The organism is Pseudomonas sp. M2 (assembly GCF_015751845.1).
In the GTDB taxonomy this organism is placed as follows: domain Bacteria; phylum Pseudomonadota; class Gammaproteobacteria; order Pseudomonadales; family Pseudomonadaceae; genus Aquipseudomonas; species Aquipseudomonas putida_E.
The window spans coordinates 2,757,620-2,814,086 of the sequence record NZ_JADOUD010000001.1; the positions used below are offsets into that span (position 1 = coordinate 2,757,620).

The window sequence follows — 56,467 nt, forward strand, 5'->3', positions numbered from 1 at the left end:
CCGTTGATCCGCTTGCAGTTGTCCAGGGTGCGCATCAGGCTGCGGCCGCACAGTACGTTCAGCGGGTTGGTGTGGGCCACGAAGGTGCGCACATACTCGTCCGCCGGGTTGAGCACGATCTCCTCGGGCTTGCTGTACTGGATGATCCGCCCGTCCTTCATGATGGCGATGCGGCTGCCCAGCTTGAGCGCTTCGTCCAGGTCGTGGCTGACGAACACGATGGTCTTGTTGAGCTTGCGCTGCAGCTCCAGCAACTCGTCCTGCAAGCCCTGGCGGATCAGCGGGTCGAGGGCCGAGAACGGTTCGTCCATCAGCAGGATGTCGGCGTCCATGGCCAGCGCCCTAGCCAGGCCCACGCGCTGCTGCATGCCGCCGGAGAGTTCGTCCGGCTTCTTGTTGCGCCACTGGGTCAACCCCACCAGCTCGAGCTTCTCGTCCACCAGCTTGCGCCGTTCCTTTTCAGGGCGGCCCTGCATTTCCAGGCCAAAGCTGATGTTCTCGCGCACCGTCAGCCAGGGCATCAGGGCGAACTTCTGGAACACCATGGCGATGCGCTTGGTGCGCATCATCTTGAGCTCCGCCGGGGTGCAGTGGGCAATGTCGATGTGCTGGCCTTCGTGCTCGACGAACAGCTTGCCGCGGCTGACGGTGTTCAGGCCGTTGATGCAGCGCAGCAGGCTCGACTTGCCCGAACCGGACAAGCCCATCAGCACACAGATCTCGCCCTTGTTGATGTCCAGGTTGGCCTTTTCGACGCCGACCACAAGGCCGGTCTGCTTGAGGATCTGCTCGCGGGTCTTGCCCTGGTCGAGTAGTGCCAGGGCCTCGCGCGGCTTGTTGGAGAAGATGACGTCGACGTCTTCGAAACGAATGATGCTCATGCTTCACCCCTTGCCGTGACTTCCGGTTGCTTGCAGATACGGTCGAGCATGATGGCCAGCAGTACGATCGCCAGGCCCGCTTCGAAGCCCAGGGAAATATCGGCGGTGTTCAGTGCGTTGACCACGGGTTTGCCCAGGCCGTCGGCACCCACCAGGGCGGCGATTACCACCATCGACAGCGACAGCATGATGCACTGGGTGACACCGGCGGCGATGCTGGGCATCGCGTGGGGCAGTTCGATGCGGGTCAGCAACTGGCGCCGCGAGCAGCCGAAGGCCTTGCCGGCGTCCAGCAGCTCCTGCGGGACGTCGCAGATGCCCAGGTAGGTCAGGCGAATCGGCGCGGCGATGGCGAACACCACCGTGGAGATCAGCCCAGGCACCACACCCAGGCCGAACAGGGTCAGGGTAGGGATCAGGTAAACGAAGGTCGGCACCGTCTGCATCAGGTCGAGCACCGGGCGCATCACGGTGTAGAACATCGGTTTGTGCGCGGCGACGATACCCAGCGGCACGCCGATGGCCACACAGACCACGGTGGCAAAGGTGACTTGTGCCAGGGTTTCCATGGTCTCCTGCCAGTACCCCAGGTTGAGGATCAGCAGAAAGGAGAGGGCGACGAACACCGTCAGTGCCCATTTACGCTGGATCAGGTGCGCGAGGGCGGCGAACAGGGCGATGAGGACGAGCGGGTTGAACCAGGTCAGGGTGCTGGTGACGCCATGGATCATGAATTCCAGGCCTTGGGCGATGGCGTCGAAGTAATCGGCGCCATTCTGGGTCAGCCATTCGACGAATGACGCGATGTACTGACCCAGGGGTATTTTCTGATCGATAAGCATGATAGCGAGCTTCCACCTGCAAAGATTGAAATCAGTCCGGGGCGAGCACGGTCCCGCCCCGCGGTGTTGCCTTGGCGTCTTGCGTTATTGCGTCAGTTTGGCTTTGGCCGCCTCAAGGCCGGGTTTGCCGTCCACGGTGGTCACCCCGGCGAGCCAGGCGTCCAGCTTGCCTGGGTTGTCCTTGAGCCACTTCTTGGCAGCTGCCTCGGGTTTCATCTTGTCGTCCAGGACATAGCCCATCATGGTGCTTTCATCCTTGAGCTCGAACGACAGGTTCTTGAGCAGTTGCCCTACGTTGCTGCACTCCTGCACATAGCCCTTGCGGGTATTGGTCAGCACGGTTGCCTTGCCCAATTCGGGGCCGAAAAAGTCGTCCCCGCCGGTCAGGTACTGCATCTTGAAGCGGGTGTTCATCGGGTGAGGTTCCCAGCCTAGGAATACGATCGCCTCCCCGCGCTTCTGCGACCTGTCGACCTGGGACAGCATGCCGGCCTCACTGGACTGCACGATCTTGAAACCGGCGTCCTTCAGGCCGAAGGCGTTCTTGTCGATCATGCTCTGGATGGTGCGGTTGCCGTCGTTGCCCGGTTCGATGCCGTAGATCTTGCCGTCCAGTTCCTTCTTGAACTTGGGAATGTCGGCAAAGTCCTTGAGGCCCTTGTCGTACAGCGACTGAGGCACGGCCAAGGTGTACTTGGCGTTTTCCAGGTTGGCGCGCACGGTTTCGACAGTACCGGCATCACGGTACTGCTTGATGTCGTTTTCCATGGTCGGCATCCAGTTGCCGAGAAACACGTCCAGGTCCTTGCCGGTGGCCAGCGACTTGTAGGTCACCGGTACCGAAATCATGGTGGTGTGGGTCTTGTAGCCCAGTGCTTCGAGCACAACGCTGGTGGTCGCGGTGGTTACCGTGATGTCGGTCCAGCCGACATCAGAAAAACGTACCGTCTGACACTGCTCGGGTTCTGCGGCCTGGGCCAGCAAGGGGGCGGACAGCAACGCGGCCAGCAACAGCGAGGGTGAACCTTTCATGGATGGACTCCTGTGATTTTATCTTCGGGTTCGCGAGGGCTGCCGGGCTTTCTCAGGGTCCGGTCAACCAGGCCTGCAGAGGGCAGGATGCGAGGCCGTGCAATACGAGTCGCTTTTGATAATCCACCAGCGCCGGGCAATCGCCTACTGGTGGGGTCGTAACCAGTACGGAACGGGTCGCTTTGAGTACTGGCGATGTCGCATATGGCTTTTTCCTCCCCTGCCTGCGTATTTTTCCGTCATCAGAGCGCCCGAAAGCGGCGCACATACAGCTCAAACAGCGCGGCGCTGCTGGACAAAAGTACGTCGGTTGCAGACGGCGAAGGGGGGCGTAAAAGCCCGATGATGCGTGCATTCGTGGCGGCTCGCAGCTTCAGCCTAGCAGTTGCCCCGCCCTGCGCATGGCGCGCAGAGACAAGCCCAGCAAGAGGTGTAGCGACAATGGCCATCAGCGTGTTCGACCTGTTCAAGATCGGAGTCGGGCCCTCCAGCTCCCATACCGTCGGCCCCATGCGTGCAGGTGCCCTGTTTGTTCAGGGGCTGCGTGAGCGCGGCGAGCTTGAGCAGGTGAAAAGGGTGCAGGTGCGGTTGTACGGTTCGCTGTCGGCCACCGGTATTGGCCACGGCTCCGACCACGCCACCATCATGGGCCTGATGGGCGAATGGCCGGACGCCATCGACCCGGCCCAGATCGTCCCACGCATCGCCGACCTGCGCGAAACCAACACCCTGAAGCTGGATAACCGGTTGCCCATCGAATTCGTCTGGGCCCGTGACATGCTGCTGCTGGACGAGAACCTGCCGTACCACCCCAATGCCATGACCCTGATCGCCGAAGGCGAGCAGGGCGAGCTGCACCGTGATACCTACTACTCGGTGGGAGGTGGTTTTGTGGTCGACGCCGCCCAGGCCGCCAGTGGTGTGCTGGATGCCGACCAGACGGTGTTGCCGTACGATTTCAACAGTGCCGCAGAGCTGCTGCGCCTGTGCAAGCAAAACGACCTCAGCGTGTCGCAATTGATGATGGCCAACGAGAAGGTCTGGCGCAGCGAGCAAGAGATCCGCGCCGGCCTGCACACGCTCTGGCAAGCCATGCAGGAATGCGTGCACAACGGCCTCAAGCATGAAGGCACGCTGCCCGGCGGGCTGAACGTGCGCCGCCGCGCGGCCAGGCTGCACCGCAGCCTGCAGGAGATCGGCAAGCCCAATGTGATCGGCTCGACCATGAGTGCCATGGAGTGGGTCAACCTGTTCGCCCTGGCGGTCAACGAAGAGAACGCCGCGGGCGGGCGCATGGTCACTGCGCCCACCAATGGCGCGGCAGGCATCATCCCGGCGGTGCTGCACTACTACATGCGCTTCAGCGATGAGGTCGACGAGTCCAACGTGGTCGACTTCTTCCTGGCCGCCGCCGCAGTGGGCATCCTTTGCAAAAAGAACGCATCGATTTCGGGAGCCGAGGTGGGGTGCCAGGGTGAAGTCGGTTCAGCGTGCGCCATGGCGGCAGCGGGCCTTGCCGAGGTGCTGGGGGCGACCCCGCCGCAGGTGGAGAACGCCGCCGAGATCGCCCTGGAGCACAACCTTGGCCTGACCTGCGACCCGGTCGGTGGCCTGGTGCAGGTGCCCTGCATCGAGCGCAACGCCATTGCGGCTGTAAAAGCCATCAACGCTGTGCAGATGGCCCTGCGCGGTGACGGCGAGCACTTCATCTCCCTGGACCAGGTGATCCGCACCATGCGTGACACCGGCGCCGACATGCATGACAAGTACAAAGAGACCTCGCGCGGCGGCCTGGCGGTCAGCGTCATCGAATGTTGATGCGCTGACTGTGCGCTACGCTCGTCAGGACGCCCCGTTTTGGGGCGTCTTCGCATCAGCCGATCGTCGGGTGTCGCGATCAGTGTTGCCATTGTCGGTGACACTAAACAGTGTCGTTTCTGGGCAACCTGCCTTGAGCGTGTCACCAATTTGCTCATAAGTGACACGCAAAGGCGCTGGCCCGCCGGTTTGGGTTTTTTACACAACCCGACCGCCGAGCCGGAATTGCTGAAAAAAGGCGTCGTTTTTGGGTTTTTTTGGATGGCCGTTCAATTTCAGGCACGGCCCTTGCGTTGAGATTGGTAAAGCCCCCGCACATGAACCGGGGCCATGACAAAAAAATAGTGCCCGCCTGAGGCACACCCTGTATTTGTGTGAGGAGAAATCGCGATGACGTCGTACACCTCCGGGAATCCAACCCAGAACCGCACAGCACCCCAGTCCATCGGGTTTCTCCTACTGGACAACTTCACCCTGATTTCCCTGGCATCGGCCGTCGAGCCGCTGCGCATGGCCAACCAGCTTTCGGGCCGTGAGCTGTATCGCTGGCACACGCTGACCGTCGATGGCGGCCAGGTCTGGGCCAGCGATGGCTTGCAGATCACCCCGGACGCCGCCATCGCCAACGCCCCTCCCATCGACACCGTGATCGTCTGCGGTGGCGTCGGTATCCAGCGTTCGGTCACCCGTGAGCATGTCACCTGGCTGCAGGCCCAGGCCCGTCAGTCGCGCCGTTTGGGCGCTGTGTGTACCGGCAGCTGGGCGCTGGCCTGTGCCGGCCTGCTCGACGGTTTCGACTGCAGCGTGCATTGGGAATGCCTGGCGTCGATGCAGGAGGCATTCCCGCGGGTCAACATGAGCACTCGCCTGTTCACCCTCGACCGCAACCGCTTCACCAGCTCTGGCGGCACCGCGCCGCTGGACATGATGCTGCACCTGATCAGCCGCGATCATGGTCGCGAACTGTCGGCGGCCATTTCGGAGATGTTCGTCTACGAGCGCATTCGCAACGAACAGGACCACCAGCGCGTGCCGCTCAAGCACATGCTGGGCACCAACCAGCCGAAGCTGCAGGAAATCGTCGCGCTGATGGAGGCCAACCTGGAAGAGCCGATCGACCTCGACGAACTGGCCGTGTACGTGGCCGTGTCACGTCGCCAGCTTGAGCGCCTGTTCCAGAAGTACCTGCATTGTTCGCCGTCGCGCTATTACCTCAAGCTGCGCCTGATTCGCGCGCGGCAGCTGCTCAAGCAGACGCCGATGTCGATCATTGAAGTGGCCTCGGTGTGCGGCTTCGTGTCCACCCCGCACTTCTCCAAGTGCTACCGCGAGTACTTCGGCATACCGCCGCGTGATGAACGAGTAGGTTCGAATACTGCACAACAGGTAGCGATGATGCCGATTCCGCAGGCCATGACTCTGTCCCCGCACAGCGGGCCGATGGCTGCATTGAGCCAGGCGCGCAACGAGTCGACCTTTGCCAGTGTGAGGCTCTGACGTCCCGGGGCTGCTTTGCAGCCCAATCGCCGGCAAGCCGGCTCCCACAGGTTCACCACCAAGCCTGAGATTGGTGTGAATCTGTGGGAGCCGGCTTGCCGGCGATGAGGCCAGTACAGAAATACGCGATCAGGCGCGCTTGTTGAAACTTGCAAGCGCTGGCAGCAACTGCTTGTCGATCGCCTGGCGCACCGCCGGCAGAATCGTCGCACTGCCCGTGTACATTTGCTCGACCATGCCCTTGAGCGCCCGCGCGTTAGGCTCGGTCAGCCCACGCACCACCGCCTCGCAGGCCTGCTCGGCACTGGCCCCGGCAGGGATGTCGAAGCCGCGCGCGCGCAGTTGGCCGGCGAGGTCGTCCTGATCAATCAAATCCGCATGCATCATGGCTGTTGTCCCTTTTATCGCGAAAAGAGTGCTGCTGTGATTTACGACCGATTCTGTGTCCCCAGCGACACGGCCGCAACCACAGAATGCCGGCATGACTGCTTTGGCTAAGAACAGGTCGTTCCCGGCTAATTCCCAGTGCCGGGAAGATCGCACACTGGCCTCATTCACGGTACCGCAGGGTTTGGTCACCCTCACACATGCACAGTGGATGTTGCTCGCTCTTGGCCCCGCTGGCTCACGGCTTTGCGGGGTTATTTTTTGGGCAGGCCAATCACACGTCCCACATAGGCTGGCGCTGGAAGATGACGCTGTTCATCCACCAGGCCCTGCAGCAATGCCATGCTGCCCTCGCTGAACGGCGCCGCCTTCGGCCCTGCCAGGTCCACATGCAGCAGCATCTGCTCGCTGGCCGCCAGCGCTTCGTCGAACCCTGCGCGGTGCAGGCTGTGGTAAACGTGCAGGCGCTTCTTGTCGAACCCGATGATCTGCGTCTGCACCCACACATCAGTGCCAAGCTTCACTTCATGCAAATAGTTGATGTGCGCCTCCAGGGTGAACAGCGAATGCCCACTCTGCCCACGGCTATCGGCATCCAGGCCGATGCGCTCCATCAGCGCATCGGTGGCGTAGCTGAAGATCAGCAGGTAATAGGCATCGCGCAGGTGGCCGTTGTAGTCGACCCAGTCCTCCTGGACTGGGGTGCGGTAGGTGATCAGTGCGGGCATCGTGGTCTCCTCAGTCGCTGAACGACATGCCGTGGCTGGCCTTGCTGGTCTTCACCGCTTCCAGCACCGCCAGCAGGGTGTCATCACGATAGCGCTCCAGCGCGGCGATGCTGCGCTCGCCCAGTTGCTCGGCGGTGCCGTCCACCACATCGTCGATCAGCTTGTCGGTAAGCTCCGGTGCCGGCAGGTAGGTCCAGGGCAGTTTCAGCGCCGGGCCGAACTGCGACATGAAGTGGCGCATGCCGGCATCGCCACCGGCCAGGGTGTAGGTCAGGAAGGTGCCCATGAACGACCAGCGCAGGCCAGCGCCGAAGCGGATGGCATCATCGATTTCGCCAGTAGTAGCCACACCGTCGTTGACCAGGTGCAGCGCCTCGCGCCACAGCGCTTCGAGCAGGCGGTCGGCGATGAAGCCCGGCACTTCCTTGCGCACGTGTAGCGGGCGCATGCCGAGCGCGGTGTAGATGGTTTTTGCGGCGTCGATCGCCTCAGGCGAAGTACGGTTACCGCCGACGATTTCCACCAATGGCAGCAGGTAGACCGGGTTGAACGGGTGGCCGACCACGCAGCGTTCGGGGTGAGTGGAGGCCTCATAGAACTCGCTGGGCAACAGCCCCGAGGTACTGGAGCCGATGATCGCGTTCGGCTTGGCCGCGGCGCTGATCTTTGCATGCAGGTCGAGCTTGAGGTCCAGGCGTTCGGGTGCGCTTTCCTGGATGAAGTCGGCGTCACGCACACATGCCTCGATGGTGCTGACGAAGGTCAGGCGCTCCTGTGCTGCGCCAGGGGCCAGGCCTTGTTTTTCAAGCGCCGGCCAGGCGTTGGCGACACGCTTGCGCAAGGCCTGCTCGGCGCCGGGTGCCGGGTCCCAGGCGACCACATCCAGGCCATGGGCCAGCGCGCGGGCAACCCAGCCGCTGCCGATCACGCCACTACCCAGGGCGGCGAAGGTCTTGATCTCGGTGATGAAAGGCATATCGGACTCCGGGGTATCAGCGGCGTTTGAGGTTCATTTTTTCCCGGCCTTCTGCCGGGGTGAGGATGCGCCCACCCATGCGGGTGATGATTTCGCTCGCGCGCTCCACCAGTTGGCCATTGCTGGCCAACACGCCTTTGTCCAGGTACAGGTTGTCTTCAAGGCCCACCCGTACGTTGCCGCCCAGCAGCACCGCCTGTGCCGCCATGGGCATCTGCATGCGGCCGATGCCGAAGCCGGCCCAGGTGACGTCGGCAGGCAGGTTGTCGACCATGGCTTTCATGGTGGTGGTGTCGGCCGGCGCGCCCCACGGTATGCCCAGGCACAGCTGGAACAGCGGGTCATGCAGCAGGCCTTCCTTGATCATCTGCTTGGCGAACCACAGGTGGCCGGTGTCGAAGATTTCCAGTTCGGCTTTTACGCCCAGTTCGGTGATGCGTTTGGCGCCGGCGCGCAATTGCGCCGGTGTGGAGACGTAGATGGCGTTGCCGTCGCCGAAGTTGAGGGTGCCGCAATCGAGCGTGCAGATTTCCGGCAGCAGTGCTTCGATGTGGGCCAGGCGCTCCAGCGGGCCGATCAGGTCGGTGCCCGGGCCAAATTCCATGGGCGACTCGCCCGGGCCGATTTCCAGGTCGCCGCCCATGCCGGCGGTGAGGTTGACGATGATGTCCACGTCGGCTTCGCGGATGCGTTCCATGACCTCGCGGTACAGGTTCACGTCGCGGCTGAAACGGCCGGTTTGCGGGTCGCGGACGTGGCAGTGGACCACGGTGGCGCCGGCTTTGGCGGCCTCTACGGCGGACTCGGCGATCTGCTTGGGGGTGACCGGGACCAGGTGGCTCTTGGCGACCGTGTCGCCGGCGCCGGTGAGGGCGCAGGTGATGATGACGTCGTGGTTCATGGTGGTTCCTTGTCAGGGTTGTGGTGGCCCAATCGGCGTAGGAGCGGCCTTGTGTCGCGAAGGGGGCGCATAGCGGCCCTTGGGTTTGTGCAGCGCGCACAGATCCTGGGGCCGCGTTGCGGCCCTTTCGCGACGCAAGGCCGCTCCTACAGGCGATGAGGCCCTGTCAGTTGGCGGTGAGCTTGAGGTTGTCCGCTGCAGGCTTGCCATCGAAGGTGGTTACCCCTTCAAGCCAGCGCGCCTTGTCCTCGGGGTGGTCCTTGAGCCACTGGCGGGCCGACTCCAGCGCGTCCTTGTGGTCGAGCAGCGGCTGCATCATGCGGCTCTCGTCTTCGGCGCTGAATTTCAGGTTGGCCAGCAGGCGATGGGCGTTGGGGCAGCGTTGGGCGTAGTCCGGTGCGGTGACGGTCCACACCGTGGCGCGGCCTTCGTCAGGGCCCAGGGCGTCCTGGCTGTCACCCAGATAGACCATGTCGATGTTCACGTTCATCGGGTGCGGCGCCCAGCCGAAGAACACCACGGCCTGCTTGCGGCGCACGGCGCGGTCGACTGCGGCGAGCATGCCGGCCTCGCTGGACTCGACCAGCTGGAACTTGCCCAGGCCGAACTGGTTCTTGGCGATCATCGCCTTGATCTGGGTGTTGGCGCCGGACCCGGGCTCGATGCCGTAGATCTTGCCGCCCAGCTCTTTCTCGAACTTGTGGATATCTGCGAAGCTCTTCAGGCCTTTGTCGGCCAGGTACTTGGGTACGGCCAAGGTGGCCCGGGCATCTTCCAGGCTGGGTGCGTCGAGCACCTTGACCTGCTGGGCATCGATGAACGGCGTGATGGTCTGGGTCATGATCGGGTTCCAGTAACCCAGGAACATGTCCAGGCGCTTGTCGCGGATGCCGGCAAAGATGATCTGCTGCGAGGCGCTGGTCTGTTTGGTCTGGTAACCCAGGCCGTCGAGCAACACTTGCGCCATGGCGCTGGTGGCGATGACGTCGGTCCAGTTGACCACGCCAAGGCGTACGTTCTTGCAGGCCGCGGGTTCGGCGGCGAAAAGCGGTGTGGCAACGATGCTGCTCAGGGCAAGGGACAACAGGCTGCGGCGGATCAAGCTGTGCATGGTGGCTCTCCATCGGCAGTGCATATTGTTATTGAGGGCGGCCTCTGCGGACCGTGTGAATACGCTACGCTGGCCGCACCTTGGCCAAGCGCACGCTGGCGACAGGAATTAGCACCTGGGCGACCAGTTTCTGTGGAGTAGGGGATGATGGAGACGATTGCCTTTCTGTTGGTGTCGGGTTTTTCCGCCATGGGGTTCATTTCGGCGCTGGAACCATTGCGGGTGGCCAATCGTTTTGGCGGGCCGTTGTACCGGTGGCAGGTGCTCAGCCTGGACGGCGAGGCGGTGCTGGCGAGCAACGGCATGTCGGTCAATGCCGATGCCGCGCTGGGGGAGGGTGAGCCCGCCAATATCCTGCTCGTGGTAGCGGGCTTCGAGCCATTGGCCAATGTCGCGCCGAAGCTGCTGCATGCGCTGCGTCGGCTGCACCATGACGCGGTCATGCTGGGGGGCATCGATACGGGGGCGATGGTACTTGCCGAGGCGGGCTTGCTGGACGGCTACCGGGCGACATTGCACTGGGAAGCGCTCGAGGCGTTCAAGGAGCGCTACCCGGGCCTTCAGGCGACGCAGGAGCTGTTCGAGATTGACCGCAGCCGCATCACCTGTGCCGGCGGCACCGCTTCGATCGATTTGATGCTGCACCTGATTGCCCAGTCTCACGGCAGCGACCTGGCGGTAAAGGTGTCCGAGCAGTTCGTGCTGGGTCGTATTCGTCAGCGTCAGGACCACCAGCGCATGCAGATCGGTGCGCGTTACGGTATCAGCAACAAGAAGTTGGTCCATGCCATTGGCGAAATGGAAAAACATACCGAGCCACCCCTGAGCACGCTGGACCTGGCCGCTGCGATCAAAGTGACACGGCGCCAACTGGAGCGCTTGTTTCGTATGTACCTAAATGAAACACCCAGTAGTTTTTACCTTGCTCTACGGCTGGACAAGGCGCGTCAGCTGTTGACCCAAACTGACATGTCGGTGACCGAGGTCAGCCTTGCGTGCGGCTTTGAACTGCCATCGTATTTCACGCGGCGCTACAAGCTGAGGTTTGGAAAGTGCCCACGGGAGGAGCGCCAACCTGCGCGTTCAAAATAGCTTCATTCCAGTTTGCGTTTGAGAACGGCTAACAGCTTTTCGCGGTTTCTGGCCTGCAGGTCTTTGCGCAATGACGCGAATTCGCCCATGTTGAAGCGTGCGCCCAGATGGTCAAATATCAGGTTCAACTTCTGGGTGGGTTCGACAGGGTCGGTCTTGCAGTAGACATAGAACAGGATGGCAACGGGAATTTCGTCCCCTTCATGATCCATTTCAATGCTCAGATGTGAAGAAGCGTTCATGACGTTAAAGGTGTGCATTCCCGCAGATTGCATAGCGGCTTTGACGTTTTCTTCAACGCTCTTGAACCAAGGCCCTTTTTCGCGTAGCGGGGGTATATAGCCACTGTACACATCGCTCAATGCGTGCAGGTGCGGCTCGTATGAAATGGCTTGATGCGTATGTTCGAACAACGTGAACTTCAACGATTGCAAGGTGGCGATAACGACCGTGAACCATTGCTCAGGCTGGGTCTCCATCGAGTACTTTTCATTGGCCACGGCCTGTGAATAACGAAGACACAGCTGCAAGTCTTCCCATATTTCCAGTGTTAGCCATGGCGCGGGCTTGATGTTCAGCCGCTCTTCGAATATTCGGGTGTCCAGGCTTGCATCGCTCATGCGGCATCGCTCCTTGATGAATGCACATGATGGGAACCGGGTACCCGGAAATCCTGATACCCGGCCTCGCTATTTAGATAGCGAGGAAGGCGGCGATGTCGCCTTTGATCTTTTCATTCACAAGATCACGCGCGGCATCGAAGTGACGAACGCTGAACGTACCCTGTTGCGACGCGCGATAGACGCGGGTCGACGTCTTGTCGATTTTGCGGGTCAGGGCGCCTTCACGCTCGATTTTCGAGTCGTAGCTGGCCTGGAAGCTGGTCATGTGCATCACAGGCAAACCTTGTGGCGTCATTTCGCATTGGGCCACTACGAAGTTGCTCGATTTGCCGGATTCGCTATGGCTGTGCTTTTCCAGGTGGGCCTTGACTTCCGGCTTCTGCACGACGATTTGCAGAACACGCTTGGCACAGGCCATGCGACGAGGGTCGCGAGCCACGCTGATGGTGATGGATTTGGTCATCAGCTCTGCCAAGGTCAGGTTGTCTTCATCAATCGCATCTTCGGCATGTGCCGCACCCGTCATGGTCCAGCCGAACTTGATCAGGCCATCGTTGTAGAAGTTGTACCACTCGCGCTGCTGGGTTTCCTTGTCGAACTTCTTGTTGGCCAGTTCGGTCATCAACCGCATACCTGCCAGGATGTCTTCGGCAATGCCCGCAGGCACATTTTCAGCGAATACGCAGATCGTCTGGCCGGTAGCGGCTACGCGCTCTTGGCCTTCTTTGCGGATTTTTTCCATTTCAACTTTGATGTCAGCCATTTCGGTGTTCCTTGATAGTTGAGGATTCCAAGGCGCACGTTGCAAGCACGTGGCCTTGGCGCACTATCGAGAAATGGCGCAGTGACTATCAGCAGCAGGTTGTTCCTCTGGAGAAGATCTTTCAATCACTGCCTGGATCAATCTTCCGGTGCCGGCTCATCACTGTTCTGCGAGCCCAGGCTGCGCAAATACTCCGATCGCTCATCGCTGCGTTGGGCGACGCAGCTGTTCCATGCCGTCTGGTAGGCCTTGCTGCCTGGCTGTTCGGCATGGGTTTCGACTTTGCAGTCGGCATCGCGCAGTTGGCTCCAGAGCTTTTCGGCGGATTCGATCCGCGACTGCAGGCCAGCTTCGTCGTCATACTGCTCGCGCATGCGTTGAAGCAGGTCGTCGTAGGTCGACTTCAGCTCACGCTCGGCGGTCTGCTTGTTGAATGCCGCACACTCGAACGTCTGCTGGTCGTTCTCGACATTGTCGCAAGGCGTGCTTTCTTCCTCACCGGCCTGGGCCCCGCTCACGACGGCCAGCAGCACCAGCCATGCCATTGATTTCATCCGTTTTCTCCTCAACAGGCTGTCGAATCGCTGGGATTCTCGCTCAGCCAGAGCCCGCGCGATAGGTCCCTGACCAAATGTTCATTTAAGGGCGGCAAAGGGTCGTTATCGAGACTGTCTCGCATCCCCGAACGGCATGCCAGACGCGGTCATGTCGCGCATTGACGCTTTCGGCAAACCCCCTGTCGTTTTTGCATCGGGGCGCCCTTGGGCACAGGCATATGCTGGCCCCAAAGCGCCGGCACAATGTTCGGCACGAACCCACTCAATAAAAGGGGACAGCCTGATGAGCCCAGCCGAGCTTCACGCCGACAGCATCGTTATCGACGGTTTGATCATCGCCAAGTGGAACCGCGAACTGTTCGAGGACATGCGCAAAGGCGGGCTGACCGCAGCCAACTGCACGGTGTCGGTCTGGGAAGGCTTCAAGGCCACCGTCGACAACATCGCTGCCAGCCAGAAGCTGATCCGCGACAACAGCGACCTGGTGATGCCAGTACGTACCACCGCCGACATCCGCAAGGCCAAGGAACTGGGCAAGACCGGTATCCTCTTCGGCTTCCAGAACGCCCACGCCTTCGAAGACCAGATTGCCTACGTGGATGTGTTCAAGCAGCTGGGCGTGGGCATCGTGCAGATGTGCTACAACACCCAGAACCTGGTCGGCACAGGCTGCTACGAGCGTGATGGCGGGCTGTCCGGTTTCGGCCGCGAGATCGTCGCCGAGATGAACCGCGTGGGCATCATGTGCGACCTGTCCCACGTTGGCTCCAAGACCTCCGAAGAGGTCATCCTGGAATCGAAAAAACCGGTCTGCTACTCCCACTGCCTGCCCTCGGGCCTCAAAGAACACCCGCGCAACAAGTCGGATGAAGAGCTGAAGTTCATCGCCGACCATGGCGGCTTCGTCGGCGTGACCATGTTCGCGCCGTTCCTGGCCAAGGGCATCGACTCCACCATCGACGACTACGCCGAAGCCATCGAGTACACCATGAACATCGTCGGTGAAGACGCCATCGGCATCGGCACCGACTTCACCCAGGGCCACGGCCAGGACTTCTTCGAGTACCTGACCCACGACAAGGGTTACGCCCGTCGCCTGACCAATTTCGGCAAGATCATCAACCCGCTGGGCATCCGCACCGTCGGCGAGTTCCCCAACCTCACCGAGACCTTGCTCAAGCGCGGCCATTCCGAGCGTGTGGTGCGCAAGATCATGGGCGAGAACTGGGTAAACGTTCTCAAGGACGTCTGGGGCGAGTAAGCCGCTCTCCAAGCCTTAAGGCCCCGGCCAGCAACGTCGGGGCAGCCAAAAACAAATTTTTATGGAGTTGAGTTTCCATGGCCAAGATCGCCCCGCAATTGCCAATCGAAGTCGACAGCGAAACCGGTGTCTGGACCAGCGACGCCTTGCCGATGCTGTATGTGCCGCGTCATTTCTTCGTCAACAACCACATGGGCATCGAGGAAGTGCTGGGCGCCGACGCCTATGCCGAGATCCTCTACAAGGCAGGCTACAAGTCGGCCTGGCACTGGTGCGAGAAGGAAGCCGAGTGCCATGGCCTGGAAGGCGTGGCGGTGTTCGAGCACTACATGAAGCGCCTGTCCCAGCGTGGCTGGGGCCTGTTCGAGATCCAGGACATCGACCTGGACAAAGGCACCTGCAGCGTCAAGCTCAAGCACTCGGCGTTCGTGTACGTGTATGGCAAGTGCGGCCGCAAGGTCGACTACATGTTCACCGGCTGGTTCGCCGGCGCAATGGACCAGATTCTCGCTGCCCGTGGCAGCTCGATCCGCACCGTGGCCGAGCAGGCCTATGGCGGGTCGGAAGAAGGCCACGAAGATGGCCTGTTCGTTACAAAGCCGTTGTAAGCCGGAGATAGCGTCATGGCATTCGAAGCAATGTTCCAGCCGATCCAGATCGGCAAACTGACCATCCGCAACCGCGTGCTCAGCACCGCGCACGCCGAGGTCTACGCCACTGACGGCGGCATGACCACCGACCGCTATGTGAAGTACTACGAAGAGAAGGCCAAGGGTGGCATCGGCCTGGCGATCTGCGGCGGCTCGTCCGTGGTGGCCATCGACAGCCCGCAGGAATGGTGGTCGTCGGTCAACCTGTCGACCGACCGCATCATCCCGCACTTCCAGAACCTGGCCGACGCCATGCACAAGCATGGCGCCAAGATCATGATCCAGATTACTCACATGGGCCGCCGCTCGCGCTGGGATGGTTTCAACTGGCCGACCCTGATGTCGCCTTCCGGCATCCGTGAGCCCGTGCACCGCGCCACCTGCAAGACTATCGAGGTGGAAGAGATCTGGCGCGTGATCGGCAACTACGCGCAGGCCGCGCGCCGTGCCAAGGAAGGTGGCCTGGACGGCGTCGAGCTTTCGGCTGTGCACCAGCACATGATCGACCAGTTCTGGAGCCCGCGGGTCAACAAACGTACTGACGAGTGGGGCGGCACCTTCGAAGGCCGCATGAAGTTCGGCATGGAAGTGCTCAAGGCGGTGCGCGCCGAAGTCGGCGACGACTTCTGCGTGGGCATGCGTATCTGTGGTGACGAGTTCCACCCCGATGGCCTCAGCCACGAGGACATGAAGCAGATCGCCGCCTACTACGATGCTACCGGCATGATCGACTTCATCGGCGTGGTCGGCTCGGGTTGCGATACCCACAACACCCTGGCCAACGTCATTCCCAACATGAGCTACCCGCCAGAGCCGTTCCTGCACCTGGCAGCCGGCATCAAGGAAGTGGTCAAGGTCCCGGTGCTGCACGCGCAGAACATCAAAGACCCGAACCAGGCCACGCGTATCCTCGAAGGCGGCTACGTGGACATGGTCGGCATGACCCGTGCGCACATCGCCGACCCGCACCTGATCGCCAAGATCAAGATGGGCCAGATCGACCAGATCAAGCAGTGTGTCGGTGCCAACTACTGCATCGACCGCCAGTACCAGGGCCTGGATGTGCTGTGCATCCAGAACGCCGCGACCTCCCGTGAATACATGGGCGTGCCGCACATCATCGAGAAGACCACCGGCGTCAAGCGCAAGGTGGTGGTGGTCGGCGCCGGCCCTGCCGGCATGGAAGCGGCGCGCGTTGCTGCCGAACGCGGCCACGACGTGACCCTGTTCGAGAAGAAGGACCAGATCGGCGGGCAGATCACCATCGCCGCCAAGGCGCCGCAGCGTGACCAGATTGCCGGTATCACCCGCTGGTACCAGCTGGAGCTGGCACGCCTGAAGGTCGACCTGCGCCTGGGTACTGCCGCTGACGTGGCGACCATTGAAGACCTGCGCCCGGACGTCATCGTGCTGGCAGTAGGCGGGCACTCGTTCCTGGAACAGAACGAGCACTGGGGCGCTGCCGAAGGCTTGGTGGTCAGCAGCTGGGACGTGCTCGACGGCAAGGTCGCGCCGGGCAAGAACGTGCTGGTGTACGACACCATCTGCGAATTCACCGGCATGTCGGTAGCCGACTTCATCGCCGACAAGGGCAGCCAGGTCGAAATCGTCACCGACGACATCAAGCCGGGCGTTGCCATGGGCGGTACCAGCTTCCCGACCTATTACCGCAGCATGTACCCCAAAGAAGTGATCATGACCGGCGACATGATGCTGGAAAAGGTCTACCGCGAAGGCGAGAAGCTGGTGGCGGTGCTGGAGAACGAATACACCGGCGCCAAGGAAGAGCGCGTGGTCGACCAGGTGGTGGTCGAGAACGGTGTGCGCCCTGACGAAGCGCTGTACTACGCGCTCAAGGAAGGCTCGCGCAACAAGGGCCAGATCGACGTGGAGGCGCTGTTCGCCATCAAGCCACAGCCGATCCTCAGCCAGCCGGGCGAAGGCTACCTGCTGTACCGCATCGGCGACTGCGTGGCCCAGCGCAACGTACATGCGGCGATCTACGACGCCTTGCGCCTGTGCAAGGACTTCTGATCGCACCGCCTCTCTAGGGGCGGGACCGGCCCCCCGTGTAGGAGCGGCCTTGTGTCGCGAAAGGGTCGCGAAGCGGCCCCAAGATCTTCACAGCACTATAGATTTTGGGGCCGCTTCGCGACCCTTTCGCGACACAAGGCCGCTCCTACATGGGGTCCGCGCTGGCCTTCGGGGCAGCGCAAGAATCCAGCTGTTGTGGGAGCCCCCCATGTTGAACACCCTGTTACCCATCCTGCTGTTCGCTGCCCTTGGCCTGGCGGTGCTCGGCGCCCTGCGCCGGGTGCGCATGTGGCGGCGTGGCCGAGCCTCCCACGTCGACCTGATCGGCGGCCTGCTGGCCATGCCGCGGCGCTACCTGGTGGACCTGCACCACGTGGTCGAGCGCGACAAGTACATGTCCAAGACCCACGTGGCCACTGCGGGCGGCTTTGTACTGTCGGCGGTGCTGGCAATCCTGGTGCACGGCTTCGGCCTGCAGAGCAAGATCCTTGGCTACGCCTTGCTGGTGGCGACTGTAATCATGTTCACCGGTGCCATCTTCGTCTTCAAGCGCCGGCTCAACCCGCCATCGCGCCTGTCCAAAGGCCCATGGATGCGCCTGCCGAAAAGCCTGCTGGTGTTCGCCGCAAGCTTCTTCATCGCCACCTTGCCGGTGGCCGGCATCCTGCCCGCCAACACCGGCGGCTGGGTGATGGTCGCGGTACTTGGCCTGGGCGTGCTGTGGGGCGTGTCGGAGCTGTTCTTCGGCATGACCTGGGGCGGCCCGATGAAACATGCCTTCGCCGGGGCCCTGCACCTGGCCTGGCACCGCCGCGCCGAACGCTTCGGCGGTGGCCGTTCAACCGGCCTGAAACCGCTGGACCTGGAAGACCCGAACGCCCCGCTGGGGGTGGAAAAGCCGGTGGACTTCACCTGGAACCAGCTGTTGGGCTTCGACGCCTGCGTGCAGTGCGGCAAATGTGAGGCGGTGTGCCCGGCGTTCGCTGCGGGCCAGCCGCTGAACCCGAAAAAACTCATTCAGGACATGGTCATCGGCCTGGCCGGTGGCACCGATGCCAAGTTCGCCGGCAGCCCGTACCCTGGCAAGCCGATCGGCGAACACGGCGGTAATCCACACCAACCGATCGTCAACGGCCTGGTCGACGCCGAAACACTGTGGTCGTGCACCACCTGCCGTGCCTGCGTCGAGGAATGCCCGATGATGATCGAGCATGTCGATGCCATCGTCGACATGCGCCGCCACCTCACCCTAGAAAAGGGCGCGACCCCGAACAAGGGCGCCGAGGTGCTGGATAACCTGATCGCGACCGACAACCCGGGCGGCTTTGCTCCAGGCGGGCGGATGAACTGGGCCGCTGACCTTAACCTGAACCTGCTGTCTGACGTGAAAACCACCGAAGTGCTGTTCTGGGTCGGTGACGGCGCGTTCGACATGCGCAACCAGCGCACCCTGCGGTCGTTCGTCAAAGTACTCAAGGCCTCGGGCGTGGACTTCGCCGTGCTCGGCCTGGAAGAGCGTGACAGCGGCGATGTGGCGCGCCGCCTGGGTGACGAAGCGACCTTCCAGCAGTTGGCCAAACGCAATATCCAGACCCTGGCCAAGTACAAGTTCCAGCGCATCGTCACTTGCGACCCGCACAGCTTCCATGTGCTGAAGAACGAATACGGCGCGTTGGGCGGCGACTACCAGGTGCAGCACCACAGCACCTACATCGCCGAACTGATCGCAGCCAGCAAGCTCAACCTCGGGCAGCACAAGGGCGGCAGCGTCACCTATCACGACCCGTGCTACCTGGGCCGCTACAACGGCGAATACGAGGCCCCGCGGCAAGTGTTGAAGGCGCTGGGTATCGAAGTGCGCGAAATGCAGCGCTCGGGGTTCCGTTCCCGCTGCTGCGGCGGTGGCGGAGGTGCGCCGATCACCGACATCCCGGGCAAGCAACGTATCCCCGACATGCGCATGGATGACATTCGCCAGACCCAGGCCGAGCTGGTGGCGGTGGGATGCCCGCAGTGCACTGCGATGCTCGAAGGGGTGGTCGAACCGCGCCCACAGATCAAGGACCTCGCCGAGTTGGTAGCCGATGTGCTGATCGAAGAGGAAACGCCCGCGGCCCCAAAGTCGCCAACGGTAGAACGTGAACCTGCGGAGGTGCACTGATGAGCGACATCATCCGCCGCGACCCACGCGCCGAGTGGATCGCCCGTAACCGCCTGCATCCGCTGCATGCGGCGCTGCAGACGCAACAAACCCGCTGGCTGGGGCCCAATGGCCTGATGCGCAAGAACCCGCATGCCATTGCCGCCGGTTTCATCGGCCCCAATGGCCTCAAGCGCATCGACCGTAGCGGTGCCCAACAGGGCACCGCTGGCGGCGGGCGGCGTAGCGCGGCGGCCGAAGTGCAATTGCCGCTGCATCAGGTGCCAGCGCCTGCGTTCTACATCGCCGTGGTGCCCGACATGGTGGGCGGCCGCCTCAGTAGCCATGACCGTGACCTGCTCGGCCTCGCCCACAGCCTGGCCGGCAGTGACGGCGCGGTATTGGCCGTGGTGTTTGGTGAGCACAAGGAAAGCAAGTTTTCCACAGCGGGTGTCGACCGCTTGCTGGTCATCGACGGCGAACAGTTCGAAGGTTATGCACCGGAGCAACGGGTGCAGGGCCTGCGCGCTGTGGATAACCAGTTCACGCCACGCCATTGGTTGTTGCCCGATAGCCGCACCGGCGGTGGCGAACTGGGCCGGCGCTGGGCTGCGGCCTTGGGCGAACGCCCGGCAACGCGCGTCTGGCAGGTCAAGGACGGCCAGTGCATCGGCCGTGCTGGTGCGGGTCAGCAGGACCTGCAACGCGCGGTGCCGCGCCTGATCCTGGGCGCCGCCGAATGCGCCGAACCGGTCAGCGAAACCCGGCACGAAGCATTGCCGGTGGAGTTGTCCACAGGCGTGGTGCGCAGCCTGCCACGCATCGAGGACCTTGGTTCGGTGGCCGTCGACCCGGCGACCATCGCCATGGCCGAGGCCGAATTCATCGTCTCGGGGGGCAACGGCGTCAAGGATTGGGACCTCTACCACCAGGCGACTGCTGCCCTGGGGGCAACCGAGGGTGCTTCGCGGGTGGCGGTGGACGATGGCTTCATGCCGCGTAACCGCCAGGTGGGCGCAACCGGCACCTGGGTTACCGCACGGGTCTATGTGGCTGTGGGTATCTCTGGTGCGATCCAGCACCTGCAAGGCATCGGTGCCTGCGACAAAGTGGTGGCGATCAACATGGACCCGGGCTGCGACATGATCAAACGGGCCGACCTGTCGGTGATTGGCGACAGCTCGGCGATTCTGAAGGCTTTGATCGAGGCTGTGGACAACTTCCGCAGCGGCGGCCAGCGCGACGCAGCATAGGGGCATGAGCATGAGTACTAAAGTCATCAGCCTGGTTTCCGTCGGTGCCCACCCGAGCTCCGGCCGCGCCCGCCGCGCCGAGCAGGATGCCCGTGCGGTGGAGCTGGGCTTGCAGCTGGCTGGGGATAACTTGCAGGTGGTGCATGCTGGCGACCCGCATGAAGAGGCATTGCGTGCTTACCTGGGCATGGGCCTGGACCACCTCGATGTGCTAGAGCAGCCCGCAGGAGCCGATGTGCTGGGCGTGCTTGGGGATTACCTGCGTGATGCCGGTGCGCAGCTTGTGCTAACGGGTAGCCAGGCTGAAACCGGCGAGGGTTCGGGCATGTTGCCGTTCCTGCTGGCCGAGAAACTGGGTTGGCCGCTGATAGTCGGCCTGGCCGAAGTGGAATCGATCGACAACGGCACCGCTCAGGTCCTGCAGGCGCTGCCCCGTGGGCAGCGGCGCAGGCTGAAGGTACGTCTTCCGTTGCTGGCAACTGTGGATAACGCGGCGGCCAAACCGCGGCAGAGCGCGTTCGGTCCGGCCCGGCGCGGTGTGTTGGCGGCGCGCAATGTCGCCATCGTCGAGGATGAACTGCTGGGCGAAGCGCAGTTGCAACCAGCCCGCCCAAGGCCCAAGCGCCTGAAGGTGATCAAGGCCAAAAGCGGCGCCGACCGGATGAAGGCCGCGACGGCCAAGGCCAGTGGTGGTGGCGGTAAGGTCTTGAAAGACGTTTCTCCACAAGAAGGCGCCGAGGCGATTCTCAAGTTGCTGGTGGAGGAGGGCGTATTGCGCTGAGGTTACCCACGGAATCTGTTCGCCAAGGTGTGGATAAAGTGTTTGTCAAACGCTGCAAGCCAGCAAGGACGCCGTCTTGAAGGATATGATCAAATAATCGCCAATTACTGCAAACCTGGGTCTAAACACCACGGCCCCTAAGGTTTTGCTCTGTTATCCACAGCAGTTATCAATATCCCTATGACTTGCCCACAATGTCTGTTAGTCAACCTGTGGGCAAGTTGTTTGGTAAGTGCTACAGCCATTGCTTTCAAAGGCTTGCAGGGTTTTGATCAAAAAATGATCTGACGAGGCTGACCTTCGCTCCGGTCCAGCTGTAACTGTCATTTCTGCCAGTTAACGTTCCATACAGCCCTTGTTAACGTTAAGGCACAAATGGTCTGGAGCGTTGCCATGGGCACGACCACACTGCTGGCGACTGATCTCCAGCGCACCGTGCTGCGCAGCGGGCATACCCTGTATCGACGCTATACCCCCTATGGCGGGTTCAGGCCGGATGATGGCGCTTGGTTGGGGTTTTCAGACGCCCACCTTGATCACGCCAGTGGCTGCTACTTGCTGGGTAACGGGCACCGTGCCTTTAGCCCGGCACTGATGCGCTTTGGTTCGCCTGACCGACTCAGCCCATTCGCTCGGGGTGGGCTAAATGCTTACGCTTATTGCCTTGGGGACCCGATCAACCATCGCGATCCGACGGGGCAGGAGGCCGCAGACTATCTGTTTCCCATCCTGAGCATCCTTTCCAACCTTGCGGGTGCGTTCACCAGTGGCCTACGGCTGCGATCGATGTGGCGAACCCGCCATATGCATCAAGCAACGGGATCCTATCCTGCCAGCCGTGGTGGCGTTATGACCTATGGCACCGTGGAAAGTCATACATCACCGCCGTCATCGGTCGATTGGGCGCTCACAGGGATAAGTGGTGTCAGTGCCGTTGCAGGCATTACCCTGGGCATCAGCCGAACCGTGGAGCCAGGAGAAGACTGGCAGACATGGGCGTTGGCGACCCTGACCGTCATATCGCTGGGCACATCGGTCAAAGAGGTGTGGGCGTTGGCCCAGGCCAGGTCGTGGGAGCGTTATCCCATCACCCCTGTGCGGATCGAACCCAACCGGGCAGGTTCAGCAAGCCCGAGGTCTTCGGCTCCGAGGTTAAGTCTCGAGCCTGCAAACGCCATAAGGCAATCGTAGAGCGGGCTTGAGCCAGTGGCGGGCGCCACTGGCCGAAGGTGAACGGCTACTTACTGAGCCTGCACTTCCTTGAGGTACGCAGCCGGCTCTGCACCAAGGTTTTCCAGCACGCGCTGGCTGTACCAATCGATGAAGTTCACCACACCAAACTCATAAGTCTTCGAGTACGGCCCTGGCTGGTAAGCCGTGGAGTTGATGCCCCGCTGGTTCTCTTCCGCCAAACGGCGGTCCTGGTCATTGGTGGCATCCCACACCGTGCGCATACGTTCAGGGTCGTAATCGACACCTTCGACGGCATCCTTGTGCACCAGCCACTTGGTGGTGACCATGGTCTCCTGGGCGCTGATCGGCCACACGGTGAAGACGATCATGTGGTCGCCCATGCAGTGGTTCCACGAGTGCGGCAGGTGCAGGATGCGCATCGAGCCCAGGTCCGGGTTCTTGATACGGCCCATCAGCTTCTGGCAGGCCTGCTTGCCGTCCATGGTCATCGATACGGTACCCTTTAGCAGCGGCATGCGCACGATGCGGTTACGCAGGCCATGGCTCTTGTGCAGGTACGGGATCTTCTCGGCTTCCCAGGCGGCGGCGGAGGCGGCCACGTGGTCCTTGAATTCCTGGCTGGCGCGCGGGTCGTTGGTGTCGTCCCACTCCAGCAGGGTTTGCAGCAGCTCCGGGTGTGAGCCGGAGCAGTGGTAGCACTCGCGGTTGTTTTCCAGCACCAGCTTCCAGTTGGCTTTTTCCATCAAGGTGGTTTGCACTGCCACCTTGGTGTTCTCCATGTCATACGGTTCCATGTAGTGGTCCAGGGTGGCCAGGAACTCGTCGATAGCAGGTGGGTTTTCCGCCAGGCTGATGAATATGTAGCCACCGGCGACCTTTACGTTCACAGGTTTCAGGCCGTATTCCTTCATGTCGAAGTCGGCGCCCATTTCAGTACCTGCGAACAGCAGGCGGCCGTCCAGTTCATACGTCCACTGGTGGTAATGGCAGACCAGCTTCGCCACTTTGCCTTTCTCGCTGACGCACAGGCGCGAGCCGCGATGGCGGCAGACGTTGTGGAAGGCATGCACCTTACCTTCGCTACCGCGCACCACGATGATCGGGTTCTTGCCGATCTGCAGGGTGATGTAGTTGCCCTTGGCCGGGATTTCGCACGTCATGCCGGCAATCAGCCATTCCTTGTGGAAGATCTCCTGCATGTCGATCTGGAACAGACGCTCGTCGGTGTAGAACGGCTGGGGCAGCGAGTAGGTGCGCTCGCGGGTCTGCAGCATCTCGGCGGTGGCCTTGCGTGCAGGTTCCAGTGGATCGCCCAGGCTCAGGGTTGCGGTGACGTCCATCGTGTAATCCTCGGGGCCGTATGCGGCCGGCAAAAGGTGGCTAATCGTTGTTGTGGTGCCGCAAGAGCATCTGTCAAAAAACAGCAGGTTCTTTTGCCGTGGAGTGTGCGTCCGAAGACGCCGCGAACCGTATCCATGGGCGACATGGCCGATTTGAATTACGACGCCCCAGCCCTTGTAGCACGGGGCTGGTCGCGATAAGCACGCCGATGTCGCAGGCAGGAATGTGCGGCGCCTTCAGCTTGCGCATTATCGCAGCCATGAAAAGGGCCAATTGTCGGCCGCTGGAGATGAACATGTCCGATACTTTCCTCAATCCGGTCACCACCCAGACCTGGGCCAATGGCCGCCACATCGTGCGCTGCGTCAAGGTCATCCAGGAGACCTGGGACGTGCGCACCTTCTGCTTCATGGCCGACCAGCCGATCATGTTCTTCTTCAAGCCTGGGCAGTTCGTCACCCTGGAGCTGGAGATCGAAGGCAAGCCGGTGATGCGTTCCTACACCATCTCCAGTTCGCCGTCGGTGCCCTACAGCTTCTCGATCACGGTCAAGCGGGTGCCAGGCGGGCATGTGTCCAACTACCTGCACGACACCATGCACGAGGGCTTTGAAGTGCCGGTGCATGGCCCGGTGGGTCTGTTCAACGCCATCGACTTCCCGGCGGGCAAGGTGCTGTACCTCTCCGGCGGTGTCGGTATCACGCCGGTGATGTCCATGGCGCGCTGGTTCTACGACACCAACGCCAATGTCGACATGGTCTTCGTGCACAGCGCCCGCTCGCCCAAAGACATCATCTACCACCGCGAACTGGAGCAGATGGCGTCACGCATCCCCAACTTCAGCCTGCACATCATTTGCGAGAAGCACGGCCTGGGTGAGCCTTGGGCGGGTTATCGCGGCTATCTGAACCAGCGGCTGATGGAGTTGATCGCGCCTGACTACATGGAGCGCACGGTGTTCTGCTGCGGCCCGACGCCATACATGACCGCGGTCAAGCGCATGCTCGAGGCTGTCGGCTTTGACATGAAGAACTACCACGAGGAGTCGTTCGGCGCGACGCCGGCAGAGGCCAAGGCCGATGCTGTGGAGCATGCCGAGCAGGCGGCCGATGCGCCGGAAGTGGACGTGTCCGAGCTCAACCTGGTGGAGTTCATCGGCAGCGAGAAGAGCATCCGGGTTGCCCCGGGCGAGACCGTGCATGCGGCGGCGGCCAAGGTTGGCCTGATGATTCCAAAAGCCTGCGGCATGGGCATTTGCGGGACGTGCAAGGTGCTCAAGCTGGGCGGGGAAGTGGAGATGGAGCACAACGGCGGTATCACCGAAGAGGACGAAGCCGAGGGCTACATCCTGTCGTGCTGCAGCGTACCGAAAGGGGATGTGCGGATCGATTACTGATCCGGAAATTGCTGGGGCTGCCTTGCAGCCCAATCGCCGGCAAGCCGGCTCCCACAAGGTTCGGCAGCGCTGCTGTCAATGGCACAGCTGGCACAGATCTTTGTGGGAGCCGGCTTGCCGGCGATTGGGCCGCAAAGCGGCCCCGGCGATGTCAGGTACGAAAACGTGCCACCAGCCCATTCAAATCCACAGCCAGGCGCGACAGCTCGGCACTCGCCGCGCTGGTCTGGTGCGCCCCGGTTGCGCTCTGCACCGACAGGTCATTGATATTCACCAGGTTGCGGTCCACTTCGCGCGCCACTTGGGCCTGTTCTTCCGCCGCGCTGGCGATTACCAGGTTGCGTTCATTGATCTGCGCCACTGCCCCGGCAATGGTGTCCAGCGCCATGCCGGCACCCTTGGCGATGTTCAGCGTCGACTCGGCGCGTTCGGTGCTGGTGCGCATCGATTCGACCGCCTGTTCGGTGCCGCCTTGGATGCTGCCGATCATCCGTTCGATTTCGCTGGTCGACTGCTGGGTGCGGTGGGCCAGTGCGCGCACCTCGTCTGCCACCACGGCAAAGCCACGGCCTGCTTCACCCGCGCGGGCTGCCTCGATCGCGGCGTTGAGCGCCAGCAGGTTGGTCTGGTCGGCCAAGCCACGGATGACATCCAGTACCTTGCCGATGTCGCGCGACTGTTCGGCCAGGTGGGTGATCAGTTTGGCGGTAGCCTGCACATCACCGCTCATCCGCTCGATGGCACCCACGGTTTCCAGCACCAGGTCACGGCCGTCGCCGGTCGAGCGGCTGGCTTCGCTGGAGGCTTCTGAGGTGCTTACCGCGTTACGTGCCACTTCCTCGACGGCGCTGGTCATTTCGGTCACCGCCGTGGCGGCCTGCTCGATTTCGTTGTTCTGCTGTTGCAGGCCACGCGCGCTCTCGTCGGTAACGGCGTTCAGCTCTTCTGCGGCCGACGCCAGCTGGGTAGCGGAGCCAGCAATCAGTTGCAGGGTGTCGCGCAATTTTTCCTGCATGCGCGCCATCGCGCGCAGCAGGCGCGCGGCCTCATCGGTGCCTTCGGCGCGGATGGTATGGGTCAGGTCACCGTCGGCAATCTGCTCGGCGGCTTTGAGGGCTTCGTCGATGGGCTTGACGATGCTGCGGGTCAGCAGCAACGCGCAGAGGAAGGTCAGCACGGCTGCGGCAATCAGCAGGCCGATCACCAACGCGAAGGCCGCGGCATACTGATTGGCAGCGGTTTCGTTGGTTGCGCGCGTCTGTTCTGTGTTGATGCGCACCAAGGTGTTCATGACCTTGTTGATCTGCTCGGAGTTGGCCAACAGGTCGCGGTTGAGCAGGCCACGCAGTTCATCGGTGCGGTTGGCCTGGCTCATGCTGCGCATGCGTGCTTCCAGTTGGCGGTACTGGTTGAGCAGTTCGGTGTACTGGTCGAAGGCGGCCTGTTCGTCAGCCGCGCTGATCAGTGGCAGGTAGGCCTGGCGAGCACGGTCGATCTCGGCGTTGCGCTGGTCCAGCAGGTTGAAGGTGTCGCGCTGGACTTCCGGTTCGCGGTTGAGCAGCAAGCGGTAGGAGAGGGTGCGCAGGCGCAGGTTGAGCGAGGTCAGTTCGTCCAGGGTCTTGATACTGGGCACGCTGATGTTTTCGATGGCAAGGCCCGCCTGGCGGATGTTGCCCATCTGCATGAGCGAGAAGACACCAAGGCCGAGCATGAGCAAGCCGATCAGGGCGAACCCGAGCAAGGCGCGCGGGGCGATATTCATGTTGCGTAGGGACATGGAAGGAGGAATCCAGACAGAGAAGTGGACGCGTTCCATGCGACGAAATATGACTTGCCTGGCTATCGGTCGTGACCGGCCAGTCTTGAGCGTGAAAGGGGAAAGTTGTGAGCCAGCTATCCATTTACCTGACCGGCGGTTGACCCAGGTCGGAACAAGGGGCCCGATACCCTGTCAATCTGCGGGTTAGAAACCTTGAGAATCCGATATTTAATGGCGATGGCTCACACTTTTCTTTATCGTGTGCGCCCTTTGCAACAACCCGAGATAGACCCCATGCTGGAAGCCTCCCTGAATCAACTCGAGCAACTGGTCAGCGACCTGATGCAGAAAAACGCTCAACTCACCGAGCACAACACCACCCTTGGCCAGGAACTGGCCCAGGCCAAGGAAGAGAACGAAACCCTGCAGCTGTCGCTGATGGAGCAGGAAGAGAAGCAAGGCGCCACCGCCGCGCGCATCCAGGCGTTGGTTGAGCGCGCCAGTGCAGGTGTCGTCGGCGCATGAGACTGCAAGCGCAGCCGGTCAATGTCGTGTCGATCCTCGGCAACGACTATTCGATCAAGGCGCCCGAAGGCCAGGAAGAAACCCTGGCGCAGGCGGTACGCATGCTCAACACCGCCCTTGCCGAAACCAAACGTTCGTACCCGACCCTGATCGGCGACAAGCTGCTGGTGCTGGCCGCCCTGAATCTGTGTTCCAAGCAGGTTGAACTGCAGAAGGAACATCAGCAGACCCTGGAGCGTACCCAGGCGCAGATCGACGCCACGGTGGACGCGATCGTTCGGACCATCGCCGAACAGTAAGAGCCACCTTGAACGCTGTGGGGACGGGCTTGCCTGCCCCACAGCGTCTTCATCCTTGTTGCAGATCACTGGTACAACTGGATACCTGAGTGTATACACTTTCCCCCAAACAAAAATTCCTGGGGAGGAAGGGGCATGGGTATCTGGCGTCGAAGTATCCAGTGGCAGTTGATCGCGAGCATGGGCGCGGCCCTGCTGGCGAGCATCCTGGTGGTTGTGATCATTTTCACCGTGGCGCTCAACCGCCTCACCGATCGCTACTTGGTGGACACGGCGCTGCCGGCCAGCATCGAAGCCATCCGCAACGATATCGAGCGAATGCTTGGCCAGCCGCTGGTGGCCGCAGCCGACATTGCCGGCAACACGCTGCTGCGTGATTGGCTGGCAGATGGTGAAGACGCTGGCGAACTGCCGCGCTTTGTCGAATACCTGCAGGCCGCCAAGCAGCGCAACCAGGCCTTCACCACACTCTTCGCCTCGACCGAGACCGGCCACTACTACAACGAGAATGGCCTGGACCGCACCCTCAGCCGCGACAACCCCAAAGACAAGTGGTTTTACGGCTACATCGACAGCGGCGCCGAGCGCCTGATCAATATCGACATCGACGGGGCCACGGGCGAGCTGGCGCTGTTCATCGACTACCGCGTGGAAAAGGACGGCAAGCTGGTCGGTGTGGCCGGCATGGGCCTGCGCATGACCGAGCTGTCGAAACTGATCCACGACTTCAGCTTTGGCGAGCACGGCAAGGTGTTTCTGGTACGCAACGATGGCTTGATCCAGGTGCATCCGGACAATGCCTTCAGCGGCAAGCGACAGCTCGCGCAGCAGCTTGATGAAAAGGCCGCCAAGGCGGTGATCAGTGGTGAGCCGGGTTTGCGCACCAGCCGTTTCCAGCGTGATGGCGAAGACTATCTGGCCTTGGGCTTGCCCTTGCGCGACCTGAACTGGACCTTGGTTGCCGAGGTGCCGGAGGCAGAGATCTATGCGCAGATGCGTCAGGCGCTGTGGCTTACCACGTTGATCGGTGGGGGTGTGGCGCTGCTCTCGTTGTTGCTGGTGGTGCTGCTGGCGCGGGGGCTGGTGCGGCCTATTCGCCGTGTGACCGCCGCATTGGTGCAGATTGGCAGCGGTGCCGGTGACCTCAGCCATCGCCTGGACGATTCGCGGCAGGACGAACTGGGCGATCTGGCACGCGGCTTCAACCGTTTTCTCGACAGCCAGCGCGGGCTGATCGGCGAGGTGCTGCGCACCACCGAGCGCTTGCATCGGGCGGTCGAACAGGTGACTCAGGTAGTGGACAACACGGCCGAACGTTCCGGGCGGCAGCAGGAAATGACCGAAATGGTTGCCACCGCCGTGCACGAAATGGGGCTGACCGTGCAGGACATTGCGCGCAACGCCGGCGATGCTGCGCAGGCTTCGCAGTCAGCGCGGGACGAAGCCTTGCAGGCGCGTGAAGTGGTGCGACGGTCGATCCAGGGTATTGAGGGCATGTCAGGTGACATCGGCAAGGCTGCGGATGCGGTGGCGCAATTGGCCGACGAAGTCGCCTCTATCGATGAAGTATTGGCGGTGATCCGCAGCATTTCCGAGCAGACCAACCTGCTGGCGCTTAACGCTGCCATCGAGGCGGCGCGGGCAGGGGAGATGGGGCGTGGCTTTGCCGTGGTGGCAGATGAGGTGCGGACGCTGGCACGCCGTACCCAGGTGTCGACGGATGAAGTCCAGCAGATGATCCAGCGCCTCAAGCACGGGGCGGGTTCGGCGGTAACGTCGATGCAGGCGGGGCAGCAGGCGACGGGCAGTGGCGTGGAGTCGAGCCAGCGAACCGGCGCCTCGTTGGGGGCGATTACCGACCAGGTCGAGCACATCAGCGACATGAACCATCAGGTGGCAACGGCGACGGAAGAGCAGTCGGCGGTGACCGAGGAGATCAACCGGACGGTGCAGGGGATTTCTGACCTGGCCAGGGAAACGGCGGCGGAAGTGCAGGGGTGTCGCGAGGAGTGCCAGGCGTTGCGTGGGCTGGCCGATGATCTTGCGCGGCAGATGGGCGGGTTCAAACTTTAGATCGCTGGGGCCGCTTTGCGGCCCATTCGCGACACAAGGCCGCTCCTACAGACGATTGGAGCGGCCTTGCGTCGCGAAAGGAGGGCAAAGCCCTCCCGGCAAGCTGTCAGGCGCCGATGATGTTGCGGATATCCGCCGCCAACTCGCGCACGCGTGCCTCTTCGGTATCCCATGAGCACATGAACCGCGCCCCGCCACTGCCAATGAAGGTGTAGAACCGCCAGCCCTTGCCACGCAGTGCTTCCAGCGCCGGCTCCGGCATCTGCAGGAACACCCCGTTGGCCTCCACCGGGAACATCAGCTCCACCCCCGGCAGGTCACTCACCAACGACGCCAGCAACTGCGCGCAATGGTTGGCGTGGTTGCCATGGCGCAGCCAGGCGCCGTCTTCCAGCAGCCCGACCCAGGGCGCCGACAAAAAGCGCATCTTCGAGGCCAGTTGCCCGGCCTGCTTGCAGCGGTAGTCGAAGTCTTCGGCCAGGTCGCGGTTGAAGAACAGGATCGCTTCACCCACCGCCATGCCGTTCTTGGTGCCGCCAAAGCACAGCACATCCACGCCCGCCTTCCAGGTCAGCTCGGCCGGGCTGCAGCCTAGGAATGCGCAGGCATTGGTGAACCGCGCGCCGTCCATGTGCAGGTTCAGGCCCAGCTCCTTGCAGGTGGCGCTGATCGCCTTGAGCTCATCGGGGCGGTACACGGTGCCCACTTCGGTGGCCTGGGTGAGGGTCACCACACGCGGCTTGGGGTAGTGGATGTCCTGGCGCTTGAGCGCCACTTCACGGATCGATTGCGGCGTCAGCTTGCCGTTGACGCTAGGCGCGGTGAGCAGCTTGGAGCCGTTGGAGAAAAACTCCGGCGCGCCGCATTCGTCGGTCTCGACGTGGGCGGTCTCGGAGCAGATCACGCTGTGGTAGCTCTGGCACAGCGAGGCCAGGGCCAGCGAATTGGCGGCGGTGCCGTTGAAGGCGAAAAACACTTCGCAGTCGGTTTCGAACAGCTCGCGGAAGTACTGGGCGGCACGCTCGGTCCACTGGTCGTCGCCGTAGGCGCGGTCGTGGCCCATGTTGGCCTTTTCCATCGCTGCCCAGGCTTCGGGGCAGATACCGGAATAATTGTCGCTGGCGAATTGTTGGCTTTTATCTGTCATGACACGGTCCTGTGAACAACGCAGAACAGCACTCTAAACCATCGATTCAGCGGTTGCCTATGTAGGAGCGGCCTTGCGTCGCGAACGGGTCGCGATGCGACCCCAGCCATTGCTTAAGCGCTGCTGAAGCTTGGGGCCGCTGCGCGACCCGTTCGCGACGCAAGGCCGCTCCTACAGGGATTTGAGCAACCGACGGGTGAATGTCGTAAACGCGCCATTGCAAGGCGTGCGCAGGCATCTGACCCACCCCGGCCAGTCATACCATCGCCATAAAGGGCCACAGTGCCTTACAGACAAGAAACGATCGCTGCCGGGAGAACCACGATGTTCAGCAAGCAAGACCAGATCCAGGGTTACGACGACGCACTGCTGGCGGCGATGAATGCCGAAGAACAGCGCCAGGAAGATCACATCGAGCTGATCGCCTCGGAGAACTACACCAGCAAGCGCGTCATGCAGGCCCAAGGCAGCGGCCTGACCAACAAGTACGCCGAAGGCTACCCGGGCAAGCGCTACTACGGTGGCTGCGAGCACGTAGACAAGGTCGAGGCGCTGGCCATCGAGCGCGCCAAGCAGCTGTTCGGCGCCGACTACGCCAACGTTCAGCCACACTCCGGCTCTTCGGCCAACAGCGCCGTGTACCTGGCTCTGCTGCAGGCCGGTGACACCATCCTGGGCATGAGCCTGGCCCACGGCGGCCACCTGACCCACGGCGCCAAAGTGTCGTCCTCGGGCAAGCTCTACAACGCCGTGCAGTACGGCATCAACACCGACACTGGCCTGATCGACTACGACGAAGTCGAGCGCCTGGCCGTCGAGCACAAGCCGAAGATGATCGTTGCCGGCTTCTCGGCCTATTCCAAGACCCTCGACTTCCCGCGTTTTCGCGCCATCGCCGACAAGGTCGGTGCGCTGCTGTTCGTCGACATGGCCCACGTTGCCGGCCTGGTTGCCGCTGGCCTGTACCCGAACCCGATCCCGTTCGCCGACGTGGTGACCACCACCACCCACAAGACCCTGCGCGGCCCACGTGGCGGCCTGATCCTGGCCAAGTCGAACGAAGAGATCGAGAAAAAGCTCAACGCCGCAGTATTCCCCGGCGCCCAGGGCGGCCCGCTGATGCACGTCATCGCCGCCAAGGCTGTGTGCTTCAAGGAAGCTCAGGAGCCTGAGTTCAAGAGCTACCAGAAGCAGGTCATCGACAACGCCCAGGCCATGGCCCAGGTGTTCATCGACCGCGGCTACGACGTGGTCTCCGGCGGTACCGACAACCACCTGTTCCTGGTCAGCCTGATCCGCCAGGGCCTGACCGGCAAAGATGCCGACGCTGCCCTGGGCCGCGCGCACATCACCGTCAACAAGAACGCCGTGCCGAACGACCCGCAGTCGCCGTTCGTCACTTCCGGCCTGCGCATCGGCACCCCGGCTGTCACCACCCGCGGCTTCAAGGTCGCCCAGTGTGTGGCCCTGGCCGGCTGGATCTGCGACATCCTCGACAACCTCGGTGACGCTGACGTCGAAGCCGATGTGGCGAAGAACGTTGCGGCCCTGTGCGCCGACTTCCCTGTTTACCGCTGAGTGGAGTAAACGACCATGCAACGCTACTCGGGCTTCGGCCTCTTCAAACACTCCCTCAGCCACCACGAGAACTGGCAGCGCATGTGGCGCACGCCGACCCCTAAAAAGGTCTACGACGTGGTCATCGTCGGCGGTGGCGGCCATGGCCTGGCCACGGCCTACTACCTGGCCAAGGAACACGGCATCACCAATGTCGCGGTGGTCGAGAAAGGTTACCTGGGCGGCGGCAACACCGCCCGTAACACCACCATCGTGCGTTCCAACTACCTGTGGGACGAGTCGGCGCAGCTGTACGAGCACGCCATGAAGCTGTGGGAGGGCCTGTCCCAGGACATCAACTACAACGTGATGTTCTCCCAGCGCGGCGTCTACAACCTGTGCCACACCCTGCAGGACATTCGTGACTCCGAGCGCCGCGTCAGCGCCAACCGCCTCAACGGCGTCGATGGCGAACTGCTCAACACTGCCCAGGTCGCGGCCGAGATCCCGTACCTGGACTGCTCGAAGAACACCCGTTACCCGATCCTCGGCGCTACCGTTCAGCGCCGTGGTGGCGTCGCCCGTCACGACGCCGTGGCCTGGGGTTACGCCCGTGCCGCCGACGCCCTGGGCGTGGACCTGATCCAGCAGACCGAAGTGATCGGTTTCCGTAAGGAAAACGGTGCAGTGATCGGTGTGGAAACCAACAAAGGTTTCATCGGCGCCAAGCGCGTCGGCGTGGTCACTGCCGGTAACTCCGGGCACATGGCCAGGCTGGCCGGCTTCCGCCTGCCGCTGGAATCGCACCCGCTGCAAGCACTGGTGTCCGAGCCGATCAAGCCGATCATCGACAGCGTGATCATGTCCAACGCCGTGCACGGCTACATCAGCCAGTCCGACAAGGGCGACCTGGTGATCGGCGCCGGTATCGACGGCTGGGTCGGCTACGGCCAGCGCGGTTCGTACCCGGTGATCGAGCACACCCTGCAGGCCATCGTCGAGATGTTCCCCAACCTCTCGCGCGTACGCATGAACCGCCAGTGGGGCGGCATCGTCGACACCTCGCCGGACGCCTGCCCGATCATCTCCAAGACCCCGGTCAAGAACATGTTCTTCAACTGCGGCTGGGGCACCGGCGGCTTCAAGGCGACCCCGGGCTCGGGCAACGTCTTCGCCGCAAGCCTGGCCAAAGGCGAGATGCACCCGCTGGCTGCGCCGTTCTCCATGGACCGTTTCTACAACGGCGCACTGATCGACGAACACGGCGCCGCCGCCGTCGCCCACTAACCGGAGACACCGTCATGTTGCATATTTTCTGTCCCCACTGCGGCGAGCTGCGCTCCGAAGAAGAGTTCCACGCCTCTGGCCAGGCGCACATCGCCCGCCCGCTGGACCCCAACGCCTGCTCCGACGAGGAGTGGGGCACCTACATGTTCTTCCGCGACAACCCGCGCGGTATTCACCATGAACTGTGGGACCACGTTGCCGGCTGCCGTCAGTACTTCAACGTCACCCGCGACACCGTGACCTACGAAATTCTGGAAACCTACAAGATCGGCGAGAAGCCGCAGGTGACCGCAGGCGGCAAGCAAAGCAGCGCACCGTCGACCGCCAAAGGCCAAGGGGAAAAAGTATGAGCCAGACCTATCGCCTCGCCAGCGGCGGCCGTATCGACCGCAGCAAGGTCCTGAACTTCACCTTCAACGGCAAGACCTACCAGGGTTATGCCGGTGACAGCCTGGCCGCCGCGCTGCTGGCCAACGGCGTCGACATCGTTGGCCGTAGCTTCAAGTACTCGCGCCCACGCGGCATCATCGCCGCCGGTACCGAAGAGCCGAACGCCATCTTGCAGATCGGCTCCAGCGAAGCCACGCAGATCCCCAACGTGCGCGCCACCCAGCAGGCGCTGTACGCAGGCCTTGTCGCCACCAGCACCAACGGCTGGCCGAACGTCAACAACGACGTCATGGGCATCCTCGGCAAGGTCGGCGGCAGCATGATGCCGCCGGGCTTCTACTACAAAACCTTCATGTACCCGAAATCGTTCTGGATGACTTACGAGAAGTACATCCGTAAGGCGGCAGGCCTTGGCCGTGCGCCGCTGCAGAACGACCCGGACAGCTACGACTACATGAACCAGCACTGCGACGTGCTGATCGTCGGTGCCGGCCCTGCAGGCCTGGCCGCAGCCCTGGCCGCTGCGCGCAGCGGTGCCCGGGTGATCCTGGCCGACGAACAGGAAGAGTTCGGCGGCAGCCTGCTCGACAGCCGCGAGACCCTCGACGGCAAACCGGCCGCTGACTGGGTCAACGCCGTGGTCAAAGAGCTGGAAAGCCTGCCGGAAGTGACCCTGCTGCCACGCGCCACGGTCAACGGTTACCACGACCACAACTTCCTGACCATTCACGAGCGCCTTACCGACCACCTCGGTGACCGCGCGCCGATCGGCCAGGTTCGCCACCGTGTGCACCGTGTACGTGCCAAGCGCGTTGTACTGGCCGCCGGCGCCCACGAGCGCCCGCTGGTGTACGGCAACAACGACGTGCCGGGCAACATGCTGGCCGGTGCTGTCTCCACTTATGTGCGCCGCTACGGCGTGGCGCCGGGCCGCAAGCTGGTGCTGTCGACCAACAACGACCATGCCTACCGCGCTGCGCTGGACTGGCATGACGCTGGCCTGCAGGTCGTCGCCATCGCCGACGCCCGCCACAACCCCCGTGGTTCGCTGGTTGAGGAAGCCCGTGCCAAAGGCATCCGCATCCTCACTTCCAGCGCTGTGATCGAGGCCAAAGGCAGCAAGCATGTCACCGGTGCCCGCGTGGCGGCCATCGATGTGCAGGCACACAAGGTCACCAGCCCAGGCGAAACCCTCGAATGCGACCTGATCGCAACCTCCGGCGGCTACAGCCCGATCGTCCACCTGGCCTCGCACTTGGGCGGTCGCCCGGTATGGCGTGACGATATCCTTGGCTTCGTGCCCGGTGATGCGCCGCAGAAGCGCGTGTGCGTGGGTGGCATCAACGGCGTGTATGCACTGGGCGATGTGATTGCCGATGGTTTCGAAGGCGGCGTGCGCGCCGCCACCGAAGCCGGCTTCAAGGCTACCACCGGCACCCTGCCCAAGACCGTTGCACGCAAGGAAGAGGCCACCGTGGCGCTGTTCCAGGTGCCGCACGACAAGGGCAGCAAGGGGCCGAAGCAGTTCGTCGACCAGCAGAACGATGTGACCGCCGCCGGTATCGAACTGGCCACCCGCGAAGGCTTCGAGTCGGTCGAGCACGTCAAGCGCTATACCGCGCTGGGCTTCGGTACCGACCAAGGCAAACTGGGCAACATCAACGGCCTGGCCATCGCCGCCCGTTCGATCGGTATCACCATTCCGGAAATGGGCACCACCATGTTCCGCCCCAACTACACGCCGGTGACTTTCGGTGCGGTAGCGGGCCGTCACTGTGGCCACCTGTTCGAGCCCGTGCGCTTCACTGCCCTGCATGCCTGGCACGTGAAGAACGGCGCCGAGTTCGAAGACGTCGGACAATGGAAGCGCCCTTGGTACTTCCCCAAGGCCGGTGAAGACATCCACGCCGCCGTGGCCCGTGAGTGCAAGGCCGTGCGCGACAGCGTGGGCCTGCTCGACGCCTCGACCCTGGGCAAGATCGATATCCAGGGCCCGGATGCCCGCGAGTTTCTCAACCGCATCTACAGCAACGCCTGGACCAAGCTCGATGTGGGCAAGGCCCGTTATGGCCTGATGTGCAAAGAAGACGGCATGGTCTTCGACGACGGCGTGACCGCCTGTGTCGGCGACAACCACTTCTACATGACCACCACTACCGGCGGCGCCGCACGCGTGCTGCAGTGGCTGGAGCTGTACCACCAGACCGAATGGCCAGAGATGAAGGTGTATTTCACCTCGGTTACCGACCACTGGGCCACGCTGACCCTGTCCGGCCCCAACAGCCGCAAGCTGCTCAGCGAGCTGACCGACGACATCGACCTGGACAAGGACGCCTTCCCGTTCATGACCTGGAAGGAAGGCACTGTCGGTGGCGTACCTGCCCGTGTGTTCCGTATTTCGTTCACCGGTGAGCTGTCGTACGAAGTCAACGTGCAGGCCAACTACGCCATGGGCGTGCTGGAAAAAGTCATCGAAGCCGGCAAGAAGTACAACCTGACCCCGTACGGCACCGAAACCATGCACGTACTGCGTGCCGAGAAGGGCTTCATCATCGTTGGCCAGGACACCGACGGCTCGATGACCCCGGACGACCTCAACATGAGCTGGTGCGTGGGCCGCAACAAACCGTTCTCGTGGATCGGCCTGCGTGGCATGAACCGCGAGGACTGTGTGCGGGAAAACCGCAAGCAACTGGTGGGCCTCAAGCCTGTGGACCCGACCAAGTGGCTGCCCGAAGGCGCCCAGTTGGTGTTCGACCCCAAGCAGCCGATCCCGATGGACATGGTCGGCCACGTCACCTCCAGCTACGCGGCCAACTCCCTGGGTTATTCGTTTGCCATGGGTGTGGTCAAAGGCGGCCTGAAACGCATGGGCGAGCGCGTTTATTCGCCGCAAGCCGATGGCAGCGTGATCGAGGCAGAAATCGTGTCTTCGGTGTTCTTCGACCCGAAGGGTGAGCGGCAGAACGTTTGACTCCGGGCCCTGTGACGAGCCGGCTGGCCCAATCGCCGGCAAGCCGGCTCCCACAGGATCGATGCAGTTGTGAAGGTAGGTGCGGTCCCTGTGGGAACCGGCAAACACACCCTGCAAGCTGCGTCGTATCGACGACCAAGAATTCAAGGCAGGTAAGAAATGAGCGCTATCAACGTCTTCCAGCAAAACCCCGGCGCCGACGCCAAAGCTCAGTCGCCGCTGCACCACGCCGACCTGGCCAGCCTGGTTGGCAAGGGCCGCAAGAACGCAGGCGTAACCCTGCGTGAAAAGAAATTCCTCGGCCACCTGACCCTTCGTGGCAACGGCCACGACCCGGAGTTCGCCGCAGGCGTGCACAAGGCCCTTGGCCTGGAGCTGCCAGTGGCCCTGACCGTGGTCGCCAACAGCGACATGTCGCTGCAGTGGCTCGGCCCTGATGAGTGGCTGCTGATCGTCCCTGGCGGCCAGGAGTTCGCCGTCGAGCAAAAGCTGCGCGCGGCCCTTGAAGGCCAGCACATCCAGGTGGTCAACGTCAGCGGCGGGCAAAGCCTGCTGGAGCTGCGCGGCCCGCACGTGCGCGAAGTGCTGATGAAGTCCACCAGCTATGATGTTCACCCGAACAACTTCCCGGTCGGCAAGGCGGTGGGTACCGTGTTCGCCAAGTCGCAGCTGGTGATCCGCCGCACGGCCGAGGACACCTGGGAGCTGGTGATTCGCCGCAGCTTCGCCGATTACTGGTGGCTGTGGCTGCAGGACGCTTCTGCCGAATACGGCCTGAGCATCGAAGCCTAAGGAGAGCAACATGAGTCGGGCACCGGATACCTGGATTCTCACCGCCGACTGCCCGAGCATGCTCGGCACCGTCGACGTGGTGACGCGTTACCTCTTCGAGCAGCGCTGCTACGTCACCGAGCACCACTCCTTCGATGACCGGCAGTCGGGGCGCTTTTTCATTCGCGTCGAGTTCCGCCAGCCGGACGATTTTGACGAGGTCGGTTTCCGTGCCGGCCTCGCCGAGCGCGGTGATGCGTTCGGCATGGCGTTCGAGCTGACCGCACCCAATCACCGCCCCAAGGTGGTGATCATGGTGTCCAAGGCCGACCACTGCCTGAACGACTTGCTCTATCGCCAGCGCATCGGCCAACTGGGCATGGACGTGGTCGCGGTGGTGTCCAACCACCCCGACCTCGAGCCGCTGGCGCACTGGCACAAGATTCCCTATTACCACTTCGCACTCGACCCCAACGACAAGGCCGGGCAAGAGCGCAAGGTGCTGGGGGTGATCGAGGAGACCGGCGCCGAGCTTGTTATCCTTGCCCGCTACATGCAGGTGCTGTCGCCTGAACTGTGCCGGCGCCTGGACGGCTGGGCGATCAATATCCATCACTCGTTGTTGCCGGGTTTCAAGGGCGCCAAGCCTTATCACCAGGCGTACAACAAAGGTGTGAAAATGGTGGGTGCCACGGCGCACTACATCAACAACGACCTGGATGAAGGGCCGATCATTGCCCAGGGGGTCGAGGTGGTGGATCACAGCCATTACCCCGAGGACCTGATTGCCAAGGGGCGTGACATCGAATGCCTGACCTTGGCGCGGGCGGTCGGGTATCACATTGAGCGGCGGGTGTTTCTCAACGCCAACCGTACTGTCGTTCTCTGAACAATTCTGGGGCTGCTGCGCAGCCCTTTCGCGACACAAGGCCGCTCCTACAGGCGCCTGTAGGAGCGGCCTTGTGTCGCGAAAGGGCCGCAAAGCGGCCCCCGCTTTTGGCCTGCCGTAAAAAGGCATCCCCCTGTCGTTTTCAGTCAGTGCCTCGCGCTCCATCAAGCCCACAATTCCCTGCATTCCAGCAACACATGTCGCCCATGGACGGCGGCGCTTCAACCAACGCTGCATAAATACAAATCAAGCGAGGTAAGAGCATGTCTGGCAATCGTGGAGTGGTGTACCTGGGCGCTGGCAAGGTCGAGGTGCAGAAGATCGACTACCCGAAGATGCAGGACCCGCGCGGCAAGAAGATCGAGCACGGCGTCATCCTCAAGGTGGTCTCCACCAACATCTGTGGCTCCGACCAGCACATGGTCCGCGGCCGCACCACTGCCCAGGTCGGCCTGGTCCTGGGCCACGAAATCACCGGTGAAATCGTCGAGATGGGGCGTGACGTCGAACGCCTGAAAATCGGCGACCTGGTGTCGGTGCCGTTCAACGTCGCCTGCGGCCGCTGCCGCTCCTGCAAAGAGATGCACACCGGTGTCTGCCTCACCGTCAACCCGGCTCGCGCCGGCGGTGCCTACGGTTATGTCGACATGGGCGACTGGACCGGCGGCCAGGCTGAATACGTGCTGGTACCGTATGCCGACTTCAACCTGCTGAAACTGCCCGATCGCGACAAGGCCATGGAGAAAATCCGTGACCTGACCTGCCTGTCCGACATTCTGCCCACCGGCTATCACGGTGCCGTGACTGCTGGCGTAGGCCCAGGCAGCACCGTTTACGTCGCAGGTGCTGGCCCGGTCGGCCTGGCTGCCGCCGCCTCTGCCCGCCTGCTGGGCGCTGCCTGCGTCATCGTCGGCGACCTCAACCCATTGCGCCTGGCACACGCCAAGTCCCAGGGCTTCGAAGTGGTCGACCTGTCCAAGGACACCCCGCTGCACGAGCAGATCATCGATATCCTCGGTGAGCCTGAAGTGGATTGCGCCGTCGATGCCGTAGGCTTCGAAGCCCGTGGCCATGGTCATGAAGGCGCCAAGCACGAGGCCCCGGCTACCGTGCTGAACTCGCTGATGCAGGTGACCCGCGTTGCCGGCAACATCGGTATTCCTGGCCTGTACGTGACCGAAGACCCGGGCGCGGTGGATGCTGCCGCCAAGATCGGCGCGCTGAGCATCCGCTTTGGCCTGGGCTGGGCGAAGTCGCACAGCTTCCACACCGGCCAGACCCCGACCATGAAATACAACCGCCAATTGATGCAGGCGATCATGTGGGATCGCATCAATATCGCCGAGGTCGTAGGCGTGCAGGTGATCAGCCTGGATCAGGCGCCAGAAGGGTATGGCGAGTTCGATGCCGGGGTGCCGAAGAAGTTTGTGATTGATCCGCATAAGACGTTTAGTGCGGCTTGACTCTGATAAGGATGCCCTCTATTGAGGGCATCTCTTTATTGGGGGCGCGGCACTCTGATACTGACACTCTTATCATTTAGCCACGCCGTATCGGGTGATTGTGATGCCATGCTTTTTCGCCATAGTGCTTCTCCGGCGTTGGCAATCGCTTCGTTTTGGTTCATGAGTTCGGCAGCCTTGCTGCGATAATCCAAGCTTGGCGCTTTGTTGCCTTCTTCATGCAGCCTGATCAACACTCCAATTTCCGCGCGATTGCGTTTGAAAGTCCCTAGGTCCGTAGCTTTGATGTGGACTTTTTCAATTGAGCTGCCGGGGTTGCGGAATACCTCCAACACGCTGACGTGCGTAGAGCCTTCCTTGACAGGGTTGTCTGCCAGGACCCTGCGTGGCTTTTGCAGTGTCGAGTCGATCAGCGCCTTACGGTGAGCTGATTTGTCGAACCCTGGGGGTCTCATCCAAGTACCCGCTGAACTCGCCATGTTCTTCTTCGTCTGCAGGATTTGGCCATTGCGCAGATACAGACGTACATGGCCGCTTGGGTCGCTGCTGTTGACCGGGTCGCCTTCGCAATAGCAGTAAGCATTCAACCCACCCTGCCCGAATGGGCTCCAGCTGTCTGCAGCCAGGAAACGTCTCAGGCGCGGAGAATAGCTGCGGTATCCAAGCCCAAGTAGGTAGGAGGCCGCACCTGGCACGTAAGCTTCGCCATTGAATCCAAGCGTTATTCGCATCGAGGGCAAGTTCGGATCATGCCCGTAGGCTGAAAAGTTGTGGCCTTCCAGGTCCTCCGTATCTTGAACGTTGAGAACGGAACCCTTGTCATCGGTTGCCAGCAACCCAGTGCCAACTGTTTCGCCGGTTTGAACCTCAGCCAAGGGCATGTCGTCATTGCGCAAGATGGCGCGTTGCTGGTTGCCCTGTTTTACGGTGACGAGCTTCCCGTTTTGGTAGAAAAAAAGTGAGCTGTTCGCGGACTGATTCATGATTCGGTCACCTGTTGATCTAATTGTCGATTTTGGTTCTGGCGCTGGTCTGAGTTGTAATGATGGTTGATTTGGTGAGCGTGGCAGGCAAGCCATATTGTACGAGTGCTGTTATTCGTGGCGAATGTCGCGGGCAGTTTGGGACGGCCATACGTCTTGATTGGGCGGAGCCGAAGTAAATTGTGGTGCTGGCTCTAGCCTGTGTTTGGTAGTTAAATCTTGGATACGCTGTTTTCTTTTATTAAAATTTTCAAGTCTTTCTGAGAATAACTTAGCGGGTACAGTTGAGAGGTCGTATGTATTAAAATCTCGGAGGTCGGATTGCTGCAGTTGCAATAGGCCTTGACGCTCAGAGCGAGCTATCTGCTGTATATATGGATTTGTTGAAGGTTCTGTTTGTTTTCTTGCCGTTTCCGCTGGGCTATTTTTTCGTGATGTTTCCTGTTCAACCGGAATGCGCTGCGATTTGGGCGTGCGACCAAAAAATTTGTTTTTGATGCCCTTGTAGAAACTTCTGAACGGCTTGAGAAAAACAGGTACGTGGCCGGAGGGGTCAACTTTCCCTACAGGGTCACCGTTACAATACATGTAAGAATTCAAGCCGCCCTCCGCGAAGGGGCTAAGGCCGTCAGGAGCATAGAAACGCATCAGAGCAGGGTCATAGGTGCGATATCCATTACCTAGCACGTAGTGTCCATATGGTGTCGGATGCTGGCCGTTGAACCGTAATATAGCGCGCGCGCTAGCGTTGGCAGCGTCGTGCCCATAAGCGGTATACACCAGTGGTTCTCGTTCTCCGTTGCAACTTCTACCCAGTACAGAGCCACTTTGGTCTATAGCTAGAAGGGCAGGGCCTCCCGCCAGTTTGATATCACTTTCTGCTAGTGGAGCCTCGCCAGTACGAAAGATCGCGTGCTGTTGCGCAGCTTGTTTGATGGTGATGAGCTTTCCATTCTGGTAGAAAAATTGTGCAGTATCCGCCTGCCTTTTCATTAAGGACCTCCCGGGACCATCACTAGTGCTGATTGGTACTACAGCAGGATATTGGTCGCGAGCGAGATCGGCGGCTACTGGCAAAAATGATAGGTATGCGGAAACTGCCCACGTAGCGATGGGTAATTTCCTACTTACTCGTTGAGGTAGTAGGAAATACCCTACGCAGTCTGTCGAATCGCGTCTGATTGCCCTTGATAACCCTGGCCCGTAGCCTCATCGGGTCGCTGAAAGGTTCAGCGATGGGGGTGTGGAAACCCCGGTGGTCATCGATCGACATGCCGTTATGGCAGCTGTGCGCGGGAGGCCGTTTGGCCTACCGGGTTGCTCGATGACCGGTTTTCCACCCCGCGTTCAGCTGCCTCCATTCGTGTGGAAACGATGGTGGTGGCTTTCCCATCACATCGAGTTGAACCATGAAAAAAATAGTCCCCGATCCACCCCGTCTCAAACTGTTCAACACCCTCTATTCCTCCATCCACCCCGAGCTGATCCCACCCGAGGCCTTGGCGGTCGCCAGCGAGATGCTGCTGGGTATTTCGGAAGTCGTCGGCGAGTATTGCCGCGCGCATACCGGCGAGCCGGGCGTGCACATGCTCACCAATGCCGTGCACAGCGCCGATACCGCACATGCGTTGATCGAGCATGCGCTTGAGCGCATGTGAAGGTTTGGGGGCAATACGATGAGTGAAGACACACACGCAAACATGACCGTTGGCGTCGAGACGTTCTGCGAGGCCGGTGACAAGCCCTGCCATATTTTCCGGGTGATGCCGGGCGTGCCGTTCGAGCACGCCTATGAACAGGTGTCGGTGCTGCTGGGGTACATCAAGCACCTGGTGCGCGAAGGTGATATGGAGGATGACCACAAGCTGCTCGGTGCGGCGGATTACCTGAGTGCGTTTGCCAAGGCAATCATGGATGACATCGAAATTGCCCGGAACAGGGTGCGTTGATTACCTGAGGCTGGCAGTCAGGCTGCTGGGGCCGCTTTGCGGCCCTTTTGCGACACGAGGCCGCTCCTGCAGCTGAACGGTGGCTGATGCGGGCCTGCCCGATGCGCGGCCCGGAACAAACCTCTGAACACTCAGTCGAATGCCTCGTTTCCCAGGCCATTCCGGCCTATGAGGTCCCCCCCGATGAAAGCATTCACCCTGGCAACCCTGATGACCCTGGCCGCAAGCCCGGTGTTCGCCTTCAACCTCAGCGATGCCGCCAATGCTGTGTCGGCCGTGCAAAACCAGAATCAGCAAGCCCAGGTGCAGGCGCCTGAGGCCCAGGCCAATCTGCTCAACACCCTGGGCAGCGAACTTAACATCACCCCGGAACAGGCCGTGGGTGGGGCAGGGGCGATGCTGGGGCTGGCGCGCAACAACCTGAGCAGTGACGACTACGGTCAGCTGACCCAGGCTGTGCCGGGGCTGGACTTGCTGTCTGGCGCCGCCATGTTGGGCGGGTTGAGTGGGCTGGGCGAAATGCTGGGCAAGAACAGCCAAAACCAGTCGGCATTGAGCAATGCATTGGGTAACAACGTTGAGAACCTCAGCGACCTGGACAATGCCTTCAAGGCGCTGGGTATGGATACGGGCATGATCGGGCAGTTCGCGCCGTTGATTTTGCAGTACCTGGGCCAGCAGGGGATTGCCGGTTCATTGCTGCAGAATCTGGGCAGCCTGTGGACTACCCCGGCGCCTTTGGCTCAGCCGTCGGTGTGAGGGCCTTATAGGGCCGCGGTCAGCCCATCTCCCCGCGCAACTGCTCGATCCGCTGGTCCTTCTCAACCCACAGCTGATTCACCCAGGCCTGTACTGCCTGGCGGAACGCCGGATCATTCTCGTAATCCCCTGCCCACAGGGCAGGGTCAAGCTCTCGCACCTGAATGTCGATGATCACCCGGCTGATGCTGCCGTTGAGCAGGTCCCAAAACCCCGGAGCCTTGTTGCCGGGGTAAACGATGGTCACGTCCAGCAGCGCATCGAGCTGCTCGCCCAGCGCCGCCAGCACGAACGCCACGCCGCCGGCCTTGGGCTTGAGCAGGTAACGGTATGGCGACTGCTGTGCCTGGCGTTTGGCCTCGGTGAAGCGGGTGCCTTCGAGGTAGTTGACCACTGTTACCGGCTGGCGCTTGAACAGTTCGCATGCCGCTTTGGTGATTTCCAGGTCCTTGCCCTTGAGCTCGGGGTGCTTCTCCAGAAACGCCTTGCTGTAGCGCTTCATGAACGGGTAATCCAGGCCCCACCAGGCCAGCCCCAGCAGCGGTACCCAGATCAGCTCCTTCTTGAGGAAAAACTTGAAGAACGGCGTGCGACGGTTGAGGCTTTCGATCAGCGCAGGGATGTCTACCCAGGTCTGGTGGTTGCTCACGGCCAGGTAGGAGGTGTCCTTGCGCAGGCTCTCGACGCCGCGGATGTCCCATTGGGTAGGGATGCACAGGGTGAAAATGGCCTTGTCGATTTCCGACCAGACTTCAGCGACCCACATCACGGCAGCGGAGGCGTAGTCACGCCAGCGGCCCGGCAGCACCAGTTTGAGCAGGGCGAAGACCAGTAGCGGGCAGATCAGCACCACGGTGTTGAGCAGCAGCAGGATGGTCGTAAGAATGCCGGTCAGCAGGCGACGCATAGGGAAACTCTTGTTGTGGGATTTGAACGGGCGGCAATGATAAGCAGCGCCGCAGCCTACGCCAAATGTCCAATGCCCAGCGGCGCGGACAAATGTTTCACATTATGTTGTTTACCCTTGTGACAGCGAACCTATCCTGCTTGCACAGTCTAAGCACTGACCCCATTCAAGGAAGCCTGCCTGTGAAACCAATGCTAGCCCTGTTGTCGCTGTTGGCGCTGCCGGTAATGGCCGCAGAACCTACGCTTTACGGCCGTTATGAGAACATCTCCCTGCCTGAACTCGGCGAAACCCTGAAGGCCAAGATGGACACCGGGGCGTACACCGCTTCGCTGTCGGCCAAGGACATCGAGCGCTTCACGCGCGATGGCGAGGATTGGGTGCGCTTCCGCCTGGCGACCAAGGAGTCCGACGGCAAGGTGTACGAGCATAAGGTTTCGCGCATCAGCAAGATCAAGAACCGCGCCGACGAAGACGATGAAGGCGATGCGCCCGAGCTTTCGCGCAGGCCGGTAATCGACCTTGAGTTGTGCCTGGGGGATGAGAAACGCACCGTGGAAGTGAACCTGGTCGACCGCAGCAGCTTCAACTATCCGTTGCTGGTGGGGGCCAAGGCGTTGCGCGAGTTCAAGGCTGCGGTAAACCCGGCCAAACGTTTCACTGCGGGCAAGCCTGACTGCTGATCCGAAGGGCGACGCGCTCTTCATGTAGGAGCGGCCTTGTGTCGCGAAGGGGCGCGCAGCGGCCCCAAAATATCCACAGCAGCACAGATATTGGGGCCGCTGCGCGCCCCTTCGCGACACAAGGCCGCTCCTACAGAGGATTGCGTCTTCATTGAAACTTGCCTATATGTCCAGCTTCGCTCTCAGCAAGGCCGGATGCCATGCCCCACATTCTCATCGTCGAAGACGAAGCCGCCATCGCCGATACCCTGATCTACGCCCTGCAGGCCGACGGCCACAGCACCGCGTGGGTGACCCTGGGCACCGCGGCCCTGGAGCAGCAGCGCCAGCGGCCGGCCGACCTGGTGATCCTCGACATCGGGCTGCCCGACATCAGTGGTTTTGACACCTGCCGCCAGCTACGCCGGTTCACCGAGGTGCCGGTCATGTTCCTCAGCGCCCGAGACGGTGAAATCGACCGGGTGGTAGGCCTGGAAATAGGCGCCGACGACTACGTGGTCAAACCCTTCAGCCCGCGGGAAGTGGCGGCTCGGGTGCGGGCGATCCTCAAGCGTATGGCGCCACGGGCCGAGCCACCCGCCGAAACGGCAGTATTCCAGCTCGACACCCTGCGCATGCTGATCAGCTACCGCAGCCAGCCGTTGAGCCTGACCCGCCACGAATTCCGTTTGCTGCAATGCCTGCTGGAGCAACCGCAGCGAGTGTTCAGCCGCGAACAGTTGCTCGATGCGCTGGGAGTGGCCTCCGACGTGGGTTACGAGCGCACCATCGACAGCCATATCAAGAGCCTGCGCGCCAAGCTGCGGCAGGTGGCTGCCCATGCCGAACCGATCCAGACCCACCGTGGGCTGGGTTACAGCTACAGCCCGGAACACGCCTGATGCGCCTGGGCATTCGGATCTTTCTGGTGTACTTCCTGTTCGTCGGCTTGGCGGGTTACTTCCTGCTCAATACGGTGCGCGAGCAGATTCGCCCCGTGGTACGCCAGTCTTCCGAGGAAACCCTGGTAGACACCGCCAACCTGCTGGCCGAGATCCTTCACGATGACGTCAAGGCCGGCACCCTTGCCCAGAGCCGCCTGCCTGAGGTGCTCAAGGCGTATGGCTTGCGCAGCCCCGGCGCGCAGATCTGGGGCCTGGCCAAAAACCAGGTCAGCCACCGCATCTACGTTACCGATGCCCAAGGCATCGTGCTGCTCGATTCCAGCGGCCAGGACCTGGGCAAGGACTATTCGCGCTGGAACGACGTGTACCTGACGCTGCGCGGCCAATACGGTGCCCGTTCCACTCGCAGCGTCGAAGAGGATGAAAGCACCTCGGTGATGCACGTGGCCGCGCCGATCGTTGACCAGGGCAAGGTTATCGGCGTGGTCACCGTGGCCAAGCCCAACAGTTCACTGCAGCCGTACATCGACCGTTCCGAACAGCGTTTGCTTGGCCTGGGGTTGGGGCTGATCGGCATGGGCCTGTTGGTCGGCGCCGCGCTGTCCTGGTGGCTGGCCCGCTCCCTGCGCAGGCTGGCCCGCTATGCGCAGGCGGTCAGCGAAGGCCAGCGCGCCGCGCTGCCTTACTACAAGGGCGGTGAGCTGGCGCACCTGGCCAATGCGGTGGAGCGCATGCGCACACAGCTTGAGGGCAAGGCGTATGTCGAACGCTACGTGCATACCCTGACCCACGAGTTGAAGAGCCCTTTGGCGGCTATCCGCGGTGCGTCTGAATTGCTCCAGGGTGATATGCCGGCCGAGCAGCGGGCGCGTTTTGCCGGCAACATCGAGCGCGAAAGCGAGCGGCTGCAGCAGATGATCGAGCGGTTGCTCAACCTGGCGCGGGTCGAGCAGATGCAGGCGCTGGAAGATGAGCAGCAGGTTGCCTTGGCGGCGTTGGTCGATGAGCTGCTGCTGGCGCATGCCGCCCGCATCGACGCAAGCGGCTTGCAGGTGCGCCAGCGGGTGCCAGCGGGGTTGTGGCTGCTGTGCGATCCGTTTCTCATGCGCCAGGCGCTGGCCAACCTGCTCGACAATGCGCTGGATTTCACCCCGCCGGGCGGCGCGCTGCTGTTCGAGCTGGAGCGCGATGGCGAGCGTGTGGCGCTGAGCCTGTTCAATCAGGGGGAGGCGATACCCGCCTACGCCATCGGCCGGGTTGCCGAGCGTTTCTATTCGCTGCCGCGGCCGGGGAGTGGGCGCAAGAGTACCGGGCTGGGGCTGAACTTCGTGGCCGAGGTGATGCAACTGCATGGCGGGGCGCTGGCGGTGAACAACGTCGATGGCGGGGTACGCGTCAGGCTTTGGCTGCCGGAGCGGCGCATCAGCTGAGGTTGTCGGGGCCGCTGCGTTGCCCCAAAAAACACCGAATCTCCACACAATCTCCCCAAGGCCTCCACGCAGGGCGCAGACACTGCGCCCACTGCCACAGGAGGCCCCATGAACAAGACCCTCGGTTTCAAGCTCGGCACCATTGCCCTGCTGATTTTGCTGTTGCTGATTCCCCTGTTGATGATCGACAACCTGATCGACGAGCGCCAGAACCTGCGCGACGGTGTGTTGCACGACATCGCCCGTAGCGCCAGTTTCGACCAGCAGATCAGTGGCCCGCTGCTGGTGGTCCCGTACCGCAAGGTGCAGCGCCGCTGGATCGACAAGGACGGCCAGAGCGTGCAGGAAACCAGCACTATCGCCGGCCACTTGTACTTCCTCCCGGAAACCTTCGATGCAGACCTAGGGGTGGACACCGAACTGCGTAAGCGGGGTATCTACCAGGCGCGGCTGTTCCATGCCCAAGGGCGTCTTTCGGGGCGTTTCCAGCTGCCGGAGCGCTGGGGCATCGACAAGGACTTCGATGACTACCGCTTCGACAAGCCGTTTCTGGTGGTTGGCATCAGCGACATCCGCGGCATTGAAAATGCCCTGGAACTCAACATCGATAACCAGCGCCTGGCGTTTGAAGCCGGTACCGGGCTGGACTGGCTGCGCAGCGGCGTGCACGTCGCGCTGCCGCAACTGGATGGCCAGCAGGCCCGCGGGTTCAACTACGGTTTCGATCTGGCACTGCAAGGCACCGGGCAACTGCACCTGTTGCCAGTGGGCCGCACCAGCAGCGTGGACATGCGCGCCAACTGGCCGCACCCCAGCTTCGTTGGCAGTTACCTGCCCAACCGCCGCGAAATCGACGACAAAGGCTTCAGCGCGCACTGGCAGACGTCATTCTTCGCCACCAACCTCGAAGATGCCCTGCGCCAATGTGCCAGCGGCGGGCAGTGTGCGGAGTTCAGCGAGCGGACCTTCGGGGTAAGCTTCATCGACCCGGTGGACCAGTACCTCAAGAGTGAGCGGGCGATCAAATACGCGTTGTTGTTCATCGCCCTGACCTTTGCCGGTTTCTTCCTGTTCGAGGTGCTGAAGAACCTCAGTGTGCACCCGGTGCAGTACATCCTGGTGGGGGTGGCCCTGGCGTTCTTCTACCTGCTGCTGCTTTCGTTGTCCGAGCACATCGGGTTTGGCCTGGCGTATGGCCTGTCGGCCTCGGCCTGCGTGTCGCTGCTCGGCTTCTACCTGAGCCACGTATTGCGCAGCCTGGTGCGTGGGGTGGGTTTTGCGGCGGGGTTGGCGGTGTTGTACGCGATGCTCTATGGGCTGCTCAGTGCCGAGGACTATGCGCTGTTGATGGGGTCGCTGCTGTGCTTTGGCTTGCTGGGTGTGTTCATGGTGCTGACCCGTCGCCTGGACTGGGCGCGGGTGGGGAGGGCGGCATGAGGGAGGACAGAGAGATCGGGCGGTGGTTGGCTCGCAGGATTGGGCAGTTGTTTCCTGTGATACCCCGCTGAGGCCGAGGGTTGCCTTGCGGCCCAATCGCCGGGAAGCCGGCTCCCTCCTTGTGGGGGGCGGCTTGCCGGCGATTGCGGTGTATCAGGTGTCGGGTGCTGTGGCGACCATCGACGGCCGCTTGGCCACCTCGGCATACCACGCTGCCAACCCGGGCTGGCGCTCACGCCAGCCAAAACCAGGCTGACGCAGGTCCAGGTACCCAAGCGCACAAGCCACGCCAATTGCGGCCAGATCAAAGCCGGATATCAGCTCTGCCAGGTGCTCCTGCTCCAGGTTGGCCAGGCTGCGGCGGATTTTCTCGCTCTGCGCTTCAAGCCAGCCGTCCCAGCGCTTGTCCTCAGGCCGCAGGACGCTCTCATAGCGGCTGGAAACCGCCGCATCCATGATCGCATCCGCCTGTGATACCAGCGTCATGCGCCGCCAGCGTGCCGAGCCCTCGCGCGGCAGCAACGGCAGGCCGACATGCTGCAGGTCGAGGTATTCGCAGATGACCCGGCTGTCATGCAGCACAGTGCCGTCTTCCAGGCGCAGGGCCGGGATCTTGCCGATCGGGTTGCCGTGGTTGAGCTGGTCGTCGCCGCTGACCGGGGTGATGTTCACCCCCTGCAGCGCAACGCGCTCAAGCTGCCCGGTTTCGTGCAGCACGACCATCACCTTGCGCACGAATGGCGACAGCGGTGAGTGGAACAGGGTCATCGTGCTCATGGCTCAGTTGCCTTGCAGGCTGGGTGGCAGGCACACGCCGGTGCCGCCGATACCGCAGTAGCCGTCCGGGTTCTTGGCCAGGTACTGCTGGTGGTAGGCCTCGGCGAAGTACACGGTCGGCGCCTGGTCGATTTCGGTGGTGATCTCGCCGTAACCGGCTTTGTTCAGCTCGGCCTGGAAGGCGTCGCGGCTGGCGTTGGCTTCTTCGAGCTGTTGTGGCGAGGTGCAGTAGATGGCCGAGCGGTACTGGGTGCCGACGTCGTTGCCCTGGCGCATGCCCTGGGTCGGGTTGTGCAGTTCCCAGAACATCGCCAGCAACTCGCGGTAGCTGACCTTGTCCTTGTCGAACACCACGAGTACCACTTCAGTGTGGCCGGTCAGGCCCGAGCAGACTTCTTCGTAGGTGGGGTTCGGGGTAAAGCCGCCCGCATAGCCGACCACGGTGCTGACCACGCCTTCACGCTGCCAGAAGCGGCGCTCGGCGCCCCAGAAGCAACCCAGGCCGAAGATGGCGAAGTCGATGCTGCCTTCAAAGAACGGGCCGAGCAGTGGAGTGTCTTTGAATACGTAGTGGAACTCGGGCAGGGACATTGGCGTTTCGCGGCCAGGCAGGGCCTGCTCCGCGGTTGGCATGACGTTTTTGTTCACCAGGATTTCCGAACGCAGGACCATGGCCGTTCCTCTGTGTTTTTCAGTTGGACAGGTGTTGGCCTCATCGCCGGCTTGCCGGCGATGAGGCCCGAATGGGTTCTATAGTGCCCGAGGATTACGCAGCTGTCAGGCCATTGGACCGCGCGGATAGCGCTTGAGTCTTTCGGCCAGCTCCCGGCCCGGGATCGGCCGGTCGAACAGATACCCCTGGCCCACATCGCAACGGTGCCGGCGCAGGAAGGCCAGTTGCTCGGGCGTCTCGATCCCTTCTGCCACCACCTTGAGCTTGAGGTTGTGGGCCATGGCTACCACCGCCGAGGTGATCTCCATGTCGTCCTGGTTGTCGGGGATTTCGTTGATGAAGCTGCGGTCGATCTTGATGATGTCGATCGGGAATTTCTTCAGGTAGCTCAGCGACGAATAACCGGTGCCGAAGTCATCCATGGCCAGGGTCAGGCCCAATGCCTTCAGTTCGTCGAGCTGACGGTGGGTGTCCTCGGTCGCTTCCAGCAGCAGGCCCTCGGTCAGCTCCAGCTCCAGCAGGTGCGCAGGCAGGGCTTCCTCGTGGAGGATCGAGGCGATCGAAGCCACCAGGTCGGGGTCGGAGAACTGCTTGGGCGACAGGTTGATGGCCACGTGCAGGTTGCCCATGCCGGCCTCGCGCAGTTGCTGGCTCATGCGGCACGACTGGCGCACCACCCACTTGCCGATGGGGATGATCAGGCCGGTTTCTTCGGCCACGCTGATGAACTGGTCCGGGCGGATCATGCCGCGCTCGGGGTGGTTCCAGCGCAGCAGTGCTTCCAGCCCCAGCAGGCGGCCGCTGCGCAGACACAGCTTGGGCTGGTAGAACACCTCCAGCTCGTTCTGGGTCAAGGCGCGGCGCAGGTTGTTCTCGACGAACAGCTTGTAGCTGGCTTCGGCATTGAGCACTTCGGTGAATACCTGCACCTGATGCTTGCCGTTGGCCTTGGCCTTGTGCAGGGCCAGGCCGGCATTCTTCATCAGGGTGGTCGGGTCACTGCCGTGCAGCGGCGCACAGGCCAGGCCAACCGAGGCGGTGACGTTGATCAGCTGGTTGTCGACGAACATCGGCTTGTCGAGGGTGCGCAGCAGTTGCTGGGCGACGCCCTGGCCGTCTTCCAGGCTGGTGTCGTCGAGCAGCACGGCGAATTCATTACTGGCAAAGCGGGCCAGCACGCCGCCAACGCTGAGGCTGTTGCGCAGGCGCCGGGCCAGGCTGATCAGCAGCTTGTCACCGGTCTGGTGGCCAAGGCTGTCGTTGATCCGCTTGAAGTTGTCGATGTCCACCAGCAGCAGGCAGATCGGGCTCTGGGCATCGCGGGCGAAGCGCTCGTCAAGGCTGCGGATGAACGCCGGGCGGTTGCCCAGGTTGGTCAGGTTGTCGGTGTAGGCCAGGCGCTCGATGCGTTGCTGGGCCAACTTGGTCTGGGTGACGTCTTCGTAGATGCCGATGTAATGGGTCAGCTCACGGTTGTCGCCATACACCTTGGAAATCGACAGCTGGCCCCAGTAGGGCTCAAGGTTCTTGCGCCGGCTTTTGAATTCGCCCTGCCAGCTGTTGCCCATGGCCAGGCTCGACGGGGTATCGAACAGCAGTTCGCTGAGGTTCTCCAGCGCCGGCAACTCTGCCAGGTGGTGGCCTTGCACCTCATCGGTGCTGTACTGGGTGATCGCGGTGAAGCTGGGGTTGACGTACTCCACCACGCCGTCGCGGTTGACCAGCAGGAAGGCGCTGGCGCTTTGCTCCACTGCACGCTGGAACAGATGCAGGGCGCTGGCGGCGGTACGCCGGTTATGGTTGGTGATGACCTGGGCGAACTGGTCGGCCAACTCACCGGCAAAGGCGATTTCGTCCGACTGCCAGGCCCGCGGCTGGCCAGTCTGCTCCAGGCACAGCACACCAACCACCTGGCCATCGACGCGGATACTGGCATCGAGCATGGCATTGTTGTCGGCGTACAGGCTCTCGGCCAGTTCACGGGTGCGCGGGTCGTGGTTGGCGTTGTGGGCATCGATGGCGCGGCTGGCGTGCAGGGCGTCGAGGTAATCGGGGAAGCGGCTGGCATCGATCGCTTCGGGCAGGCGATGCACTTGCTCATTGCGCAACCAGGCGCTGATCGGCTCCAGGCGTTGGTCTTCCAGATGCCAGATGCTGGCGCAGTCCACCTTGTAGATCTCGCAGGCGCTGCGGGTAATCAGTTGGGCGGCTTCGAGCAGCGAGTTTTCCGCGCTGTAGCGCTGGCGGGCGAGGCGCAGGATCAGGTCCTGCTGGCTGCGTACGCGCTCAAGGTGTTCCAACTGCTCCTGCTGGGCGCGCTGGTTGAGTTGCAGGGCAAGTTGCAGGCGGCTGTTGCGCGATTCGAGGTCGTCGGCGTCCACTTCGACAGCGTCTTCAGGCTGGTCGTCGAGTACCGTCAGAAAGCCGCGTAACAGCTGGCGATTGTGCTGCTTGTAGGCTTCACCCGCTTCGAGCAGGCGCAGCGAGCGCGGCTGGGCGTGCAGGGTGTAGCGCACACGATAGTAGCCGCGAGTGCTCAGTTGCCGCTGGATCTCGTCGTGCAGCCGGTAGCGGGCTTCAGGCTCCATCAGGCTGGCGTACGGCGAATCGATCAGCGCGCACAGCTGGGAGGCCGCCAGCCCGAACTGGCGTTCGCAGGCCGGGTCCAGGTAAAGCATTGCCCAGGTGGCTTCGTTGAGCCTTTCGAAACGCAGCATGCCGAGCCGTGAAGGCACGGGAAGCTGCGTGACGACCTCGGCCGCCACACGGCTGGCGGCATCGGGTTGGCTTTTCATCGAAGACTCGCTTGAAGAGGGTGACGCGGCCTGGGCGGCGGCGCATCTGGCAAGGTTGCATCATGTCCCGGAGGCTGGCAAGCGGCCATGAGGGATGTCATGTATATGTTTTCGGCTGCGGGGCGGGAATCCTTAGGGCTGCTGAAAAACGGGGGCCGCTGCAGGCAAAAAAAGCCCCGCCAATTGGCGGGGTTGAGGTACGAGCGTGGCAGCTCGAAAAGGGTACCTGCCCCCTTGAAGGAGGGCAGGCTGGCTGCGTGTTACAGCAGCATGGTGCGGATATCCGCCAGCACGTCGCCCAGGCGCTTGGTGAAGCGCGCGGCGGCTGCGCCGTTGATCACACGGTGATCGTAGGACAGCGACAGCGGCAACATCAGCTTGGGCTGGAAGGCTTTGCCATCCCAGACGGGCTGCATGGTTGCCTTGGACACACCGAGGATCGCCACTTCGGGCGCGTTGACGATCGGCGTGAAGCCGGTACCGCCAATGTGGCCGAGGCTGGAGATGGTGAAGCAGGCGCCCTGCATGTCGTCAGCCGACAGCTTCTTGGTACGCGCCTTCTCGGCCAGGGCCGCGGCTTCGGCAGCCAGCTGCAGCAGGCTTTTCTGGTCGACGTTCTTGATCACAGGGACCAGCAGGCCGTCCGGGGTGTCCACGGCGAAGCCGATGTGCACGTACTTCTTGCGGATCACGGCTTTGCCGCTTGGCGCCAGCGAGCTGTTGAAGTCCGGCAGTTCCTTGAGCAGGAAGGCGCAGGCCTTGAGCAGCAGTGGCAGCACGGTCAGCTTGACGCCAGCCTTCTCGGCCACGGCCTTCTGCGCAACGCGGAAGGCTTCCAGCTCGGTGATGTCGGCGGAGTCGAACTGGGTCACGTGCGGCACGTTCAGCCAGCTGCGGTGCAGGTTGGCGGCACCGACCTGCATCAGGCGGGTCATTGCCACTTCTTCCACTTCACCGAACTTGCTGAAGTCCACCACCGGGATCGGCGGGATGCCGGCGCCGCCGGTCGCGCCAGCAGCTGCCGGTGCGTCCTTGGCCTTCTGCATGACCGACTTGACGTAGACCTGCACGTCTTCTTTCAGGATGCGGCCGTGCGGACCGGTCGCGGTGACCGCGCCCAGCTCTACGCCGAACTCGCGGGCCAGCTGGCGAACAGCAGGGCCTGCGTGAACCTTGGCGTTGCTACCGGCAGCCGGTGCGGTAGCGACCGGTGCCGGGGCAGCAGCTGGGGCAGCGGCAGCAGGCGCGGCGGCCGGAGCAGCCTCAGCCTTGGCCGGTGCAGCAGCGGCAGGCGCTGGCGCAGCAGCCGGGGCGGCGCCGGCGACTTCCAGCTTGATGATCAGGTCACCAGTGCCGACTTCGTCGTCCAGCTTGGCGATCACTTCCTTGACCACGCCTGCGGCGGGCGAAGGGATCTCCATGGAGGCCTTGTCAGACTCCAGGGTAATCAGCGACTGGTCGGCTTCGACGGTGTCGCCGACCTTGACCAGTACTTCGATGATCTTGGCCTTGCCCGACGAGCCGATGTCCGGCACGTGGATGTCCTGCACGCTGGCGGCAGCAGGGGCTGCAGCCGGCGCAGGGGCGGCTTCGGCAGCCGGCTTTTCGGCAGCAGCCGCAGCTGCGGCCGGGGCAGGTGCGGCGGCTGGCGCCTCGGGCGCCGCATCGGCGCCCTCAGCTTCCAGGACCAGCAACTCGTCGCCTTCTTTCAGGCGATCGCCCAGCTTGACCTTCAGTTCCTTGATGACACCGGCCTTGGGGGCCGGGATTTCCATGGAGGCCTTGTCGGACTCCAGGGTCAGCAGGCTCTGGTCAGCCTCGATACGGTCACCGACCTTGACGAACAGCTCGATGATTTCACCTTCACCGCTGCCGATGTCAGGTACGCGAATGAGTTCGCTCACTTAAAAATACTCCTCAGCAGTCCAGTGGGTTGCGCTTGTCCGGATCGATGCCGAACTTGACGATGGCGTCGGCCACCACCTTCGGTTCGATCTCGCCACGGTCAGCCAAGGCTTCCAGGGCAGCCAGCACCACGAAGTGACGGTCGACTTCGAAGAAGTGACGCAGCTTCTTGCGGCTGTCGCTGCGACCGTAGCCATCGGTACCCAGGACTTTGAACTCTTTGCTCGGCACCCACTGGCGAATCTGTTCGGCGAACAGCTTCATGTAGTCGGTGGAGGCGATGACCGGGCCTTTGCGACCGGCCAGGCACTCTTCGACGTAAGTCTGCTGAGGCTTCTGGCCAGGCTTGAGGCGGTTGGCGCGTTCCACGGCCAGGCCGTCGCGACGCAGCTCGTTGAAGCTGGTGACGCTCCACACGTCGGCACCGACGTTGAACTCTTCACGCAGGATCTTCGCGGCCTCGCGGACTTCGCGCAGGATGGTGCCGGAGCCCATCAGCTGAACGTGGTGCGCGGCTTCGCGGGTGTCTTCTTCGAGCAGGTACATGCCCTTGATGATGCCTTCCTCGACACCGGCCGGCATGGCTGGCTGCTGGTAGGATTCGTTCATCACGGTGATGTAGTAGAAGATGTCCTGTTGTTCTTCGGTCATCTTCTTCATGCCGTCCTGGATGATCACCGCCAGCTCGTAGCCGTAGGTCGGATCATAGGTGCGGCAGTTCGGGATGGTGCCCGCCATCATGTGGCTGTGACCGTCTTCGTGCTGCAGGCCTTCACCGTTGAGGGTGGTACGGCCGGCGGTACCGCCGATCAGGAAGCCACGGGTGCGGCTGTCGCCAGCGGCCCAGGCCAGGTCGCCGATACGCTGGAAGCCGAACATCGAGTAGAAGATGT

The 56,467-nt window shown here is 62.2% G+C and carries 50 protein-coding genes (2 of these 50 cut by a window edge); 28 read left to right on the plus strand and 22 right to left on the minus strand.

All coding sequences use genetic code 11. The annotated features are described in order from the left end of the window. The 3 genes from choV to IWW33_RS12795 form a co-directional block, all read right to left on the minus strand. Positions 1 to 881: the 5' portion of a choline ABC transporter ATP-binding protein gene (gene choV, locus IWW33_RS12785; RefSeq protein ID WP_046788302.1), read on the minus strand. It extends 298 nt beyond the left edge of the window; only the first 881 of its 1,179 coding nucleotides appear in the window; its start codon is at positions 879 to 881; its stop codon lies off the left edge, out of view. After that, entirely contained in the window at positions 878 to 1,726 is an 849-nt protein-coding gene (gene choW / locus IWW33_RS12790) for a choline ABC transporter permease subunit (RefSeq protein WP_174142000.1), read from the minus strand. The genes choV and choW overlap by 4 nt, the downstream gene beginning before the upstream one ends. An 81-nt stretch (positions 1,727 to 1,807) precedes the next feature. Beyond that, positions 1,808 to 2,755, minus strand: a complete 948-nt coding sequence (locus IWW33_RS12795; protein ID WP_046788304.1) for a choline ABC transporter substrate-binding protein — start codon at positions 2,753 to 2,755, stop codon at positions 1,808 to 1,810. A gap of 441 nt (positions 2,756 to 3,196) precedes the next feature. Here IWW33_RS12795 and IWW33_RS12800 point away from each other — a divergent pair, with 441 nt between their 5' ends. Both IWW33_RS12800 and IWW33_RS12805 read left to right on the plus strand, forming a co-directional pair. Continuing rightward, complete coding sequence (locus tag IWW33_RS12800) at positions 3,197 to 4,573, plus strand: L-serine ammonia-lyase (RefSeq protein ID WP_046788305.1); 1,377 nt, start codon at positions 3,197 to 3,199, stop codon at positions 4,571 to 4,573. Between the two features lie 390 nt (positions 4,574 to 4,963). After that, positions 4,964 to 6,070 (plus strand): GlxA family transcriptional regulator, encoded by a 1,107-nt coding sequence (locus IWW33_RS12805; RefSeq protein WP_115273096.1) that lies wholly within the window; start codon positions 4,964 to 4,966, stop codon positions 6,068 to 6,070. Positions 6,071 to 6,199: 129 nt separating this feature from the next. On the opposite strand, the gene IWW33_RS12810 is transcribed toward IWW33_RS12805, so the two are convergent. From IWW33_RS12810 to choX, 5 genes are all read right to left on the minus strand, one after another. Beyond that, a complete protein-coding gene (locus tag IWW33_RS12810) occupies positions 6,200 to 6,457 on the minus strand; it encodes a hypothetical protein (protein ID WP_039604371.1) in 258 nt (85 codons plus the stop codon). Positions 6,458 to 6,711: 254 nt separating this feature from the next. After that, positions 6,712 to 7,185, minus strand: coding sequence for a thioesterase family protein (locus IWW33_RS12815; RefSeq protein WP_115273095.1), 474 nt, complete (start codon positions 7,183 to 7,185; stop codon positions 6,712 to 6,714). Positions 7,186 to 7,195: 10 nt separating this feature from the next. Continuing rightward, the gene (locus IWW33_RS12820) at positions 7,196 to 8,161 is read right to left on the minus strand and encodes an L-carnitine dehydrogenase (protein WP_115273094.1); all 966 of its coding nucleotides are present in this window, start codon (positions 8,159 to 8,161) and stop codon (positions 7,196 to 7,198) included. A 16-nt stretch (positions 8,162 to 8,177) separates the two neighbouring features. Next, positions 8,178 to 9,062, minus strand: a complete 885-nt coding sequence (locus tag IWW33_RS12825; protein WP_046787501.1) for a 3-keto-5-aminohexanoate cleavage protein — start codon at positions 9,060 to 9,062, stop codon at positions 8,178 to 8,180. 166 nt (positions 9,063 to 9,228) lie between these two features. After that, on the minus strand, positions 9,229 to 10,173 hold the full coding sequence (choX, locus tag IWW33_RS12830; protein ID WP_046787502.1) for a choline ABC transporter substrate-binding protein: 945 nt from the start codon (positions 10,171 to 10,173) through the stop codon (positions 9,229 to 9,231). 144 nt (positions 10,174 to 10,317) lie between these two features. Between choX and IWW33_RS12835 the strand changes: the two genes are divergently transcribed. Continuing rightward, the gene (locus IWW33_RS12835) at positions 10,318 to 11,265 is read left to right on the plus strand and encodes a GlxA family transcriptional regulator (protein WP_115273093.1); all 948 of its coding nucleotides are present in this window, start codon (positions 10,318 to 10,320) and stop codon (positions 11,263 to 11,265) included. A gap of 2 nt (positions 11,266 to 11,267) precedes the next feature. Here IWW33_RS12835 and IWW33_RS12840 read toward each other — a convergent pair whose 3' ends face one another. The 3 genes from IWW33_RS12840 to IWW33_RS12850 form a co-directional block, all read right to left on the minus strand. Continuing rightward, positions 11,268 to 11,885 (minus strand): hypothetical protein, encoded by a 618-nt coding sequence (locus tag IWW33_RS12840; protein ID WP_174141960.1) that lies wholly within the window; start codon positions 11,883 to 11,885, stop codon positions 11,268 to 11,270. A 73-nt stretch (positions 11,886 to 11,958) separates the two neighbouring features. After that, complete coding sequence (locus IWW33_RS12845; protein ID WP_115273091.1) at positions 11,959 to 12,651, minus strand: hypothetical protein; 693 nt, start codon at positions 12,649 to 12,651, stop codon at positions 11,959 to 11,961. Positions 12,652 to 12,788: 137 nt separating this feature from the next. Further along, complete coding sequence (locus IWW33_RS12850) at positions 12,789 to 13,205, minus strand: lysozyme inhibitor LprI family protein (protein ID WP_115273090.1); 417 nt, start codon at positions 13,203 to 13,205, stop codon at positions 12,789 to 12,791. 286 nt (positions 13,206 to 13,491) lie between these two features. On the opposite strand from IWW33_RS12850, the gene IWW33_RS12855 reads away from it, so the two are divergent. The 7 genes from IWW33_RS12855 (at position 13,492) to IWW33_RS12885 (ending at position 22,518) form a co-directional block, all read left to right on the plus strand. Continuing rightward, positions 13,492 to 14,469, plus strand: a complete 978-nt coding sequence (locus IWW33_RS12855) for a dipeptidase (protein ID WP_003257506.1) — start codon at positions 13,492 to 13,494, stop codon at positions 14,467 to 14,469. Between the two features lie 77 nt (positions 14,470 to 14,546). Beyond that, positions 14,547 to 15,077, plus strand: coding sequence for a DUF5943 domain-containing protein (locus IWW33_RS12860; protein ID WP_174141959.1), 531 nt, complete (start codon positions 14,547 to 14,549; stop codon positions 15,075 to 15,077). 15 nt (positions 15,078 to 15,092) lie between these two features. Then, positions 15,093 to 17,153: a dimethylglycine demethylation protein DgcA gene (dgcA, locus tag IWW33_RS12865; RefSeq protein WP_115273088.1), complete on the plus strand. Its 2,061-nt coding sequence runs from the start codon at positions 15,093 to 15,095 to the stop codon at positions 17,151 to 17,153. Positions 17,154 to 17,361: 208 nt separating this feature from the next. After that, positions 17,362 to 19,314 (plus strand): dimethylglycine demethylation protein DgcB, encoded by a 1,953-nt coding sequence (dgcB, locus tag IWW33_RS12870; protein WP_125925147.1) that lies wholly within the window; start codon positions 17,362 to 17,364, stop codon positions 19,312 to 19,314. After that, positions 19,314 to 20,546 carry an electron transfer flavoprotein subunit alpha/FixB family protein gene (locus IWW33_RS12875; protein WP_125925146.1) on the plus strand — a complete coding sequence of 411 codons (1,233 nt, stop codon included), beginning with the start codon at positions 19,314 to 19,316 and terminating at the stop codon, positions 20,544 to 20,546. Before dgcB ends, IWW33_RS12875 begins: the two co-directional genes overlap by 1 nt. A gap of 10 nt (positions 20,547 to 20,556) precedes the next feature. After that, the gene (locus IWW33_RS12880) at positions 20,557 to 21,327 is read left to right on the plus strand and encodes an electron transfer flavoprotein subunit beta (RefSeq protein WP_119687907.1); all 771 of its coding nucleotides are present in this window, start codon (positions 20,557 to 20,559) and stop codon (positions 21,325 to 21,327) included. 393 nt (positions 21,328 to 21,720) lie between these two features. Next, positions 21,721 to 22,518: an RHS repeat-associated core domain-containing protein gene (locus tag IWW33_RS12885; RefSeq protein ID WP_231386158.1), complete on the plus strand. Its 798-nt coding sequence runs from the start codon at positions 21,721 to 21,723 to the stop codon at positions 22,516 to 22,518. Between the two features lie 50 nt (positions 22,519 to 22,568). Here the strand turns inward: IWW33_RS12885 and gbcA are convergent, their stop codons facing one another. Beyond that, positions 22,569 to 23,861 (minus strand): glycine-betaine demethylase subunit GbcA, encoded by a 1,293-nt coding sequence (gene gbcA, locus IWW33_RS12890; RefSeq protein ID WP_174141957.1) that lies wholly within the window; start codon positions 23,859 to 23,861, stop codon positions 22,569 to 22,571. Positions 23,862 to 24,157: 296 nt separating this feature from the next. Between gbcA and gbcB the strand changes: the two genes are divergently transcribed. Beyond that, entirely contained in the window at positions 24,158 to 25,258 is a 1,101-nt protein-coding gene (gbcB, locus tag IWW33_RS12900) for a glycine-betaine demethylase subunit GbcB (RefSeq protein WP_119687905.1), read from the plus strand. A 151-nt stretch (positions 25,259 to 25,409) separates the two neighbouring features. Here the strand turns inward: gbcB and IWW33_RS12905 are convergent, their stop codons facing one another. After that, complete coding sequence (locus IWW33_RS12905) at positions 25,410 to 27,035, minus strand: methyl-accepting chemotaxis protein (RefSeq protein ID WP_046787509.1); 1,626 nt, start codon at positions 27,033 to 27,035, stop codon at positions 25,410 to 25,412. A gap of 276 nt (positions 27,036 to 27,311) precedes the next feature. Here IWW33_RS12905 and IWW33_RS12910 point away from each other — a divergent pair, with 276 nt between their 5' ends. From IWW33_RS12910 to IWW33_RS12920, 3 genes are all read left to right on the plus strand, one after another. Beyond that, positions 27,312 to 27,542: a hypothetical protein gene (locus IWW33_RS12910; RefSeq protein ID WP_174141956.1), complete on the plus strand. Its 231-nt coding sequence runs from the start codon at positions 27,312 to 27,314 to the stop codon at positions 27,540 to 27,542. Further along, positions 27,539 to 27,841 carry a cell division protein ZapA gene (locus IWW33_RS12915; RefSeq protein WP_012316646.1) on the plus strand — a complete coding sequence of 101 codons (303 nt, stop codon included), beginning with the start codon at positions 27,539 to 27,541 and terminating at the stop codon, positions 27,839 to 27,841. The genes IWW33_RS12910 and IWW33_RS12915 overlap by 4 nt, the downstream gene beginning before the upstream one ends. 135 nt (positions 27,842 to 27,976) lie before the next feature. After that, positions 27,977 to 29,914, plus strand: a complete 1,938-nt coding sequence (locus IWW33_RS12920) for a methyl-accepting chemotaxis protein (RefSeq protein ID WP_115273081.1) — start codon at positions 27,977 to 27,979, stop codon at positions 29,912 to 29,914. Between the two features lie 106 nt (positions 29,915 to 30,020). Here IWW33_RS12920 and IWW33_RS12925 read toward each other — a convergent pair whose 3' ends face one another. Beyond that, entirely contained in the window at positions 30,021 to 31,061 is a 1,041-nt protein-coding gene (locus IWW33_RS12925) for a low specificity L-threonine aldolase (RefSeq protein ID WP_046787511.1), read from the minus strand. A gap of 324 nt (positions 31,062 to 31,385) precedes the next feature. On the opposite strand from IWW33_RS12925, the gene IWW33_RS12930 reads away from it, so the two are divergent. From IWW33_RS12930 to fdhA, 7 genes are all read left to right on the plus strand, one after another. Then, positions 31,386 to 32,639, plus strand: coding sequence for a serine hydroxymethyltransferase (locus IWW33_RS12930; RefSeq protein ID WP_046787512.1), 1,254 nt, complete (start codon positions 31,386 to 31,388; stop codon positions 32,637 to 32,639). A 15-nt stretch (positions 32,640 to 32,654) separates the two neighbouring features. Beyond that, complete coding sequence (locus IWW33_RS12935) at positions 32,655 to 33,905, plus strand: sarcosine oxidase subunit beta family protein (protein WP_012316642.1); 1,251 nt, start codon at positions 32,655 to 32,657, stop codon at positions 33,903 to 33,905. Between the two features lie 14 nt (positions 33,906 to 33,919). Further along, a complete protein-coding gene (locus tag IWW33_RS12940) occupies positions 33,920 to 34,255 on the plus strand; it encodes a sarcosine oxidase subunit delta (protein ID WP_046787513.1) in 336 nt (111 codons plus the stop codon). Further along, positions 34,252 to 37,269: a sarcosine oxidase subunit alpha gene (locus IWW33_RS12945; RefSeq protein ID WP_119687904.1), complete on the plus strand. Its 3,018-nt coding sequence runs from the start codon at positions 34,252 to 34,254 to the stop codon at positions 37,267 to 37,269. The genes IWW33_RS12940 and IWW33_RS12945 overlap by 4 nt, the downstream gene beginning before the upstream one ends. Before the next feature lie 159 nt (positions 37,270 to 37,428). Then, complete coding sequence (gene soxG, locus IWW33_RS12950) at positions 37,429 to 38,061, plus strand: sarcosine oxidase subunit gamma family protein (RefSeq protein WP_046787515.1); 633 nt, start codon at positions 37,429 to 37,431, stop codon at positions 38,059 to 38,061. A gap of 10 nt (positions 38,062 to 38,071) precedes the next feature. Further along, positions 38,072 to 38,929, plus strand: a complete 858-nt coding sequence (gene purU / locus IWW33_RS12955; protein ID WP_012316638.1) for a formyltetrahydrofolate deformylase — start codon at positions 38,072 to 38,074, stop codon at positions 38,927 to 38,929. Between the two features lie 263 nt (positions 38,930 to 39,192). Then, positions 39,193 to 40,392 carry a formaldehyde dehydrogenase, glutathione-independent gene (gene fdhA / locus IWW33_RS12960; protein WP_008095899.1) on the plus strand — a complete coding sequence of 400 codons (1,200 nt, stop codon included), beginning with the start codon at positions 39,193 to 39,195 and terminating at the stop codon, positions 40,390 to 40,392. Positions 40,393 to 40,427: 35 nt separating this feature from the next. Here the strand turns inward: fdhA and IWW33_RS12965 are convergent, their stop codons facing one another. Both IWW33_RS12965 and IWW33_RS12970 read right to left on the minus strand, forming a co-directional pair. Continuing rightward, positions 40,428 to 41,375: an RHS repeat-associated core domain-containing protein gene (locus tag IWW33_RS12965; RefSeq protein ID WP_196914286.1), complete on the minus strand. Its 948-nt coding sequence runs from the start codon at positions 41,373 to 41,375 to the stop codon at positions 40,428 to 40,430. 111 nt (positions 41,376 to 41,486) lie between these two features. Then, the gene (locus IWW33_RS12970; RefSeq protein ID WP_174141955.1) at positions 41,487 to 42,368 is read right to left on the minus strand and encodes an RHS repeat-associated core domain-containing protein; all 882 of its coding nucleotides are present in this window, start codon (positions 42,366 to 42,368) and stop codon (positions 41,487 to 41,489) included. Between the two features lie 416 nt (positions 42,369 to 42,784). On the opposite strand from IWW33_RS12970, the gene IWW33_RS12975 reads away from it, so the two are divergent. From IWW33_RS12975 to IWW33_RS12985, 3 genes are all read left to right on the plus strand, one after another. Continuing rightward, positions 42,785 to 43,033, plus strand: coding sequence for a hypothetical protein (locus IWW33_RS12975; protein ID WP_046787518.1), 249 nt, complete (start codon positions 42,785 to 42,787; stop codon positions 43,031 to 43,033). An 18-nt stretch (positions 43,034 to 43,051) separates the two neighbouring features. Continuing rightward, positions 43,052 to 43,324, plus strand: coding sequence for a DUF3077 domain-containing protein (locus IWW33_RS12980; RefSeq protein WP_012316633.1), 273 nt, complete (start codon positions 43,052 to 43,054; stop codon positions 43,322 to 43,324). A 183-nt stretch (positions 43,325 to 43,507) separates the two neighbouring features. Beyond that, entirely contained in the window at positions 43,508 to 44,083 is a 576-nt protein-coding gene (locus IWW33_RS12985) for a DUF2780 domain-containing protein (RefSeq protein WP_196914287.1), read from the plus strand. A 19-nt stretch (positions 44,084 to 44,102) separates the two neighbouring features. On the opposite strand, the gene IWW33_RS12990 is transcribed toward IWW33_RS12985, so the two are convergent. Beyond that, a complete protein-coding gene (locus IWW33_RS12990) occupies positions 44,103 to 44,990 on the minus strand; it encodes an acyltransferase (RefSeq protein WP_174141954.1) in 888 nt (295 codons plus the stop codon). A 182-nt stretch (positions 44,991 to 45,172) separates the two neighbouring features. On the opposite strand from IWW33_RS12990, the gene IWW33_RS12995 reads away from it, so the two are divergent. The 4 genes from IWW33_RS12995 (at position 45,173) to creD (ending at position 49,424) form a co-directional block, all read left to right on the plus strand. Next, entirely contained in the window at positions 45,173 to 45,673 is a 501-nt protein-coding gene (locus IWW33_RS12995) for an ATP-dependent zinc protease (protein WP_012316630.1), read from the plus strand. 200 nt (positions 45,674 to 45,873) lie between these two features. Continuing rightward, positions 45,874 to 46,554 (plus strand): two-component system response regulator CreB, encoded by a 681-nt coding sequence (creB, locus tag IWW33_RS13000; protein WP_115273075.1) that lies wholly within the window; start codon positions 45,874 to 45,876, stop codon positions 46,552 to 46,554. Beyond that, positions 46,554 to 47,987, plus strand: a complete 1,434-nt coding sequence (gene creC, locus IWW33_RS13005; RefSeq protein WP_115273074.1) for a two-component system sensor histidine kinase CreC — start codon at positions 46,554 to 46,556, stop codon at positions 47,985 to 47,987. The genes creB and creC overlap by 1 nt, the downstream gene beginning before the upstream one ends. A gap of 108 nt (positions 47,988 to 48,095) precedes the next feature. After that, on the plus strand, positions 48,096 to 49,424 hold the full coding sequence (gene creD / locus IWW33_RS13010; RefSeq protein ID WP_115273073.1) for a cell envelope integrity protein CreD: 1,329 nt from the start codon (positions 48,096 to 48,098) through the stop codon (positions 49,422 to 49,424). Positions 49,425 to 49,577: 153 nt separating this feature from the next. Here the strand turns inward: creD and IWW33_RS13015 are convergent, their stop codons facing one another. From IWW33_RS13015 to aceE, 5 genes are all read right to left on the minus strand, one after another. After that, positions 49,578 to 50,201: a glutathione S-transferase gene (locus IWW33_RS13015; protein WP_046787524.1), complete on the minus strand. Its 624-nt coding sequence runs from the start codon at positions 50,199 to 50,201 to the stop codon at positions 49,578 to 49,580. Between the two features lie 3 nt (positions 50,202 to 50,204). Continuing rightward, positions 50,205 to 50,873 carry a peptide-methionine (S)-S-oxide reductase MsrA gene (gene msrA, locus IWW33_RS13020; protein WP_046787525.1) on the minus strand — a complete coding sequence of 223 codons (669 nt, stop codon included), beginning with the start codon at positions 50,871 to 50,873 and terminating at the stop codon, positions 50,205 to 50,207. A gap of 105 nt (positions 50,874 to 50,978) precedes the next feature. Then, positions 50,979 to 53,669, minus strand: coding sequence for a GGDEF and EAL domain-containing protein (locus tag IWW33_RS13025; RefSeq protein WP_046787526.1), 2,691 nt, complete (start codon positions 53,667 to 53,669; stop codon positions 50,979 to 50,981). A gap of 260 nt (positions 53,670 to 53,929) precedes the next feature. Next, positions 53,930 to 55,573 (minus strand): dihydrolipoyllysine-residue acetyltransferase, encoded by a 1,644-nt coding sequence (aceF, locus tag IWW33_RS13030; protein WP_119687897.1) that lies wholly within the window; start codon positions 55,571 to 55,573, stop codon positions 53,930 to 53,932. Between the two features lie 13 nt (positions 55,574 to 55,586). Beyond that, on the minus strand, positions 55,587 to 56,467 hold the 3' end of the coding sequence (gene aceE, locus IWW33_RS13035; RefSeq protein WP_012316622.1) for a pyruvate dehydrogenase (acetyl-transferring), homodimeric type. 1,765 nt of this gene lie beyond the right edge of the window; the window shows 881 of its 2,646 coding nt (coding positions 1,766–2,646); its start codon lies off the right edge, out of view; the stop codon is at positions 55,587 to 55,589.

What these genes read in the sequence shown, in the direction of transcription:
- IWW33_RS12795 (WP_046788304.1), bottom strand. Translation starts at nt 2,755, where the DNA reads ATGAAAGGTTCACCCTCGCTGTTGCTGGCCGCGTTGCTGTCCGCCCCC.
- IWW33_RS12800 (WP_046788305.1), top strand. Translation starts at nt 3,197, where the DNA reads ATGGCCATCAGCGTGTTCGACCTGTTCAAGATCGGAGTCGGGCCCTCC.
- IWW33_RS12805 (WP_115273096.1), top strand. Translation starts at nt 4,964, where the DNA reads ATGACGTCGTACACCTCCGGGAATCCAACCCAGAACCGCACAGCACCC.
- IWW33_RS12810 (WP_039604371.1), bottom strand. Translation starts at nt 6,457, where the DNA reads ATGATGCATGCGGATTTGATTGATCAGGACGACCTCGCCGGCCAACTG.
- IWW33_RS12815 (WP_115273095.1), bottom strand. Translation starts at nt 7,185, where the DNA reads ATGCCCGCACTGATCACCTACCGCACCCCAGTCCAGGAGGACTGGGTC.
- IWW33_RS12820 (WP_115273094.1), bottom strand. Translation starts at nt 8,161, where the DNA reads ATGCCTTTCATCACCGAGATCAAGACCTTCGCCGCCCTGGGTAGTGGC.
- IWW33_RS12825 (WP_046787501.1), bottom strand. Translation starts at nt 9,062, where the DNA reads ATGAACCACGACGTCATCATCACCTGCGCCCTCACCGGCGCCGGCGAC.
- choX (WP_046787502.1), bottom strand. Translation starts at nt 10,173, where the DNA reads ATGCACAGCTTGATCCGCCGCAGCCTGTTGTCCCTTGCCCTGAGCAGC.
- IWW33_RS12835 (WP_115273093.1), top strand. Translation starts at nt 10,318, where the DNA reads ATGATGGAGACGATTGCCTTTCTGTTGGTGTCGGGTTTTTCCGCCATG.
- IWW33_RS12840 (WP_174141960.1), bottom strand. Translation starts at nt 11,885, where the DNA reads ATGAGCGATGCAAGCCTGGACACCCGAATATTCGAAGAGCGGCTGAAC.
- IWW33_RS12845 (WP_115273091.1), bottom strand. Translation starts at nt 12,651, where the DNA reads ATGGCTGACATCAAAGTTGAAATGGAAAAAATCCGCAAAGAAGGCCAA.
- IWW33_RS12850 (WP_115273090.1), bottom strand. Translation starts at nt 13,205, where the DNA reads ATGAAATCAATGGCATGGCTGGTGCTGCTGGCCGTCGTGAGCGGGGCC.
- IWW33_RS12855 (WP_003257506.1), top strand. Translation starts at nt 13,492, where the DNA reads ATGAGCCCAGCCGAGCTTCACGCCGACAGCATCGTTATCGACGGTTTG.
- IWW33_RS12860 (WP_174141959.1), top strand. Translation starts at nt 14,547, where the DNA reads ATGGCCAAGATCGCCCCGCAATTGCCAATCGAAGTCGACAGCGAAACC.
- dgcA (WP_115273088.1), top strand. Translation starts at nt 15,093, where the DNA reads ATGGCATTCGAAGCAATGTTCCAGCCGATCCAGATCGGCAAACTGACC.
- dgcB (WP_125925147.1), top strand. Translation starts at nt 17,362, where the DNA reads ATGTTGAACACCCTGTTACCCATCCTGCTGTTCGCTGCCCTTGGCCTG.
- IWW33_RS12875 (WP_125925146.1), top strand. Translation starts at nt 19,314, where the DNA reads ATGAGCGACATCATCCGCCGCGACCCACGCGCCGAGTGGATCGCCCGT.
- IWW33_RS12880 (WP_119687907.1), top strand. Translation starts at nt 20,557, where the DNA reads ATGAGTACTAAAGTCATCAGCCTGGTTTCCGTCGGTGCCCACCCGAGC.
- IWW33_RS12885 (WP_231386158.1), top strand. Translation starts at nt 21,721, where the DNA reads ATGGGCACGACCACACTGCTGGCGACTGATCTCCAGCGCACCGTGCTG.
- gbcA (WP_174141957.1), bottom strand. Translation starts at nt 23,861, where the DNA reads ATGGACGTCACCGCAACCCTGAGCCTGGGCGATCCACTGGAACCTGCA.
- gbcB (WP_119687905.1), top strand. Translation starts at nt 24,158, where the DNA reads ATGTCCGATACTTTCCTCAATCCGGTCACCACCCAGACCTGGGCCAAT.
- IWW33_RS12905 (WP_046787509.1), bottom strand. Translation starts at nt 27,035, where the DNA reads ATGTCCCTACGCAACATGAATATCGCCCCGCGCGCCTTGCTCGGGTTC.
- IWW33_RS12910 (WP_174141956.1), top strand. Translation starts at nt 27,312, where the DNA reads ATGCTGGAAGCCTCCCTGAATCAACTCGAGCAACTGGTCAGCGACCTG.
- IWW33_RS12915 (WP_012316646.1), top strand. Translation starts at nt 27,539, where the DNA reads ATGAGACTGCAAGCGCAGCCGGTCAATGTCGTGTCGATCCTCGGCAAC.
- IWW33_RS12920 (WP_115273081.1), top strand. Translation starts at nt 27,977, where the DNA reads ATGGGTATCTGGCGTCGAAGTATCCAGTGGCAGTTGATCGCGAGCATG.
- IWW33_RS12925 (WP_046787511.1), bottom strand. Translation starts at nt 31,061, where the DNA reads ATGACAGATAAAAGCCAACAATTCGCCAGCGACAATTATTCCGGTATC.
- IWW33_RS12930 (WP_046787512.1), top strand. Translation starts at nt 31,386, where the DNA reads ATGTTCAGCAAGCAAGACCAGATCCAGGGTTACGACGACGCACTGCTG.
- IWW33_RS12935 (WP_012316642.1), top strand. Translation starts at nt 32,655, where the DNA reads ATGCAACGCTACTCGGGCTTCGGCCTCTTCAAACACTCCCTCAGCCAC.
- IWW33_RS12940 (WP_046787513.1), top strand. Translation starts at nt 33,920, where the DNA reads ATGTTGCATATTTTCTGTCCCCACTGCGGCGAGCTGCGCTCCGAAGAA.
- IWW33_RS12945 (WP_119687904.1), top strand. Translation starts at nt 34,252, where the DNA reads ATGAGCCAGACCTATCGCCTCGCCAGCGGCGGCCGTATCGACCGCAGC.
- soxG (WP_046787515.1), top strand. Translation starts at nt 37,429, where the DNA reads ATGAGCGCTATCAACGTCTTCCAGCAAAACCCCGGCGCCGACGCCAAA.
- purU (WP_012316638.1), top strand. Translation starts at nt 38,072, where the DNA reads ATGAGTCGGGCACCGGATACCTGGATTCTCACCGCCGACTGCCCGAGC.
- fdhA (WP_008095899.1), top strand. Translation starts at nt 39,193, where the DNA reads ATGTCTGGCAATCGTGGAGTGGTGTACCTGGGCGCTGGCAAGGTCGAG.
- IWW33_RS12965 (WP_196914286.1), bottom strand. Translation starts at nt 41,375, where the DNA reads ATGAATCAGTCCGCGAACAGCTCACTTTTTTTCTACCAAAACGGGAAG.
- IWW33_RS12970 (WP_174141955.1), bottom strand. Translation starts at nt 42,368, where the DNA reads ATGAAAAGGCAGGCGGATACTGCACAATTTTTCTACCAGAATGGAAAG.
- IWW33_RS12975 (WP_046787518.1), top strand. Translation starts at nt 42,785, where the DNA reads ATGAAAAAAATAGTCCCCGATCCACCCCGTCTCAAACTGTTCAACACC.
- IWW33_RS12980 (WP_012316633.1), top strand. Translation starts at nt 43,052, where the DNA reads ATGAGTGAAGACACACACGCAAACATGACCGTTGGCGTCGAGACGTTC.
- IWW33_RS12985 (WP_196914287.1), top strand. Translation starts at nt 43,508, where the DNA reads ATGAAAGCATTCACCCTGGCAACCCTGATGACCCTGGCCGCAAGCCCG.
- IWW33_RS12990 (WP_174141954.1), bottom strand. Translation starts at nt 44,990, where the DNA reads ATGCGTCGCCTGCTGACCGGCATTCTTACGACCATCCTGCTGCTGCTC.
- creB (WP_115273075.1), top strand. Translation starts at nt 45,874, where the DNA reads ATGCCCCACATTCTCATCGTCGAAGACGAAGCCGCCATCGCCGATACC.
- creC (WP_115273074.1), top strand. Translation starts at nt 46,554, where the DNA reads ATGCGCCTGGGCATTCGGATCTTTCTGGTGTACTTCCTGTTCGTCGGC.
- creD (WP_115273073.1), top strand. Translation starts at nt 48,096, where the DNA reads ATGAACAAGACCCTCGGTTTCAAGCTCGGCACCATTGCCCTGCTGATT.
- IWW33_RS13015 (WP_046787524.1), bottom strand. Translation starts at nt 50,201, where the DNA reads ATGAGCACGATGACCCTGTTCCACTCACCGCTGTCGCCATTCGTGCGC.
- msrA (WP_046787525.1), bottom strand. Translation starts at nt 50,873, where the DNA reads ATGGTCCTGCGTTCGGAAATCCTGGTGAACAAAAACGTCATGCCAACC.
- IWW33_RS13025 (WP_046787526.1), bottom strand. Translation starts at nt 53,669, where the DNA reads ATGAAAAGCCAACCCGATGCCGCCAGCCGTGTGGCGGCCGAGGTCGTC.